The 55,589-nt window shown below is 70.1% G+C and carries 42 protein-coding genes, 1 tRNA gene and 1 pseudogene (1 of these 44 only partly in view); 16 read left to right on the forward strand and 28 right to left on the reverse strand.

Annotated elements, in window-relative coordinates:
- Positions 1-872, forward strand: partial view of an MFS transporter gene (locus tag ABVN73_RS26925; protein WP_353861635.1) — the 3' portion only. The gene continues 325 nt to the left of window position 1, outside the view; the window shows 872 of its 1,197 coding nt (coding positions 326-1,197); the start codon falls outside the window, past its left edge; it ends in the stop codon at positions 870-872.
- Positions 873-1,006: 134 nt separating this feature from the next.
- Here ABVN73_RS26925 and ABVN73_RS26930 read toward each other — a convergent pair whose 3' ends face one another.
- Both ABVN73_RS26930 and adhE read right to left on the reverse strand, forming a co-directional pair.
- Positions 1,007-2,626 (reverse strand): helix-turn-helix domain-containing protein, encoded by a 1,620-nt coding sequence (locus ABVN73_RS26930; protein WP_353861636.1) that lies wholly within the window; start codon positions 2,624-2,626, stop codon positions 1,007-1,009.
- Positions 2,627-2,933: 307 nt separating this feature from the next.
- Positions 2,934-5,594, reverse strand: a complete 2,661-nt coding sequence (adhE, locus tag ABVN73_RS26935; protein WP_353861637.1) for a bifunctional acetaldehyde-CoA/alcohol dehydrogenase — start codon at positions 5,592-5,594, stop codon at positions 2,934-2,936.
- Positions 5,595-5,935: 341 nt separating this feature from the next.
- On the opposite strand from adhE, the gene ABVN73_RS26940 reads away from it, so the two are divergent.
- The 3 genes from ABVN73_RS26940 to ABVN73_RS26950 all read left to right on the forward strand — a co-directional run bounded on the left by ABVN73_RS26940 (position 5,936) and on the right by ABVN73_RS26950 (position 8,089).
- Positions 5,936-6,011, forward strand: a tRNA-Phe gene (locus tag ABVN73_RS26940).
- Between the two features lie 286 nt (positions 6,012-6,297).
- Complete coding sequence (locus ABVN73_RS26945; RefSeq protein ID WP_353861638.1) at positions 6,298-7,806, forward strand: FAD-binding oxidoreductase; 1,509 nt, start codon at positions 6,298-6,300, stop codon at positions 7,804-7,806.
- Between the two features lie 118 nt (positions 7,807-7,924).
- Positions 7,925-8,089, forward strand: coding sequence for a hypothetical protein (locus tag ABVN73_RS26950; RefSeq protein ID WP_014199676.1), 165 nt, complete (start codon positions 7,925-7,927; stop codon positions 8,087-8,089).
- On the opposite strand, the gene ABVN73_RS26955 is transcribed toward ABVN73_RS26950, so the two are convergent.
- From ABVN73_RS26955 to ABVN73_RS26975, 5 genes are all read right to left on the reverse strand, one after another.
- On the reverse strand, positions 8,073-8,627 hold the full coding sequence (locus ABVN73_RS26955; protein ID WP_353861639.1) for a histidine phosphatase family protein: 555 nt from the start codon (positions 8,625-8,627) through the stop codon (positions 8,073-8,075). The genes ABVN73_RS26950 and ABVN73_RS26955 overlap by 17 nt on opposite strands.
- Complete coding sequence (gph, locus tag ABVN73_RS26960; protein WP_353861640.1) at positions 8,621-9,316, reverse strand: phosphoglycolate phosphatase; 696 nt, start codon at positions 9,314-9,316, stop codon at positions 8,621-8,623. Before gph ends, ABVN73_RS26955 begins: the two co-directional genes overlap by 7 nt.
- A gap of 13 nt (positions 9,317-9,329) precedes the next feature.
- Positions 9,330-10,448: an ABC transporter ATP-binding protein gene (locus ABVN73_RS26965; protein ID WP_353861641.1), complete on the reverse strand. Its 1,119-nt coding sequence runs from the start codon at positions 10,446-10,448 to the stop codon at positions 9,330-9,332.
- A gap of 14 nt (positions 10,449-10,462) precedes the next feature.
- Positions 10,463-12,175 carry an iron ABC transporter permease gene (locus ABVN73_RS26970; protein ID WP_353861642.1) on the reverse strand — a complete coding sequence of 571 codons (1,713 nt, stop codon included), beginning with the start codon at positions 12,173-12,175 and terminating at the stop codon, positions 10,463-10,465.
- 75 nt (positions 12,176-12,250) lie between these two features.
- The gene (locus ABVN73_RS26975) at positions 12,251-13,597 is read right to left on the reverse strand and encodes an extracellular solute-binding protein (protein ID WP_353861643.1); all 1,347 of its coding nucleotides are present in this window, start codon (positions 13,595-13,597) and stop codon (positions 12,251-12,253) included.
- Positions 13,598-14,119: 522 nt separating this feature from the next.
- Between ABVN73_RS26975 and aspT the strand changes: the two genes are divergently transcribed.
- Entirely contained in the window at positions 14,120-15,808 is a 1,689-nt protein-coding gene (gene aspT / locus ABVN73_RS26980) for an aspartate-alanine antiporter (RefSeq protein ID WP_353861644.1), read from the forward strand.
- Positions 15,809-15,829: 21 nt separating this feature from the next.
- The gene (locus ABVN73_RS26985; protein WP_353861645.1) at positions 15,830-17,461 is read left to right on the forward strand and encodes a bifunctional aspartate transaminase/aspartate 4-decarboxylase; all 1,632 of its coding nucleotides are present in this window, start codon (positions 15,830-15,832) and stop codon (positions 17,459-17,461) included.
- Positions 17,462-17,477: 16 nt separating this feature from the next.
- Here the strand turns inward: ABVN73_RS26985 and ABVN73_RS26990 are convergent.
- The 5 genes and pseudogenes from ABVN73_RS26990 to ABVN73_RS27010 all read right to left on the reverse strand — a co-directional run bounded on the left by ABVN73_RS26990 (position 17,478) and on the right by ABVN73_RS27010 (position 26,170).
- A pseudogene (locus tag ABVN73_RS26990) lies at positions 17,478-18,832 on the reverse strand (sigma-54 dependent transcriptional regulator).
- 10 nt (positions 18,833-18,842) lie between these two features.
- Positions 18,843-21,263, reverse strand: coding sequence for an ATP-binding protein (locus ABVN73_RS26995; protein ID WP_353861646.1), 2,421 nt, complete (start codon positions 21,261-21,263; stop codon positions 18,843-18,845).
- Entirely contained in the window at positions 21,260-22,648 is a 1,389-nt protein-coding gene (locus ABVN73_RS27000) for an extracellular solute-binding protein (protein WP_353861647.1), read from the reverse strand. The genes ABVN73_RS26995 and ABVN73_RS27000 overlap by 4 nt, the downstream gene beginning before the upstream one ends.
- 116 nt (positions 22,649-22,764) lie before the next feature.
- On the reverse strand, positions 22,765-25,149 hold the full coding sequence (locus ABVN73_RS27005; protein WP_353861648.1) for an EAL domain-containing protein: 2,385 nt from the start codon (positions 25,147-25,149) through the stop codon (positions 22,765-22,767).
- 127 nt (positions 25,150-25,276) lie between these two features.
- Positions 25,277-26,170: a LysR family transcriptional regulator gene (locus tag ABVN73_RS27010; protein ID WP_353861649.1), complete on the reverse strand. Its 894-nt coding sequence runs from the start codon at positions 26,168-26,170 to the stop codon at positions 25,277-25,279.
- A 277-nt stretch (positions 26,171-26,447) separates the two neighbouring features.
- Between ABVN73_RS27010 and ABVN73_RS27015 the strand changes: the two genes are divergently transcribed.
- Positions 26,448-26,906: a (2Fe-2S)-binding protein gene (locus tag ABVN73_RS27015; RefSeq protein WP_014199673.1), complete on the forward strand. Its 459-nt coding sequence runs from the start codon at positions 26,448-26,450 to the stop codon at positions 26,904-26,906.
- Between the two features lie 3 nt (positions 26,907-26,909).
- On the forward strand, positions 26,910-29,123 hold the full coding sequence (locus ABVN73_RS27020) for a xanthine dehydrogenase family protein molybdopterin-binding subunit (RefSeq protein ID WP_353861650.1): 2,214 nt from the start codon (positions 26,910-26,912) through the stop codon (positions 29,121-29,123).
- A gap of 71 nt (positions 29,124-29,194) precedes the next feature.
- Here ABVN73_RS27020 and ABVN73_RS27025 read toward each other — a convergent pair whose 3' ends face one another.
- The gene (locus ABVN73_RS27025) at positions 29,195-29,623 is read right to left on the reverse strand and encodes an Lrp/AsnC family transcriptional regulator (protein WP_353861651.1); all 429 of its coding nucleotides are present in this window, start codon (positions 29,621-29,623) and stop codon (positions 29,195-29,197) included.
- Positions 29,624-29,754: 131 nt separating this feature from the next.
- Here ABVN73_RS27025 and ABVN73_RS27030 point away from each other — a divergent pair, with 131 nt between their 5' ends.
- Positions 29,755-30,882 (forward strand): saccharopine dehydrogenase family protein, encoded by a 1,128-nt coding sequence (locus ABVN73_RS27030; protein WP_353861652.1) that lies wholly within the window; start codon positions 29,755-29,757, stop codon positions 30,880-30,882.
- A gap of 30 nt (positions 30,883-30,912) precedes the next feature.
- Here the strand turns inward: ABVN73_RS27030 and ABVN73_RS27035 are convergent, their stop codons facing one another.
- Positions 30,913-32,667 (reverse strand): thiamine pyrophosphate-dependent enzyme, encoded by a 1,755-nt coding sequence (locus ABVN73_RS27035; RefSeq protein WP_353861653.1) that lies wholly within the window; start codon positions 32,665-32,667, stop codon positions 30,913-30,915.
- 233 nt (positions 32,668-32,900) lie between these two features.
- Between ABVN73_RS27035 and ABVN73_RS27040 the strand changes: the two genes are divergently transcribed.
- From ABVN73_RS27040 to ABVN73_RS27055, 4 genes are all read left to right on the forward strand, one after another.
- Positions 32,901-33,884: a PDR/VanB family oxidoreductase gene (locus tag ABVN73_RS27040; protein ID WP_353861654.1), complete on the forward strand. Its 984-nt coding sequence runs from the start codon at positions 32,901-32,903 to the stop codon at positions 33,882-33,884.
- A 27-nt stretch (positions 33,885-33,911) separates the two neighbouring features.
- Positions 33,912-34,337: a PAS domain S-box protein gene (locus ABVN73_RS27045; RefSeq protein WP_353861655.1), complete on the forward strand. Its 426-nt coding sequence runs from the start codon at positions 33,912-33,914 to the stop codon at positions 34,335-34,337.
- Between the two features lie 102 nt (positions 34,338-34,439).
- Complete coding sequence (locus ABVN73_RS27050) at positions 34,440-34,754, forward strand: hypothetical protein (protein WP_353861656.1); 315 nt, start codon at positions 34,440-34,442, stop codon at positions 34,752-34,754.
- A 146-nt stretch (positions 34,755-34,900) separates the two neighbouring features.
- Positions 34,901-35,074 (forward strand): DUF1328 domain-containing protein, encoded by a 174-nt coding sequence (locus tag ABVN73_RS27055; protein ID WP_014199667.1) that lies wholly within the window; start codon positions 34,901-34,903, stop codon positions 35,072-35,074.
- A gap of 4 nt (positions 35,075-35,078) precedes the next feature.
- On the opposite strand, the gene ABVN73_RS27060 is transcribed toward ABVN73_RS27055, so the two are convergent.
- Both ABVN73_RS27060 and ABVN73_RS27065 read right to left on the reverse strand, forming a co-directional pair.
- Complete coding sequence (locus tag ABVN73_RS27060; protein WP_353861657.1) at positions 35,079-36,299, reverse strand: S41 family peptidase; 1,221 nt, start codon at positions 36,297-36,299, stop codon at positions 35,079-35,081.
- A gap of 86 nt (positions 36,300-36,385) precedes the next feature.
- Positions 36,386-37,318, reverse strand: coding sequence for a LysR family transcriptional regulator (locus ABVN73_RS27065; RefSeq protein ID WP_353861658.1), 933 nt, complete (start codon positions 37,316-37,318; stop codon positions 36,386-36,388).
- 101 nt (positions 37,319-37,419) lie between these two features.
- Between ABVN73_RS27065 and ABVN73_RS27070 the strand changes: the two genes are divergently transcribed.
- On the forward strand, positions 37,420-38,184 hold the full coding sequence (locus ABVN73_RS27070; RefSeq protein WP_353861659.1) for an SDR family oxidoreductase: 765 nt from the start codon (positions 37,420-37,422) through the stop codon (positions 38,182-38,184).
- 65 nt (positions 38,185-38,249) lie between these two features.
- On the opposite strand, the gene ABVN73_RS27075 is transcribed toward ABVN73_RS27070, so the two are convergent.
- A complete protein-coding gene (locus tag ABVN73_RS27075; RefSeq protein WP_353861660.1) occupies positions 38,250-38,897 on the reverse strand; it encodes a DUF47 family protein in 648 nt (215 codons plus the stop codon).
- 165 nt (positions 38,898-39,062) lie between these two features.
- Complete coding sequence (gcvA, locus tag ABVN73_RS27080) at positions 39,063-39,971, reverse strand: transcriptional regulator GcvA (protein ID WP_353861661.1); 909 nt, start codon at positions 39,969-39,971, stop codon at positions 39,063-39,065.
- A 109-nt stretch (positions 39,972-40,080) separates the two neighbouring features.
- On the opposite strand from gcvA, the gene ABVN73_RS27085 reads away from it, so the two are divergent.
- Together ABVN73_RS27085 and ABVN73_RS27090 are read left to right on the forward strand one after the other, a co-directional pair.
- Entirely contained in the window at positions 40,081-41,739 is a 1,659-nt protein-coding gene (locus ABVN73_RS27085) for a thiamine pyrophosphate-binding protein (protein ID WP_353861662.1), read from the forward strand.
- Between the two features lie 35 nt (positions 41,740-41,774).
- Positions 41,775-43,277: an aldehyde dehydrogenase family protein gene (locus tag ABVN73_RS27090; protein WP_353861663.1), complete on the forward strand. Its 1,503-nt coding sequence runs from the start codon at positions 41,775-41,777 to the stop codon at positions 43,275-43,277.
- A 63-nt stretch (positions 43,278-43,340) separates the two neighbouring features.
- On the opposite strand, the gene ABVN73_RS27095 is transcribed toward ABVN73_RS27090, so the two are convergent.
- From ABVN73_RS27095 to ABVN73_RS27140, 10 genes are all read right to left on the reverse strand, one after another.
- Entirely contained in the window at positions 43,341-43,538 is a 198-nt protein-coding gene (locus ABVN73_RS27095; RefSeq protein ID WP_040138322.1) for a hypothetical protein, read from the reverse strand.
- A 167-nt stretch (positions 43,539-43,705) separates the two neighbouring features.
- Entirely contained in the window at positions 43,706-44,635 is a 930-nt protein-coding gene (locus ABVN73_RS27100) for a DMT family transporter (protein WP_353861664.1), read from the reverse strand.
- A gap of 204 nt (positions 44,636-44,839) precedes the next feature.
- A complete protein-coding gene (locus ABVN73_RS27105) occupies positions 44,840-45,346 on the reverse strand; it encodes a copper chaperone PCu(A)C (RefSeq protein WP_183180893.1) in 507 nt (168 codons plus the stop codon).
- Positions 45,347-45,385: 39 nt separating this feature from the next.
- Complete coding sequence (locus tag ABVN73_RS27110; RefSeq protein ID WP_353861665.1) at positions 45,386-45,742, reverse strand: DUF2946 domain-containing protein; 357 nt, start codon at positions 45,740-45,742, stop codon at positions 45,386-45,388.
- 249 nt (positions 45,743-45,991) lie between these two features.
- Complete coding sequence (locus ABVN73_RS27115) at positions 45,992-47,659, reverse strand: ATP-binding protein (protein WP_353861666.1); 1,668 nt, start codon at positions 47,657-47,659, stop codon at positions 45,992-45,994.
- 9 nt (positions 47,660-47,668) lie between these two features.
- Positions 47,669-49,162: an ATPase domain-containing protein gene (locus ABVN73_RS27120; RefSeq protein WP_353861667.1), complete on the reverse strand. Its 1,494-nt coding sequence runs from the start codon at positions 49,160-49,162 to the stop codon at positions 47,669-47,671.
- Between the two features lie 280 nt (positions 49,163-49,442).
- Positions 49,443-50,039 carry a hypothetical protein gene (locus ABVN73_RS27125; RefSeq protein ID WP_353861668.1) on the reverse strand — a complete coding sequence of 199 codons (597 nt, stop codon included), beginning with the start codon at positions 50,037-50,039 and terminating at the stop codon, positions 49,443-49,445.
- 115 nt (positions 50,040-50,154) lie between these two features.
- A complete protein-coding gene (locus ABVN73_RS27130; protein ID WP_353861669.1) occupies positions 50,155-52,797 on the reverse strand; it encodes a PAS domain S-box protein in 2,643 nt (880 codons plus the stop codon).
- Positions 52,798-52,899: 102 nt separating this feature from the next.
- The gene (locus ABVN73_RS27135; protein WP_353861926.1) at positions 52,900-53,799 is read right to left on the reverse strand and encodes a hypothetical protein; all 900 of its coding nucleotides are present in this window, start codon (positions 53,797-53,799) and stop codon (positions 52,900-52,902) included.
- The gene (locus ABVN73_RS27140; protein WP_353861670.1) at positions 53,693-54,565 is read right to left on the reverse strand and encodes a hypothetical protein; all 873 of its coding nucleotides are present in this window, start codon (positions 54,563-54,565) and stop codon (positions 53,693-53,695) included. Before ABVN73_RS27140 ends, ABVN73_RS27135 begins: the two co-directional genes overlap by 107 nt.
- Positions 54,566-55,589 lie beyond the last annotated feature (1,024 nt).

The raw sequence follows: 55,589 nt of genomic DNA on the forward strand, positions 1-55,589 counted from the left end.
CCGCCCTGCTGGTCGCCGCCTCGCTGCTGCTCGGCGTCTCGGCGACGGTGGCGCAGCAGATCGTCCCCTTCGCCGCGCATCTCGCCCCGCCGCAACGGCGCGGGGCGGCGGTGGGAACCGTCATGTCGGGAGTCCTGACCGGCATCCTGCTCAGCCGCACGCTGGCCGGCTTCGTCGGCACGCACGAGGGCTGGCGCGCCATGTTCTGGCTGGCCGTGCCGCTGGCGCTGGGCGCGGCCGCGCTGATGGCCGTCATGCTGCCGCGCAGCCACCCGAACGCGACCTTGCGCTACCCGGCGCTGATGCGCTCGCTGGTCCATCTGTGGCGGGAGTTCCCGGCCCTGCGGCTGGCCGCGGTCACCCAGGGGCTGCTGTTCGCCGCCTTCACCGCCTTCTGGACCATCCTGGCGCTGCGGCTGGCCGAGCCGCGCTTCGGCTTGGGCGCTGACGCGGCAGGGCTGTTCGGCATCGTCGGCGCGGTCGGCATCCTGGCCGCCCCGCTGGCCGGACGGATCGCCGACCGCAGCGGGCCGCACCGGGTGATCCTGCTGGGCACGCTGCTGACGCTCGCCTCCTGGCTGCTGTTCGGGCTGTGGACGTCGGTTGTCGGTCTGGTCGCCGGGGTGATCCTGCTCGACTTCGCGGTCCAGGCGGCGCTGGTGTCGAACCAGCACCTCGTCTACGCCCTGCGCCCCGAGGCCCGCGCCCGGCTGAACACCATCTTCATGGGCGGCATGTTCCTGGGCGGCGCCGTGGGGTCGAGCGCGGCGACGCTGGCCTGGAACGCCGGCGGCTGGACCGCCGTGACCGGGCTGGGCGTCGCCGTCGCCGCCCTGGCCACCACGCTCCAGCTCGCCGCACGGCGCGGTTAGGCAAGGTCCGGCGGTCAAGGTCCGCGAGGCGGCTGGCGGGAGTGCGGAAGCGCTCAAGCCAGCCGCCAGCCGCCGTCCGCCAGCCATCGTGAAGGACGGCCATGGTTCCTGGACACCGGCACACGCCGGCCGATTCACCCGCGCGCGGCGGTCAGGTTGCGCCGATACTCGCGGGGGCTTTCCCCGACGAGGCGACGGAAGCTCTTTTCGAAATGGCTGAGGTCGCCGTACCCGACGCTCATCGCCACCTCGGTGATCGGCAGCCGGCGCTCGGCGGCCAGCAGTTCGCACGCCTTGTGGATGCGTATGCGGCCGAGCAGACCCTTGAAGGAGGTCTGAAGCTCGGTTCGGAACAGGTAGCTGAGGTGGGACGGGCTGACATGGGCCTGCCGCGACAGCTCGTTCAGCGTGATCGGATCGGCGAAGCGCTCGCCCAGAAACACCAGCGCCTTGCGCAGGCCGCCGTGCAGCCGGGCCAGAGCGTCCTGGTCGCGGGTCAGCGCGCAGCGCACCCAGTGGTCGGCGGGTGAGGAAGCCCGCGGGGCGGGCGGCGCGGTCTCCGGATATCCGGCCGGATGAGCCGCGGACTCCGGGTCCGCCGGCATGGCGCCGTCGACCATCCAGGGGGCGTGGCGGCGCACGTCGCCGTGGCGGATCGGCCGGCCGCCGGTCATCACCGCCAGCCGGGCGATCACCCGCTCCAGCTCGAACAGGTTCTCCGGCCAGGAATGGGCCTTGCACAGGGCGATCAGCTCGTCGGTCCGCGTCTCGTCGGCGCGCCCGCCGTGGCGCTCCAGGGCGGCGACGACCAGCGGCTCGATGTCCGCCGGCCGATCGCGCAGCGGCGGCACGGTGGCGCACAGGAAATCCAGCTCCGCCAGCAGCGGGCGGGAGAAGCGCCCCTCCTCCGCCAGCCGCCGCAGGTCGGCGGTGGTCGAGGCGATCACGCGCGGCTCCGCCCTTCCGCCGGCCGCCCCGCTGGCCGCGGGCGTCAAGCCGCCCGACGCGTCGAGCCATTGGCCGAGCTGGGACGGCATGTGCTGAACGATCTGCCCCTGAAGGGCCGGCGTCATCTCGTCGACCCCGCTGAGGAACAGGGTGCCGCCGGCGGCCCGCGCGAACCAGTCGGCCGGCGTTCCCGCCGGGTCCGCCCCGTTGACCTGGACGAAGGGGCCGTCGCGCCGCGGCCCGCAGCCGTGGATCGCCGCGGCGAGCTGCGCCTTCTCCGTTCCGAACTCCCCGGCCAGCAGGACGGGCAGCGCGCTGTGGGCGGCCTGCTCCAGGAAGGCGTCCAGCTCGCGCAACGCCCGGCTCATGCCGACCATCATCAGCGGCCGCCCGAACCGCCGCTCCGCCCAGCGCCGGACCTCGTAGCGCTTGGCCAGATAGCCGCACTGCCGGGCGACGTCCTGCAGGATGGGCGCCTCGGGCGCGGCGCCGTCCGGCGCGCGGTCGAGGACCAGCCGCATCTCGCCGACCGGCGCGTCGGCGTAGGTGATGGGCACCACCACCGCCTCCGGATCGGCCGCGGCGTCGTTGGGATCGCCGTCCGCCGTCCAGCAGAGGCGGCCGCCCGCCCGGTCCTGGGCGAGCACCAGCGTGCCCATGTCCTGAAGCCACAACGCCCCGCCGCGCAGCGGCGCGCGGTCGGCCAGCCGGCCCATCAGCCCGCCGATCAGATCCGGCAGGCTGCGGAAATCGGCCGGGGCCGGGTGCAGGATCTCGTCCAGCGCGCCACCAACCGACGGAGTCATCGCGCCGCCTCCTTGGAGAAACCGTGCCGCGTCTTCCGCGCGCGCCGGACCGTGAAGACGAAGGCATGCATCGCGGAGCCGCGATGGCGGTAATCGGATTGATAGGAGCGAATCATGACCGGAATCTCCTGCCGCCGTTTCAGACAATAGGCTCACAGCCAATCGACGCTTCATGGCGTCAGGGCGTGAAGTCTTCGGCAGACCGGCTTTTTTTCCGGACAAAAGAAAGGGCCGCCCGGCGTCCGGTTCCCCGGCGTCGGGCGGCCCGTCAGGCCTCAATCACAGTGAACGCATCGCCGTGAGCGGATCAGCGCGAACGGACCAGCGCCACCGGCTTGCGCTCAGCCGCGGGTTCCGGCGCGGGTTCCGCCCCTTCGGCGTAGGCGCGGCCGTAGTAGCTGTCGAGCAGGAGCTGCCGGATCTCGGCAACCAGCGGAAAGCGCGGGTTGGCGCCGGTGCACTGGTCGTCGAAGGCGGCCTCGGCGATGGCGTCCAGCCGGGCCAGGAACTCCGCCTCCGGCACCCCGGCGGCCTGGATCGAGGCCGGGATGTCCAGCGTCCGCTTCAGCTCCTCCACCCAGGCCACCAGCTTTTCCACCCGCTCATGGTCGCGGCTGCCGCCGAGGCCGAGGTGACGGGTGATCTCGGCGTAGCGGGCGACGCCCTTGGGCCGGTCGTACTGGCTGAAGGCGGTCTGCTTGGTCGGGATGTCGGCGGCGTTGTAGCGGATGACGTTGGCGATCAGCAGCGCGTTGGCGACGCCGTGCGGCAGGTGGAACTCCGCCCCCAGCTTGTGCGCCATCGAATGGCAGACGCCGAGGAAGGCGTTGGCGAAGGCGATGCCGGCCAGCGTGGCGGCGCTGTGCACCTGCTCCCGCGCCTTGGGGTCCTTGGCGCCGTTGGCGTAGGCGGAGGGCAGATGCTCCTTCAGCAGCTTCAGCGCCTGGAGCGCCTGCCCGTCGGTGTACTCGTTCGCCAAGACCGAAACATAGGCCTCCAGCGCGTGGGTCACCGCGTCGATGCCCCCGGCGGCGGTCAGGCCCTTCGGCATGTCCATCACCAGATTGGCGTCGATGATCGCCAGGGTCGGCGTCAGTTCATAGTCGGCGATCGGGTACTTGATGCCGGTGCGCTCGTCGGTCACCACGGCGAAGGGCGTGACCTCCGACCCGGTGCCGGACGTGGTCGGGACGGCGACGAACTGCGCCTTCACCCCCAGCTTGGGGAAGGTGTAGATGCGCTTGCGGATGTCCATGAAGCGCAGGGCCAGATCCTCGAAGGCGACGTCCGGGGCCTCGTACATCACCCACATGATCTTGGCCGCGTCCATCGGCGAGCCGCCGCCCAGCGCCAGGATGACGTCCGGCTGGAAGGCGTTGGCGAGCGCCAGCCCGCGCCGCACCACCGCCAGGGTGGGGTCGGCGGCGACCTCGAAGAAGGTCTCCACCGCGAGGCCCAGCCCCTTGAGGATGCGCACGGTCTCGTCGACGTGGCCGTTCTCGAACAGGAAGCGGTCTGTGACGATCAGGCAGCGCTTCTTGCCGCGCAGCTCCTCCAGCGCGAAGGGCAGGCAGCCGCGGCGGAAATAAATGGATTTCGGCAGCTTGTGCCACAGCATGTTCTCGGCCCGCTTCGCCACGGTCTTGCGGTTGATGAGGTGCTGCGGCCCGACATTCTCGGAGATCGAGTTGCCGCCCCAGGAACCGCAGCCGAGCGTCAGCGACGGCGCCAGCCGGAAATTGTAGAGGTCGCCGATGCCGCCCTGCGAGGAGGGCGTGTTGATCAGGATGCGCGCCGTCTTCATCGCCTGCCCGAAATGGCGGATGCGCTCCGGCTGCTGGTCCTGGTCGGTGTAGAGGGCGGAGGTGTGGCCGATGCCGCCCAGCGCGACCAGCGCCGCCGCCTTCTCGCAGGCGTCCATGAAGTCGCGGGCGCGGTAGAGCGCCAGGGTCGGCGACAGCTTCTCGTGGGCGAAGGGCTCGTCCTCGGTCACCGCCTCGACCTCGGCGATCAGCACCTTGGTGTGGGCGGGAACGCTCACCCCGGCCATGGCGGCGATGGTGCCGGCCGACTGGCCGACGATGTCGGCGTTCAGCGCGCCGTTCTTCAGCAGCACCTTGCGCACCGCGTCGGCGTCTGCCGCCGACAGGATGTGGCCGCCATGGTGGGCGAAGCGGTCGCGCACAGCGTCATAGGCGGACTCCACGACGATGGCCGACTGCTCCGACGCGCAGACCACGCCGTTGTCGAAGGTCTTGGACATCAGGATGGAGGCGACGGCCCGCTTGATGTCGGCGAACTCGTCGATCACCGCCGGGGTGTTGCCGGCGCCGACGCCGATGGCCGGCTTGCCCGAGGAATAGGCCGCCTTGACCATGCCCGGCCCGCCGGTCGCCAGGATCAGGTTGATGTCGGGGTGGTGCATCACCGCGTTCGACAGCTCCACCGAGGGCTCGTCGATCCAGCCGATGATGTCCGGGGGCGCGCCGGCCTCCACCGCCGCCTGGAGGACGATCCGCGCGGCCTCGCAGGTCGCCTTGCGGGCGCGGGGGTGCGGCGAGAAGACGATGCCGTTGCGCGTCTTCAGGCTGATCAGCGCCTTGAAGATGGCGGTCGAGGTCGGGTTGGTGGTCGGCACGATGGCGCAGATCAGGCCCACCGGCTCGGCGATCGTCATGATGCCGTATTCCGGGTCCTCCTCGAGGATGCCGCAGGTCTTCTCGTCCTTGTACTTGTTGTAGATGTACTCGGAGGCGAAGTGGTTCTTGACGACCTTGTCCTCCATCACGCCCATGCGAGTCTCGGCGACCGCCAGCTTCGCCAGCGGGATGCGCGCGTTGGCAGCGGCCAGGGCGGCGCTGCGGAAGATGCGGTCAACGGTCTCCTGCGGGAAGCCGGCGTAGACTTTCTGCGCCTCCCGGACGCGGAGGACGAGGTCGTTGAGGTCTGCAAGGGTGGTGACGGGCATATCGTGTCGCCTCTGCGGTTGGCGCGCCGCCGGCCCCTTCGGGCCGGTGCTGGATGGCGGATGCGGGCGGGTTGAGGCCCTTCAGGCACCGGCATCCAGGGCACGCACGGAAAATCGGTCATGGCCGGGCGGCGCTTCGGTCCTGTCCGCGCGGCAAGAAAACTATCCCCCGATCATGGATGAGGGACCATGACTCATGTCAAAACTGGTATGACCACTTTCGGGGTAGGGCCACCCCCAACCCGCCCGACCGGTCTGGAAAAATCTCTTCCGAACGGGTGACGAATTGCGCTGGACAAGCGCTCCGGTTCTTCCTATAAGACGCCCCCGCACGCAGCGGCGCCCAGGTAGCTCAGTTGGTAGAGCAGGGGACTGAAAATCCCCGTGTCGGCGGTTCGACTCCGTCCCTGGGCACCATTTTCCTCAAGATCAGCATCGAGGAGATGGTGTTCCGGCCACACCGGCCGAAACCGGACACTGCGCATCCTCCTTCCCTGCCTTTGCTTCGATCCGGCGTGCCGAAGGCGCGCTGCGACCGTCTTTCGCGCAAGAAATTCTCTGCCGGCTCGACCGGACGGGCCCGGCGGACCACATCCGTTGCGATGGGCTCGCGCGCCCCGATCGCCGATAGGAAGCAGGCATCTTCCCGACATTCCCGAAAAGTTGTACATATTCCCATCAGAATCCATGGGAGGGGAATCCGATGTTCGATGCCGGCCAACCGAGTCGCCGCACGTTTCTGGTCGGGGCGGGTCGTTTCGCCGCCGCGTCGGCGCTCACCAGCGTCGCCCCCTTCCCCGCCCTCGCGGAGCCGGGTTCCCACCGGATCGCCGCCTCGGCGCTCAAGGATTTGGCCGGGGCGGTTCAGGGCGGTGTCGTGCTGCCCGACGATCCGTTCTTCGGCGACTACGCCCGACCGAACAACCTGCGTTTCCAGACGCTTCCGACCGCCATCGCGCGCTGCGCGAGCGAGGCGGACGTGCAGGCCTGCGTCGCCTGGGTGAAGAAGCACGGCGCCCGGTTCGCCGTGCGCAGCGGCGGGCACAACTACGCGGGCTTCTCAACCACCCCCGGCCTGCTCATCGACATGACGCCGCTCAGCGCCATCACCCCCCTGCCCGGCGGGGACGGGCTGGTCAAGGTGGGCGGCGGCGCCTTGAACGGCATGGTCTATCAGGCGCTCGAACGGCTAAACCGCAACGTCACCCACGGCCGCTGCACCACGGTGGGAGCGGCGGGCTTCCTGCTGGGCGGCGGCATCGGCTTCAACATGCGCATGTTCGGCATGGGGTCGGACCTGCTGCACGCCACGAGCATCGTCACGGCGGACGGCGCGCTGCATTCGGACATCCAGGACAGCGGCGACGGCAGCGACCTCTTCTGGGCCTGCCGCGGCGGTGCCGGCGGGAATTTCGGCATCAACACGTCCTTCACCCTGCGCACCTTCCCGGTGGAGACGGTCACCTTCTTCGACATCACCTGGACCACGGACGTGGGCGAGGTGCTCCACACCCTGCTGACCCGTCTGGCGGAGGCGCCGCCGGAGTTCGGCAGCAAGATCAACGTCACCAAGCCGGCGCGCGGCAGCGGCGATCCGCGGCTCACCGTCTCCATCCTCGGCCAATTGCACAAGTGCGGCACGACGGTCGAGGCCATCATCGGACCGGTCCTGGAGAAGGCGTCGAAGACGCGGATCGACCGCGACATCGCCTATTGGCCGGCGCAGGATCTTCTGAGCGAGTTCACCTACCCCTACTTCTATCAGGAGAAATCCTCCTACATGAGGGCGGCGGACATCACGCCCGAGTCCGTCGCCGCCATGATCCGGCTCGCCGAGCGCATGCCGGGCACCAGCATGGCCAACGCCTTCAAGTTCTTCCAGGTCGGCGGCCGGATCAACGCCACGGCGGCGGACGCCACCGCCTACGTCCACCGCGGCTACGACTGGCTGTTCTCCTCCGAGGTGAACTGGTGGAACCGGAAGGACCCGAAGTCGCTGGTGGACGAGAATCTGGCGTGGCAGGAGCGGTTCTACGCCACCGTCAACACAGCCACCAAGGCGGCGGGCGCCTTCCAGAACTTCCCCGACCCGTCCTTGAAGGACTGGTCGGGCGCCTATTACGGCGGCAACTACGCCCGGCTGCGGCGGGTGAAGACCGCCTACGACAAGACCGATCTGTTCACCTACCGGCAGGGCATCAAGCCGTTGTGACGGCACCGCCGAGCGAACTTTGGCGCCGCCATCCGCCCTTCGGCGGAGAATCCCGGCGCCAAAGGCCCCCCTCGCCTGTTATCCTTGCGGGAAGCCTCTCGCGCCACGGGGTCCGGGCATGGAAGAAAAGCTGATCGCCTACATCGGCCGGTTGAAGGAGCAGATCGCCACGCTGCGCTCCGCCGACTTCACCACCCCGGAGGAACGGGTGTCCTGCGAGGCGGTGGCCGACAGCCTAGAACTGGTCGTGCGCGAGTTGACGGACCTCATCGAGATCCGCTGACCGGCGCCCCGATGCCTTCGTGAACCCCGGCGCGCTCCAGCGTCACGGGCATCGCGTTGGGTGGCCACAGCGTGTCCGGGGCGAGGCCGAGCCAGCGGCACAGCGCGTGCCACGTGCCGGCGTGCGCCACCACCAGCGGCGGCCGCCCGTCCGCCGGAACCGGCAAGCCGTCCAGCGCGGCGGCGACGCGGGCCTGGAAGGCGGTGAGGCTTTCACCGCCCGGAACCTCCTCGCGCAGAAGGTCCGCCGGCACGGCGCCGCCCTCCAGATCGCCCCAGCGCCTTTCTTCCAGACCGGGGACGACGGTCACCGGCAGGCCCAGCGCCGTGCCGATGACGCCGGCGGTTTCCCGCGCGCGCCGCTGCGGGCTGGAATGGATGGCGGCGACCGGGCTGCCCTGGGCGGCCAGCGCCGCGGCGGCGGCGTGGGCCTGCGCCAGCCCGCGCTCGGTCAGAGACACGTCGCGCGACCCGGCCAGCCAGCCGCCGACGTTGCTCTCCGTCTCGCCATGCCGGCAGAAGACGAGGCGGTTCAACACGCCGAGGCCGCCGGCAGCGCCCCCGTCAGGTCGCCGAAGCGCTCCAGGATGCCGTCGTGGGGAAGGCTGTCGAGCGGCACCCGCGCGTAGCCGTAGCGCAGCACCAGCACCCGCGCCACCCCGGCGGCACGGGCGGCGGCCACGTCATGCTCGTTGTCGCCGACGAAGACGGTCTCCTCGGGCCGGACATCCATCAGGGCGAGCAGGCCGAGCACCGGCTCCGGCGAGGGCTTGCGGCTGGGGAAGCTGTCCCCGCCGACGACCGCGGTGAAGCGGTCGGCGATGCCGAGGTCGGCGAGCAGCCGCCGGGTCGCCGCCATCGGCTTGTTGGTGCACACCCCCAGTTTCAGCCCGGCCGCGGACAGCGCCGTCAGCGTCTCCGCCACGCCGGGATAGAGCGCGCTGTGGGCGCTGGGGTCGGCCTCGTAGATGGCGAGGAAGCGGCGGGTGTGGGCCGCCGTCTCCTCCGCTCCGGGCAGGCCGCCGGTGGCGGTCAGGACCCGCTCCACCAGCTTGGCCACCCCGTCGCCGATGAAGGAGCGCACCGCCGGCAGATCGACCGGCGGGCGGCCCAGCTCGGCGAGCAGGGCGTTGGAGGCGTGCATCAGGTCGGCGGCGCTGTCCACCAGCGTGCCGTCGAGGTCGAAGGCGACGGCGCGCAAGGACTTGCGGTTGGGAAGGCTGGTCACCGGAGTGCGACTCCTATCGGCGCAGGAAGCGGGCCTTGTCGGCCGCGAGGTCGAGGGTGATCGGGGTGTCGGTCGGCAGCAGCGCGTCGCCGGCCTGGTGCGGGGCGTCAACCTGCACCTGCTGCCCCCCGATGTCCACCGCGTAGCGGATCGAGGCGCCCAGGAACTCGCGGTGCCGCACCACGCCCATCAGCCGGACATGGCCATGACGCGGCGGCCCTCCGTCCTGACGAATAGACAGGTTCTGCGGCCGGAACATCAGCTTGCCCTCGGCCCCCGGCTCCACGCCGTGCGGCAGCGGGATCGGCACGCCGCCGCCAATGACGAAGGCCGTGCCGCCGCCGTCCACGGCGCGCACCTGCCCCTCCAGCACGTTGGCGGTGCCGAGGAAGCCGGCGACGAACAGGTTGGCCGGGTGGTCGTACAGCTCCTGCGGGGTGCCCACCTGCTGGACGATGCCGTCCTCCATCACCGCGATGCGGTCGCAGATGGTGTTGGCCTCCTCCTGGTCGTGGGTGACGAAGATGGTGGTCAGACCCAGCTTGCGCTGCAGGCTCAGCAGCTCCTGGCGCATCTGCACGCGCAGCTTGGCGTCCAGGTTCGACAGCGGCTCGTCCAGCAGCAGCACCTTCGGCTCGATCACGATGGTGCGGGCCAGCGCGACGCGCTGCTGCTGGCCGCCGGACAGCTGCGACGGCCGGCGGTCGGCCAGATGCTTCAGCCCGACGAGGTCGAGCGCCGCGTCCACCCGCCGCTCGATCTCCGCGCGCGGCACGCGCCGCTCCTCCAGTCCGAAGGCGACGTTGCGGCGCACCGTCATGTGCGGCCACAGCGCGTAGCTCTGGAACACCATGCCGACGTCGCGCTTGTGCGCCGGCAGGCCCGAGATGTCGCGCCCGCCGATCGTCACCTGCCCGCGCTGCGCGATGTTGAAGCCGGCGATCAGGCGAAGCAGCGTGGTCTTGCCGCAGCCCGACGGGCCGAGGAAGGCGAAGAACTCGCCCGGCTTGATGTCGAGGTGGATGTCCTTCAGCACGCGGTGGCTGCCGTAGGACAGGTCCACGCCGTCGATGCGGACGCCGACGCTCTGCATGCCGGCGGCCAGGGAGGCGGGGGAGAATTGATGGTTCATGGTGGCGGTTCCCCTCAATGGTCCTGGCCGCGCTCGCGCCGGCCCCGCTCGATGATGACATGCGACAGGTAGGTGCCCAGCCCGACGATGACGACGGCGAAGACGCCCAGCGCCGCCCCCGGCCCGCGCCCGGCCGCCGACTGCATGTAGACGTAGAGGCCGTAGGCCAGCGGCGCGTCGCTCTGCGAATGGACCAGCATGATGGTCGCCGACAGCTCGACCGCCGCGGTGGCGAAGCTGGTGACGAAACCGGCCAGGATGCCGCCGGACATCAGCGGCACGACCACGCGGCTGATGGTGCGCAGCTTGGTGGCGCCCAGATTCTCGGCCGCCTCCTCCAGCGAGTTGCTGACCTGCTGCAGGGCCGCGGTGCAGGCGCGCAGCGCGTAGGGCAGGCGGCGGATCGCCAGCGCGAAGACCAGGATCAGCCAGAAGCCGGACAGCGGCTGCCCGGTGAAGGGCATGGGCACGTCGTAGAAGCTGCGCAGATAGCCGATGCCCAGCACCACGCCCGGCACCGCCAGCGCCGCCATGGCGATGTAGTCCAGCCATTGCCGGCCCGGCAGCTTGCTGCGCAGCACCAGATAGGCGATGGCCGTGCCGATCACCACGTCGAGCAGCGCCGCCAGCGAGGCGTAGAGCAGCGTGTTGGTGATGTACTGGCCGCTCTCCAGGAAGACGGTCCCGTAATGCTTCATCGTGAAGGCGTCGGGGAACGGGCTGAAGGACCAGATCGTCGCGAAGGACAGCAGCGTCAGGCCGATGTGCGGCGCCAGCACCAGCACCAGGATCAGCAGCACGACCGCGTAGGCCGCGACCTGCTCCAGCGGCTTCATGCGCCGCCGCGCCAGACCGCCGCCGCCGCGCTGGACGGTCGCGTAGTCCTTGCCCTTCATCGCCAGCGCCGACACCCACAGGGCCAGCAGCGAGCAGACGATCAGCACCACCGAGATCACGTAGCCCATCGGGTCGGCGATGCCGATGGAGGAGATGCGCAGATACGCCTGCGGCGCCAGCATGTCGTTGACGTTGAGCAGCAGCGGCGTGCCCAGATCGTCGAACACCTTGATGAAGACCAGCGACGCGCCGGCGACGTAGCCCGGCATGGCCAGCGGGAAGACGATGCGGCGGAACAGCCGGAAGCCGTGGCAGCCGAGGTTCTGCGCCGATTCCTCCATCGCCCGGTCGATGTTCTTCAGGCTGGCCGACAGGTTGATGAGGATGAACGGGAAATAGTGGATGCTCTGCACGAAGATGACGCCGTTCAGCCCCTCCATGAAGGGAATGGAGATGCCGAAATGGTCGCGCAGCAGCAGGTTGACCGTGCCGTTGCGCCCGAACAGGAGCTGCATCGCCACGGCGCCGATGAAGGGCGGCATGATCAGCGGGATGATGCCCAGGCTCTGGATCAGCACGGCGCCGCGGAACTCGAAGCGCGTCGTCAGATAGGCCAGCGGCAGGGCCAGCGCGCTCGCCACCACCACCGACATGGCGGAGACGTAGAAGGAGTTCCAGAAGGACCGCATGAACAGGTCGTTCTGGAAGAAGTCGGCGAAGTTGATCAGGGTGAAGGCCCCGGTCGTCTTGTCCTGGAAGGCGACGAAGATGACCTGGACGACCGGCACGACGAGGAACAGCAGCAGGAACAGCGCGATCAGCACAGCCGCCACCGCCGGCCCCGGCCGCACGCGCGCGATGCTTTCGCGCGTGAGCGCAAGAGACGTCATGGTTCAGCCCAATGGTATCGGGGGAGAAGGCGAGGCGGGGCGCCCGCGCGGGGCGCCCCGTCCGTCACGCTCGGGTCAGCGGGCCAGCGCCAGGGCCTCTTCGGCCTTCTTGCGGGCGGCGGCGTAGTTCTCCTTGGCGAAGGCGGCCCACTTCTGCTCCACCTGCGCCTGGCGCTCCGGCACGGCGTCGGTGGCGCTCTTGCGCTCCACCGTGAAGGCTCCGGCGAGCTGCGGGTCGGCGGCCTCCTGGGCGGTCACCGGCATGGCGGCGACGAGGTCGCGCGCCTCGGCCAGCAGCGCCTTGGCCTTGTCGTTGGGCTTCTTGGCCAGGGCGGCGTCGGCCTGATGGATGGCGCGGGTCGCCGCCTTCAGCCCGTCGAGCTGGAAGGTGATGAGCTGGTCGAACAGCGCGTCCACCACGTTGTAGCGGGCCTGCGACACCTCGACGTCGAAGTTCACCTGCGAGCCCAGCGAGGTGTCCTTGAACGGGTTCGGGTAGTCGGCCGGGGCCTTGGCGTAGGTCGCCGGGTTGACCGGCAGGCGGCGGATCGCCGGCTGCAGCAGAACCTCCTGGCCCTGCGGCGACAGGATGAAGTCGACGAAGGTCTCGGCGGCCGCCTTGTTGGGGGCGTTCTTCACGATGCCGATGTTGGCCGGCACGATGGTGGTGACCGTCGGGTAGGCGAACTCAACCGGGAAGCCCGACGCCTGGGACGACAGCGCGAAGAAGTCGATCACGATGCCGATACCGAAGCTGCCGGAGTTGACGCCGTCCGGCACGCCGAAGCTGCGCTCGGTGATGGTGCGGTAGTTGCCGGCGATCTCCTTGTTGGTCCGCCAGCCCTTCTCCCAGCCCTCGCCCTGGAGGATGGTCTCGATGGTCAGGTGCGTGGTGCCGGAGCGCGACGGGGCGGAGATGGCGACATGGTCGTAATAGACCGGCTTGGCGAGGTCCGACCACTCCTTGGGGGCCGGCAGCTCGTTGGCCTTCATGTAGCGGCTGTTCCACATGATGCCGTAGCCCGAGGCGGCGAAGCCGGCGTACATGCCCTCCGGATCGTTGATCGGGTAGGCGCCGACCTTCTCGGGAATGCCCTCGACCTTCGGCTTGTAGGCCTGCAGCAGGTTGGCGCCCTTCAGGACCTCGAAGGCGTCGGGGGCGGAAGCCCAGAACAGGTCGGTGCCGTTGTTCGACGCCGTCTCCTGGAGGTACTTCACGCCCGCGTTGGTGTTGCGGTTCAGAACCTCCAGCGTGACCTTCGGATAGGCCTTCTGGAAGGCCTGCTGGAAGGCACTGGTCAGGTCCTTCGGGAAGGACGTGACGACGACCAGCTTGCCCGACGGGTCCTGGGCGAAGGCGGCGGTGCTGGAAGCGAGCAGGACGGCCAGGGCGGCCGCGACGCCGTGCAGCGTGCGAGACATGGAATGGTTCCTCCCAATGTTTTTCTGCCGCTCTTTCAGCAATCCGCGTGCCAGACCGTTCGCGGGCGAATTCACTGGGGTTGCGGCGGGAGGATGGGTAAGACCGGTAACATCGGCCGGGAGCGATGGGTAACGGCGGGAACAGGGGCGGTCCAGGCTCCGGCCATCGCCGCGCGCCACGGCGGATCGGCAGTCCACACCCCCGGCCACAAAGAAGGTGACGCCGCGGTCAAAAGCGTTACCGCCATTCCAAGTATCCAACCTCTCCTTGAATGGGTTGACCCGGCGCATCGGCGATTCGCCCGAAATATTTAAAACAACAACCGACCAAACGAACTCCGTAAACCCCTGACAAAAAACAAAACAGCCGCCATCTCCGCACAAACATCACCACATTCTGAAAAACATTGTCGTTTATTGGACAAAACAACACACCTTGACCACCAACCGGCATTGCTATTTCACTTGAACATCTCCCCGATCGGCGATGCACGCAGGAAGAAACCTTTCAAAGGATTCCCCATGTCATGGCTTCACTCGATCGTCAACCAAGCCCCGGAAATTGCGTTATTTCTTTCCCTGGCGGGCGGCTACTGGGTCGGTAAGTTTCAATTCGGCAAGTTCCAGCTCGGCGGGGTTGCCGGATCACTGCTGGTCGCCGTGGTGATCAGCCAAATCGGCGTTTCGATCGACAACGGCGTCAAAGCGATTCTCTTCGCTTTGTTCATTTACGCGGTCGGCTTTGAAAGCGGTCCGAAGTTTTTTCAATCGCTGGGACGGCAGTCGATCCGCGAAATCATCCTGGCGGTGGTCCTGGCGGTCAGCGGTCTGGTCACCGTCGTGATCATGGCCCGCCTGACCGGCCTCGACAAAGGTCTGGCGGCGGGCATCGCATCCGGCGGGCTGACCCAGTCGGCCATCATCGGCACGGCCAGCTCGGCCATCGGCAAGCTCGGGCTGCCGGCGGAGGAGGTGCAGCGCCTCCAGGGCAACGTCGCGGTCGGCTACGCCGTCACCTACATCTTCGGGTCCTTCGGCGCCATCCTGGTCTGCGTCAACCTGCTGCCCTGGATCATGAAGCGCAGCATCCGCGACGACGCCATCAAGGCGGAAACCGCGATGCTGGCCGGCGCCCATTTCCTGGCGCGGGGCGAGGAATACGCCATGCCGCCCCTGGTCGGGCGCCTCTACCAGATCGAGCGGGCGGCCGGGCGGACGGTGGCGCAGATCGAGGCGGACTCCGCCGACGGTCCGGTCAGCGTGGAACGGGTGAAGCGCAACAACGCGCTGATCGGGTTGCAGCCGGACTTGCGGCTGGAGGCCGGGGACGTCGTGCTGCTGGTCGGACGACGGGCCGGGGTGGTCGGTCTTGCCGACCGGCTCGGCCCGGAGCTTCAGTCCTCGCAGGGCATGGACCTCATCATGCTGGTGCGCGATGTGGCCATCACCAACCCCGCCTTCGTGCACCGCAGTGTCGCCGAGATCCGCAAAGCGTCCTCGGCCAATCTGTACCACGGCGTCTATGTGACCGGCATCAAGCGGAGCGACCGGCCGCTGCCGCTCGCTCCCGACACGGTGATCGAAGCCGGCGACGTCGCCACGCTCTACGGCACCGCGGAGGATGTGCAGCGCGTCGCCGCGTCGGTGGGGACGGAGGTCATCGCGAGCGACAAGACCGACTTCATCTACCACGGGCTGGGGCTGGCGCTCGGCCTGCTCGTCGGTCTGGCCGTCATCCGCATCGGCGACATCCCGCTGACGCTGGGCAGCGGCGGCGGCGCCCTGCTGGCCGGTCTGCTGTTCGGCTGGTACCGCACCCGCAACCTCGCCATCGGGAACATGCCGACGCCGGCCTCCACGCTGCTGCGCGACCTGGGTCTGGCCGGCTTCGTCGCCGTGGTCGGCCTCCAATCGGGCCGGCAGGCCGTGAGCACCGTGGTCGAGAGCGGGCTGAGCATCTTCCTGGTCGGCGTGGTCGTGACGCTGGTGCCGATGATCATCACCCTGCTCGTCGGCCGCTATCTGCTGCGCTACGACAACGCGGCCATCTTCGCCGGCGCGCTCTCCGGGTCGCGCAGCGCCAACCCCGCCTTCGGCGAGGTGCTCGACAAGGCCGGCAACTCCATCCCGACCGTTCCCTTCGCCATCACCTACGCGCTGGCGAACGTCTTCCTGACCCTGCTGGGGCCGCTGGTGGTGGCCTTCGTGTAATCCAGACGAGGAGTTCCCCTGATGGACTCGATCGATTACAGCCGATACGCGAAGCTCAGTCCCTTCGAACTGAAGGACGAATTGATCAAGCTCGCCTCCGGCCGCGAAAACCGGCTGATGCTGAACGCGGGGCGCGGCAACCCGAACTTCCTGGCGACGCTGCCGCGCCGGGCCTTCTTCCGGCTGGGCCTGTTCGCGGTCGCCGAGGCCGAACTGTCCTTCTCCTACATGCCGAACGGCGTCGGCGGCCTGCCGCGGATCGAGGGCATCGAGGGCCGGTTCGAACGCTACGTCTCGGAGCATCGCGACCAGGAGGGGGTCGTGTTTCTCGGCCGCGCGCTGAGCTACGTGCGCGACCAGCTCGGCCTGTCGGGCTCCGGCTTCCTGCACGAGGTGGTGGAGGGGGTGCTGGGAGCGAACTACCCGGTGCCGCCGCGCATGCTGGCGATCAGCGAGGACATCGTCCGGCACTATCTGGTGAAGGAGATGGTCGGCGGCTTCCTGCCGCCCGGCAGCGTCGATCTGTTCGCGGTCGAGGGCGGCACCGCGGCGATGACCTACATCTTCAACACCATGAAGCAGAACGGGCTGATCGAGCGCGGCGACAAGGTCGCCATCGGCCTGCCCGTCTTCACCCCCTACATCGAGATCCCGGAACTCGACGAGTACGGGCTGACGGAGGTCGGCATCAACGCCGACCCGGCCAAGGGCTGGCAGTACCCGGACTCCGAGCTGGACAAGCTGAAGGACCCGGCGGTCAAGGTGTTCTTCTGCGTCAACCCCAGCAACCCGCCCTCGGTCAAGATGGACGACCGCAGCCTCGACCGCATCGCGGCCATCGTGAAGAACGAGCGGAAGGACCTGATCATCCTGACCGACGACGTGTACGGGACCTTCGCGGACGATTTCCGGTCGTTGTTCGCCGTCTGCCCCGGGAACACCATGCTGGTCTATTCCTTCTCGAAGTATTTCGGGGCGACGGGATGGCGGCTGGGGGTGATCGCCACCCACAAGCAGAACATCTGCGACCAGCGGATCGCCGGCCTGCCGGAGGAGCGGAAGGCGGCGCTCGACCGTCGCTACGGCTCGCTGGCGCCGGACGTGCGCGCCCTGCGCTTCATCGACCGGCTGGTCGCCGACAGCCGCACCGTGGCGCTGAACCACACCGCCGGTCTGTCCACGCCGCAGCAGGTGCAGATGGTGCTGTTCTCGCTGTTCGCCCTGATGGACGAGCAGGACGGCTACAAGGCCGAGCTGAAGAAGGTCATCCGCCGGCGCGAGGCCGCCCTGTACCGCGAGCTGGGCCTGCCGACGCAGTCCGACCCGAACGCGGTGGACTACTACACGCTTCTCGACCTGGAGGACATCGCGCTGAAGCTCTACGGCCCGGAGTACGCGGCCTGGGTGAAGGCGAACTTCGTTCCGAACGACCTGCTGTTCCGCATCGCCGCGGAGACCGGCATCGTCCTGCTGCCGGGCAAGGGCTTCGGCACCCTGCAGCCGGCCGCCCGCGTCTCGCTGGCCAATCTGAACGAGTACGAATACGCGGCGATCGGGCGCTCGCTGCGCGGAATGGCCGACCAGTCCTACGAGGAGTTCAAAAAACAGCGGCCGAACGGGAAGGCGCCGAACGGCCAGACGAAGCCCGGCTGACCGGCAACACAGGCGCTCACTCCTCGGCAAAGTCGCCGCGGTGGAGGCCGTGGTGGCGCATCTTCAGGTACAGGGTCTTGCGGGTGATGCCCAGCTTGTCCGCCGTCTCGCCGACCCGCCCGCCGCAGCGGGCCAGAGCGTCCTCGACGAGCTGCTTCTCGATGCGGTCCATCTGCTCGGCCAGGGGGGCGATCCCGCCGCCCCCCGCCCCGGTGACCGATCCGCCCGCCGGACCGTCGCCCAGCCCGTCGCCCAGCCCCAGGGCCATGCGCTCGGCGACGTTGCGCAGCTCGCGGACGTTGCCCGGCCAGCCGTGGGCGGCGAGGCGGGCCAGCGCCGCCGCGTCCACCGGCGGCGCCGGGCGGCGGAGCGGGCTGCTGCGGCGTCGAGGAAATGGCGCAGCAGCAGCGGCACGTCCTCCCGCCGCTCGCGCAGGGGCGGAAGCGGCACGGTCACCACGTTCAGGCGGTAGTAGAGGTCCTCGCGGAACTTGCCCTCCCCGGCCAGCCGCAGCAGATCGACCTTGGTGGCGGCGACCACGCGGAGGTCCAGCGGGATCGGCCGGTTGCCGCCGACGCGCTCGATCACCCGCTCCTGCAGCACGCGCAGCAACTTGACCTGGAGGTGCATCGGCATGCTCTCGATCTCGTCGAGGAACAGCGTGCCGGCGTCGGCGTGCTCCAGCTTGCCGATGCGCCGCCCCTGGGCGCCGGTGAAGGCGCCGGGCTCGTGGCCGAACAGCTCGCTCTCGATGATGGTGTCGGGCAGCGCGCCGCAGTTCAGGGCGACGAAGTTGCCGGCCCGCCGCCGCCCGGCGTCGTGCAGGCTGCGGGCGACCAGCTCCTTGCCGGTTCCGGTCTCGCCGAACAGCAGGACGTCCACCTCCGCGTCGGCCAGCCCGGCCACGGCGGCGCGCAGCCGCTCGATGGCGGCGGACCGGCCGATGATGCGGGCCTCCAGCGAGCCGCCGGCGGCGAGCTGCGCCCGCAGGCTGCGGTTCTCCAGCACCAGCCGCCGGTGCTCCAGCGCGCGGCGCACCACCTCCACCAGATGGCCGGGCTCGGCCGGCTTCTCGATGAAGTCGTAGGCGCCGCCGCGCACCGCCCGCATCGCCATGGCGATGTCGCCGTGCCCCGTCACCAGAACCACCGGCACCTCCGGGTCGGCGGCGCGCACCCGCTCCAGCAGGGCGAAGCCGTCCATCCCCGGCATGCGCACGTCGGTCACCACCACGCCCGGCCAGGACGGGCCGAGCCGGTCCAGGGCGTCTTCGGGCCGGGTCGTCGCCTCCACCGCGAAGCCCTCCAGCTCCAGCGTCTGGCGGCTGGCGTCCAGCACCTCGTGGTCGTCGTCGATCAGAAGAACGGTCATGCGGTGTCGCTCAGGCACGGGTCAGGGTCAGCAGGAAGGCGGTTCCGCCGGGGCCGCTCTCGGCCACCGACAGGGCACCGCCGAAGTCCCGCACGATGTTGTAGGAGATCGAGAGGCCGAGGCCCAGCCCGGCGCCCACCGGCTTGGTCGTGAAGAAGGGATCGAACACCTGCCCGGCCACCGCGTCGGGAATGCCGGGGCCGCTGTCGCGCACGGTGATGCGGACGGTTCCCTCCACCGCCTCCGCGGCTATGGCGACGCGGCGCTTGGGGGCGCCGGCCACGGCGTCCAGCGCGTTGCTCAGCAGGTTGACCAGCACCTGTTCCAGCCGCACCTCCTCGGCGCGGACGCGCAACGGCGCGCCGGGCCGCTCCTCCGGCAGATCCACCGCCAGCTCCACGGCCTCCTCGCGCAGCCGGTCGCCGAACAGCGAGAGCGCGCCCTGAACCACCGGGGCCAGCTCCACCGCCCCCAGCCGGGTGTCGGGACGGCGGGCGAATCGCTTCAGATGGTTGGTGATGTTGGCCATGCGGGCGGTCAGATCGGCGATCTTGCCGAGGTTGTTCTCCGCCTCCGCAACCCGGCCGAGCGCGATCAGCTTGCGCCCGTTGTGGGCGTAGGAGCGGATGGCCGACAGCGGCTGGTTCAGCTCGTGCCCCACCCCGGCGGCGAGCTGGCCCAGCGCCGCCAGCTTGCCGGCCTGCACCAGCTCCGCCTGGGCGTCGCGCAGATCACGCTCGGCGCGCTGGTGTTCGGCGATGGACCGCTCCAACCGCGCGTTGGTGGTGCGCAGGTCGGCGGTGCGCTCCGCCACCGTGCGTTCCAGGAGCTGCTGCGCCTCCACCCGCTCCGTCATGTCGGTCAGGGTGACGATGAAGCGCTGCTGCTGGCGCCGCCGGAAGGGGCGGATGCCCACCTGGACCGGCACCGGGCGCCCGTCCGGCCGCCGCCCGGCGGTCAGGATGGACAAGGCCGGCGCCGCGTCGTCGGGCGCGGCGCCGGCCTCGCGGAAGAAGTCCTCGACGCGCCGCGCGCCGGCGGGATCCAGCCGGTCGGCCAGCCGCCGGTCCGCGGAGCCGTCGGGCGCGGCGATGAGCGCGGCGGCCAGCGGGTTGACGAACTCGATCACCCCGTCGGCGTCGGTGGTCGCCAGCCCGGCCTGGGCGTTGTCGATGATGGCCTGGGCGTTGGCCTCCTCCACCGCGATGGCGGTGTCGCGGAAGACCAGAAGCGCCGCGGCCATCTGCGACAGCTCGTCGTTGCCGCCCAGCGGAATGTCGGCCTGGAGGTTGCCGGCGGCGATCTCGTGCGCCGCGCTGCCCAGCCGCGTCAGGCGCGAGATGATGCTGCGGTTGACGTACAGCCAGGCCACCAGCACCGCCACCAGCAGGCTGACCAGGGCGCTCGCCAGCAGGGCGGAGCGCCCCTCGGCGATGGCCTGGGCCGACCGCGCCGCGGCGGCGCGCGAGGTGCTTTCCACCGCCTGCACTTGCCGGGCGATCAGGCCGTTCAGCCGGGCCACGAGGTCGCGGTTGTCGGCGAGCAGCGCCAGCCCGCGGTCCGCCTCCGCCAGCTCCGCGCGGCGCAGCTCCGGGATGCTGCCCTCGCCGCGGGCCAGCTCCAGCAGGCGGGCGACCACCTGCCCCAGCGACACGCCGTCCGCCCAGTCCGCCAGCGTGGCGATGTCGCGCTGCAGCCGGTCGGCGGTTTCCTCCAGAAAGCCCGCGTTGTCGTCCAGGGCCTCGGCGGTGGCCAGCGTCGCGGCGCGCGCGATCAGGCCGACCGCGAGGTTGCCGTTCGCCCCGATCTGGAGCACCGCCTCGCTGCGCCGGCTCTCCGCGCGCAGGGTGCGGACGGCCTCGGCGGAGCGGGTGCCGGCCTCGACGAGGTCCAACGCGCTGTGAATGTTGAAGCGGGCGTCGGTGACCAGAGGTTCGATCTCGTCGAGGAAGTCGGCGTGCAGCCAGCGCAGCCGCTCGATGCCTTCCTGGTTGCGGCGGGCCAGCGCCAGCCGGTGCCGCACGGTGGTGTCGAGGTCGGTCAGGTTGCGGCCGAGCGCGTCCACCAACGGGCGCAGCCCGGGGACGCCGCGCTCCCCCTCCGCCGCCAACGCGCGCAGCGCGGCGAGCCGGCGGCCCAGCGCGTCGCGGATGGCCCCCAGTTCCTGCTCGGTCTGGGCGTTGGCGAGGATCGGCGCGGTCGCGATGATGCCGCCCCCCTCCTCCGCCAGACGCGCGGCGAGGCCGAGGGCGGGCAGATGACTCTCCGCGAACTCGTCCAGCGTGCCGCCCAGCCGGTCGTAGGACAGCCAGCCCAGCCCGCAGGCGACCACCGACAGCGCCGCCACCGCGACGAAGGCCAGCAGCAGCCGCGCCCGGATGCCGAACCGCACGGGACCGGAAGGCTGCCCGGACACCGTCTCCGCGGTCACGGCCAGACCCCCTCGCCGCCGGCCACGCGCAGGATGATCAGCGCGCGTTCGGCCAGGGCCAGGGCCTCGTCCAGCCGCTCCTGGGAGAAGGCCCGCCACGCGGCTTCCAGCTCCGCCTGCCGGCTGGACACGGGGAGCCCGCGCGCCGGGCGGCGCAGCGCCATGGAGAAGGCGGGGTCGGCGGCCTCCGCCGCGGTGACCGGAACGGCGGTGGCCGCCGCCCGCGCGGCGCGCAGCAGGTCGGCCGCGACCGGATCATGGGTGGCTGACCCATAGAGGGTCGACAGGCGCGCCTCGCCCTCGTGGATCAGCTGCCAAACCCGGTTCAGCGTCTTGACCCGGAAGGTCACCAGCTCGTCGAACAGCAGGTTCACCAGCTCGTAGCGGGCGCCGGACAGGGCGCGGTCGAACAGGAACCGGTCGTCGCCGGTCTCCGTCCGGTAGGGGTCGGGGTAGCCGGCGGGAGCCGCCGCGTAGGCGTCGGGCCGCACCGGCAGGCGCTGGATGTCCGGGCGGACCAGCAGCGCCTGACCGGCCGGGGACAGCAGGAAGTCGATGAAGGCCCCGGCCCCGTCCGGGTTCGGCGCGCCGCGCAGCAGCGCCACGCTGGCGGGAAGGAACAGGCTGTCGGCGGGATAGGCGAAGCGCAGGTTCTCCTCCTCCGAGCCGGCGGACTGCCCGAGGAAGTCGATGCTCAGCCCGACGCCGAAGCGCCCCTTGGCGACGCCGTCGACCACGCCGTAGCTGCGCGCGGTCACGGTGGCGAGGTTTCCGGCGATCTCCAGCCACGTCGCCCAGCCGCGCTCCCACCCCTGCGTCTGCAGGACGGTCTCGACCATCAGATGCATGGTGCCGGAGCGCGACGGGGCGGTGATGCCGAGATGCCGGGCGTAGACGGGGCGGCTCAGATCCTCCCACCGCTTGGGCGCCGGCAGGCCGTGGCGGTCCAGGTAGCGCTGGTTCCACAGCAGCCCGTAGCCCGACAGCGCGAAGCCGAGATAGGCGCCGTCCGGATCGTTGATCGGCTGGTTCCCGACGGTCGGCGGCGCCCCCGTCGGGCGGGCGGCGAGCGGCTGCAGACGCTTGGCCGCCTTCAGCACCTCGAAGGCGTCGGGAGCGGACGCCCAGAAGACGTCCACCCCATCGTCCGCCCGCTCCTGAAGCTGGCTGATCGCGGCGGTGGTCTTGGTGTTGACGATGCGCAGGCGCCAGTCGGGGTGCGCCGCCTCGAACGCCTCGCGCACCGGCTCGTAGAAGCCGGCGGGGAAGGACGTCAGCACCGTGACGGCGCTGCGGGTCTCCCGTCCGGCCGCGATCTCCGGCAGGACGGGAAACAGAAGAAGAGCGGCGAGGAGACGCCCGGCGAAGGCACGCAATCCAGTCATGGCGGGGGCCACTGTGCGGTGGCCTTCGTCCGTTTGTCCAACGGTTCCGTCACATCGTGCCAGACTCATAGCGGGCCAGACTCACAGCGGGCCGGACCGCCGCGGCCGGCCCGGCCTCACGCCGGCTCGTAGAAGCGCGCCAGCTCCGACGCCGGGACCGGGCGCCCGATCAGATAGCCCTGGAGCTGGTTGCAGGACTCGTTCTTCAGCAGGGTGCGCTGCTCCTCCGTCTCCACGCCCTCCGCCGTGACGGCGATGTCCAGGCTCTTGGCGAGCGCCAGGATGGTGCGGATGATCGACAGGGACTCGCGGTTCTCCGCCATCAGCTGGACGAAGGAGCGGTCGATCTTCAGCTTGTCGAAGGTGAATTTCTGGAGATAGCTGAGGCTGGAATAGCCGGTGCCGAAATCGTCCAGGGCGATGCGCACCCCAGCGGACTTCAGCGCGCTTAGCGCGGCCAGGGCGCGCTCGGTGTCGTCGATCATCACCCCCTCGGTCACCTCGATCTCCAGCCGGTGCGGCGCCATCCCCTCCTCCTCCAGGATGCCGAGGATGGTGGCCGGCAGGTCGGAATGGCGGAACTGGACCGGCGACAGGTTCACCGCCACCTTGACCGGATCGGGCCAGCTCCGGGCGTCCCGGCAGGCGGTGCGCAGCACGAATTCGCCGAGCTGCATGACCAGCCCGCTTTCCTCGGCCAGCGGCACGAACTCCGACGGCGGGATCATGCCGCGCTCCGGGTGCTTCCAGCGCACCAGCGCCTCGAACCCCAGCACGCGGTGCGTCCGGCAATCCTCCAGCGGCTGGTAATGGACGCTGAGCGCGCCGTCGGCCAGCGCCTGGCGCAGGTCGCGCTCCAGTCCGCGGCGGGCCTGCAGGCGCTCGTTCATCGCCGCCTCGAAGAAGCGGAAGGTGCCCCGTCCCTCCGACTTGGCGCGGTAGAGCGCGGTGTCGGCGTGCTGGAGCAGCGTTTCCGCCCCGCTGCCGTCCTGCGGGAACAGGGCGATGCCGACGCTCGCCCCGACCACCATGCGCTGGCCGTCCAGCTCGGCCGGCAGGCTCAGCGTCTTGACCAGCCGGTCGGCCAGGGCCAGCGCCTCGCCCGGCTGCGCGATGCGGTGCAGCACGGCGAACTCGTCGCCGCTCAGCCGCGCCACCGTGTCGTGGCTGGGCACCGCCTCCAGCATGCGGCGCGCCATCTCCTGCAGCAGCCGGTCGCCCGCCGGGTGGCCCAGCAGGTCGTTCACCGCCTTGAAGCGGTCGAGGTCCAGATAGAGCACCGCCACCCCGGTGCGCGCCCGCCCCGCGCTGGTCAGCGCACCGTTCAACCGGTCGAGGAACAGGGAGCGGTTGGGCAGGCCGGTCAGCAGGTCGTGGTGCGCCATGTGGCGGATGCGCTCCTCCGCCCGCTTGCGCTCGCGGATGTCGCGGACGGCGACGACGCGGGCGGGGCGGCCCTCGTGCGTGATGTCCTGCCCGTGCGCCTCGACCATCACCAGCGTGCCGTCGTCGTGCAGCAGGTCCAGCTCGACCCGCTCGGAGGTCGGCTGGGCCAGCTTGCGCTCGATGTCGGAGCGGCGGTTCTGCACCACGAAGCGCAGCATGGATTGGCCGATGAACGCGGCCGGCGGCTTGCCCAGCAGCTCCGCCATGGCGCGGTTGACGTCGAGGACCACGCCGTCGCGGTGGATGACGATGCCTTCCGTCGTGGCGTCGGCGAGCTGGCGGAACCGCTCCTCGCTGGCGCGCAGCCGGGCCGCCTCGTGCGCCGTCCTGGCGGCGAGCCGCTGGTCCATGATGGCCCCGGCGAGGCCCAGCGCCATCACCACCGTCGCCGTCACCGCGATGGCGACCGCCAGCAGGCCCGGCTCCATGATCTGCTCGGACATGTCGTGCAGCGGGTCGGGGACCAGCGTGACTCCGGCCATGCCGGTGAAATGCAGCCCGCAGATGCCCAGCGCCAGCAGGGCGGCACCGGAGGCCAGCCCCTTCAGCGACCCGATCCGCAGCGCGGCGGCGAAGCCCGCCCCGCCCAGCAGGACGCCCAGGCCCAGCGCCACCGCGACGTAAGCCGGGTCGTAATGCAGGTTGGCCGGCACCTGGAGCGCCGCCATCCCGGTGAAATGCATGGCGGTCGCCGCGGCCCCGGCGATGGCGCCGCCGAGCGGGGCGGCCAGCCGACCGCCGCCGATGGCGTGGCGGATGCCCAGCGCGGCGCCGCCGATGGCGATCAGGCTCGACAGGACCGTCAGGCCGACGTCGTAGCCCGTGGGCAGGCTCGTCTGGAAGGCCAGCATGGCGATGAAATGGGTCGCCCACACGCCGCCGCCGGTCGCCGTCGCGGCACCGGCCAGCCAGCCCCAGCGCGCCCGTCCGGCCGCCGCCGCGGCGCGGCGGGCGAGGTTCAGGGACACCCAGGCACCGAATCCACACACCGCCCCCGCCAGCAGCACGAGCCACAGATCGTGCTGCTGGGTTATGCAGGCATACACACGCATCATCCGGCGTTCATCCCGTTCCGGCGGCTCGGTGCCGCTTGATCCGATTACCTTAATCTTTTGGTACGTTAATAATCCTTTTTCGGATCCGTCCGGAGTGCGGAATCGGCATGCGCAAGTTGCACGGGCGCTACAGTCGGTAACGCAGCGCATCCACCAGGGCGGCCAGGGCCGGGGGGATCTGCCGGCGGCTGGGGTAGTAGAGGTAATAGCCGGGGAAGGGCTTGCACCAGTCGTCCAGCACGCGGACCAGACGCCCGGCGGCGATGTGCTCCGCCACCTCGTCCTCGAAGATGTAGGCCAGTCCCCGCCCGTCCAGGACGGCGGCCATGATGACGTCCATGTCGTTGGACACCAGCGAACCCGACACCCGGACATTCACCGGGTGGCCGTCCTCCTCGAACTCCCAGACATAGACGGCGCCCGACGAGGTGAAGCGGTAGTTGATGCAGTCGTGCCCGGCCAGATCCTGTGGGGCGCAGGGCACCGGATGCTTTGCGAAGTAGGCGGGCGCGCCGACGATCGCCGCCCGGATGTCCGGGCCGATGCGCACCGCGATCATGTCCTTTTCGACCTGCTCGCCCAGCCGCACACCGGCATCGAATCGGCTGGCCACGATGTCGGTCAGGCTGCTGTCGATGGACAACTCCACCTGCACCTCCGGATAGTCGGCGAGGAAGCGCGACAGCACGGGCCACAGCAACCGCACCGCCGCGTGCTTGCCGGTGGTGATGCGCAGCGTGCCGGCGGGCTTCTCGCGCAGTTCCCCCACCGCGGCCAGACCGGCGGCGATGTCGTCCAGCGCCGGCCGCAGCGTGCGGAGCAGCCGCTGGCCAGCCTCCGTCGTGGACACGCTGCGGGTGGTGCGGGCCAGCAGGCGCAGGCCCAGCCGGTCCTCCAGCGCCTTCATGGCGTGGCTGAGCGCGGATTGGGACATGCCCAGCCGGGCCGCCGCCCGCGTGAAACTTCCCTCCTCCGCCACGACGGCGAAGGCCGCCAGATCGCTGAGGTCGTTCCGATTCATTCATGCACCAAATTCATAAGCCCAAGCGGATTGTATCGGCTATTCGGCTCGCAGCGAAGCGGTTAGGATGATCGTGGTCACGTTTGCGGGCCGAACGAACGGATAGGTCAAGCGCTTCCGCGGAAGACCAACTCCCACACTGGGATGTTTGCCGCGCCCACCGAACGGGACCACACTGCACACGGTCTTTTCGAAGCTGGGATTCACGCAGGAATTGCCCGCCGAAGGCCCGCACCATAATACCCGACAGGCAGAGTCGAGAGACAGGGATCATCCGATGATTCGTTTGAACATCAACGGGCAGGACCGGGACGTCGACGTGCCCGGCGACATGCCGCTTCTGTGGGTCCTGCGGGACGAATTGAACCTGACCGGCACCAAGTTCGGCTGCGGCATCGCCCAGTGCGGCGCCTGCACCGTCCATATGGACGGCACGCCGATCCGCGCCTGCCAGACCCCGGCGGAATCCGCCGCGGGCACGAAGATCACCACGATCGAGGGCGTGTCCGGCACGGTCGCCCAGGCGGTCCAGGCCGCTTGGCAGAAGCTGGACGTGGTGCAGTGCGGCTACTGCCAGTCCGGCCAGATCATGAGCGCCGTCGCCCTGCTGACCGACAACCGCAACCCCACCGACGACGACATCGACGCGGCGATGGACGGCAACGTCTGCCGCTGCGCCACCTACCCGCGCATCCGCGCGGCCATCAAGGACGCCGCCAAGGCGATGGGGGCCTGAGCCATGCTGAACCAGCTCATCAAGCAGGCGGCGGCCGATGTCGCCGCGCCCTCGCGCCGCGGTTTCCTGAAGGGGGCCAGCGGCGCCCTGGTCCTCGGCGCCATGCTCCCCCCCATGATGTCTGGGCCCGGCTTCGCCGGCGAGGCCGCCGCCCCCAAGGTCGTCGGCCCGGCGGACCCGCGCCCGCAGGCCTTCATCCGCATCGCCGCCGACGACACGGTCACCGTTCTGGTCAAGCATCTGGACAAGGGCCAGGGCATCATGACCGGCCTGACCACCATCGTCGGCGAGGAGCTTGACGCCGACTGGGCGCAGATGCGCGGCGCCTTCGCCCCGGCGGACGGCGCGCTCTACGCCAACCACTTCTTCGGCATCCAGGGCACCGGCGGCTCCACCGCCGTCGCCAACAGCTGGGACGAACTGCGCATGGCCGGCGCCGCCGCCCGCGCCATGCTGGTCGCCACCGCCGCGGCGCGCTGGTCGGTCCCGGCCTCGTCCGTCACGGTGGAGAAGGGCGTCGTCCGCCACGCCGCCTCCAACCGCAGCGTCCGCTTCGGCGAGCTGGCGGAGGACGCGGCGAAGCTGCCCGTCCCGCAGAACGTCGCGCTGAAGGACGCCAAGGATTACACGCTGATCGGCAACCCGTCGCTGCACCGGCTGGACCATGTGTCCAAGACCGACGGCACGGCGATCTTCGCCATGGACATCCGCCGCCCCGGCCAGGTGACGGCGGTGATGGCCCGCTCCCCCCGCTTCGGCGGCACGGTGAAGTCGGTGGACGCCGCCGCGGCGAAGCGGGTGCCGGGCGTCCTGGAGGTGCTGACCCTGCCGAGGGGCGTCGCCGTCGTCGCCAAGAACACCTGGGCCGCCATGAAGGGCCGCGAGGCGCTGACGGTGGAGTGGGACGACGCCAAGGCGGAGATGCGCGGCACCGAGGAAATGCTCGCCGACTACCGCAAGCTGGCCGACCAGCCGGGCAACGTGGCCACCGACACCGGCGACGCGGCGAAGGCGCTGGCCGGCGCCGCCAAGGTGGTGGAGGCGGAGTTCGTCTTCCCCTACCTCGCCCACGCCCCGATGGAGCCGCTGAACGCGACCGTCGAGCTGAACCCCGACGGCGGCTGCACCATCTGGGCCGGCTCGCAGTTCCAGGGGGTCGAGCAGAAGGTCGCCGCCGCCATGCTGGGCTGCAAGCCGGAGCAGGTGGTCATCAACACCGTCTGGGCGGGCGGCAGCTTCGGCCGCCGCGCCACCACCGACGCCGACTACATCGCGGAGGCGGTGTCCATCGCCAAGGCCTATGGCAAGGCGCCGGTCCATCTGGTGTGGACGCGCGAGGACGACATCCGCGGCGGCCGTTACCGCCCGCTGTTCCTGCACAAGGTGAAGGCCGGCCTGGACGCCTCCGGCAATCTGGTGGCGTGGCGGCAGAACATCGTGGGGCAGAGCTTCATGGAGGGCACCCCGTTCGAAGCCGTGATGGTCAAGAACGGCGTGGACGCCACCTCGGTCGAAGGGTCCTCGGACATGGCCTACGCCGTGCCGAACCTGTACGTCGACCTGCATTCGCCGAAGTCCCCGGTCACCACCCTGTGGTGGCGCTCGGTCGGCCACACCCACACCGCCTACGCCAAGGAGGTGATGATCGACGAGCTGGCCGCGGCGGCGGGCAAGGACCCTGTGGCCTTCCGGCTGGAGATGCTGAAGGGCCACCCGCGCCTCCAGGGCGTGCTGAAGCTGGCGGCCGAGAAGGCCGGCTGGGGCCAGCCTCTGCCCAAGGGGAAGGGCCGCGGAATCGCCGTCCATGAGAGCTTCAGCAGCTTCGTCGCCCACGTCGCCGAGGTCTCGGTGGACGAGCAGGGCCGCGTGACCATCGACCGCGTGGTCTGCGCGGTGGATTGCGGGCAGGTCGTGAACCCGAACATCGTCGAGGCGCAGATCTCCGGCGGCACCGGCTGGGCCATCGGCCACGCGCTGCGCGACGAGATCACGCTCACCGGCGGGCTGGTGGACCAGAGCAACTTCGACACCTACCAGCCGCTCCGCAATTCGGAGATGCCGCCGGTCGAGGTGCACATCCTCCCCTCCACCGCCCGTCCGACCGGCGTCGGCGAGCCCGGCGTACCGACCGCCGCCCCGGCGGTCGCCAACGCGGTCTTCGCCGCCACCGGCAAGCGCCTGCACCACCTGCCCTTCACCCGCTCGGGCATGGTGTAACGCTCCGTCACGTTGGAGAAAGCCCCTCTTCCCGTTCAGGGAGAGGGGCTTTCTTTTTGAGCTTGGGTCGGTCAGCGCTCGAATTTGGTCGCCATGATGATCGACGAGGTCGTCCGCTCGATGCCGTCGATGGCGCCGATGCGGTCGATCAGCGCGTCCATCTCCTCCATCGTTCCGGTCCGCACTACGGCGATCAGGTCGTGGGCGCCGCTGATGGCGTGAAGCGCCCGCACCTCCGGAATCCGCTTCAGCGCCTGGACCACGGCGGCGGTCAGCTTGGGCGACAGGTTGATGGAGACGTGGGCGCGGATCATCCGGCGCGCCGTCTCGTCCGACAGCCGCACCGTGTAGCCGGCGATCACGCCGCGCTCCTCCAGCCGCTGGATGCGGCTCTGCACCGTGCTGCGCGACACGCGCAGGCGGCGGGCCAGCGCGGCGGTGGGCTCCCGCGCGTTGTCCTGAAGCGCGTCGAGAAGCTGCTGATCCAGCTCGTCCATCATATCGCCGGCCTTTCCGTCATTATGCCGACCGATTTTCGGCGTTTCGGCGCCCTGCACCCTGCACATCGACAGGCCGTCCGGTCAAGATTGCGTCACAACGACGCAAACCAAGAAGCAGGGAGTTCGGGACGATGCGCGACATTCTTCTGATGGGCGGCGGCAAGATCGGCGAGACCATCGGCGACTTCCTGAAGGCCACGGGCGATTACCGGGTGACCGTCGCCGACCGTTCGGCGGAGGCGCTGGAGCGGCTGCCCGTCCACCCGCGCATGGAGACGCGCGTGGTGGACGCCGCCGACCCCGCCGGTCTCGCCGAGGCGATGCGCGGCAAGTTCGCGGTGCTGAGCGCGCTGCCCTACCACCTGACCGTCGGCGTGGCGGAGGCGGCGCGGGACGCCGGCACCCATTACCTCGACCTGACCGAGGACGTGGCGAGCACGCGGCGCGTCAAGGAGCTGGCCGACGGCGCGCGCTCGGCCTTCATCCCGCAATGCGGGCTGGCGCCGGGCTTCATCTCCATCGTCGCCAACGACGTGGCCTCGCGCTTCGACACGCTGGACACGGTGCGGATGCGCGTCGGCGCCCTGCCGAAATACCCGTCCAACGCCCTGAACTACAACCTCACCTGGAGCACCGAGGGCGTCATCAACGAGTATCTGGAGCCCTGCGAGGCCATCGTGGAAGGCCGCCTCGTCTCCGTCCCGCCGCTGGAGGAGCGCGAGGAGTTCTCCCTCGACGGCGTGCTGTACGAGGCGTTCAACACCTCCGGCGGGCTGGGCACGCTGTGCGAGACGCTGGCGGGCAAGGTGCGGACGCTCAACTACCGCTCCGTCCGCTATCCGGGGCACCGCGACCTGATGAAGGCGCTGCTGCACGACCTGCGGCTGGGCAGCCGGCGGGAGTTGCTGAAGGACATTCTGGAGCACTCGATCCCGGCCACCCTCCAGGACGTCGTTCTGATCTTCGTGACGGTGACCGGGACGAAGCGGGGTCGGCTGCTCCAGGAGACCTACGCCAACAAGATCTACGGGCGGGAGATCGGCGGCACCTTCTACAACGGCATCCAGATCACCACCGCGTCGGGGATGTGCGCCGTGCTCGACCTGCTGGCCGACGGCACGCTGCCGCAGCGGGGCTTCGTCAAGCAGGAGGAGGTGCGCTACGCCGACTTCATCGCCAACCGCTTCGGGCGCAACTACGCGATGACCGACGCGGCGCCCCAACAGGGATCGCAGCAGGGGGTGGGGCGCGCCGCCTGAGCGGGCGCCTCACCCCCAACGGGCCGCGCCTCAGATCACCTCGCGGGCGCGGCCCTTGAAGACGGTGGCGGCGATCTTCAGAGCGTCGGGGGTGCCGCGGGCCAGCGCCTCGGTGAAGTGCAGGGCTTGCTTGGCCTGCACCTTCGGCGGCATCGGCGGCTCGTTGGTGTCGACGAGGCAATCCACCACCACCGGCCCCGGATGGGCAAGGGCGGCGTCCAGCGTGGCGCCGCAATCCTTCGGGTCGGTGATGGTGAAGCCCCGGCCGCCGCAGGCTTCGGCCACCTTGGCGAAGTCGATGGGCTGGAGGTCGCAGACATACTCGGGGTTGCCGAGCATGGCGATCTGCTCCCACTTGATCTGGCCGAGCGAGTTGTTGTTGTTGATGATGACCTTGATCGGCAGCTTGTACTTCACCGCCGTGGCGAAATCGGCCATCAGCATGGAGAAGCCGCCGTCCCCGACATAGGCCACCACCTGTCGGCCGGGATGGGCGAGCTGCGCCGCGATGGCGTAGGGAACGCCGGGCGCCATGGTGGCGAGGTTGCCGGACAGCGAATGCATCTGGCCGCGCCGCGCCGGGATCTGCCGCGCCCACCAGGTGGCGATGGTGCCGCTGTCGCAGGCGACGATGGCCGTGTCGGACAGGCGCTTGCCCAGCTCCCACGCGACGACCTGCGGTTTCATCGGCAGGTCGGGGCGGGTGCCGCGCTCCTCCATCAGTTTCATCCACTCCGCCTTGCCCGCCTGCGCGGTCTGCAGGAAGGAGCGGTCCTCGTGCCGCCGCACCCGCTCGGTCAGGATGTCCAGCGCCAGCCCGCAATCGCCGACCAGCCCGGCCTCCACCGGGTAGCGCAGGCCGATGCGCGCCGCGTCGATGTCGATCTGGATGGCGCGGGCCTGCCCCGGCTTCGGGTAATACTCGATGTAGGGGAAGGTCGAGCCGGCGATCAGCAGCGTGTCGCAGGTCTCCAGCGCCTCCTGCGAGGGGGCGGTGCCGAGCAGCCCGACCTGTCCCGTCGTGAAGGGACTGTCGTCCGGCACCGCGGCCTTGCCCAGCAGCGCCTTGACGATCACCGCCCCGAGCTTGTCGGCCAGCCGTTCGAGCTGGTCGGTCGCCCGCAGCGCGCCCTGGCCGGCCAGGATGACGACGCGCTTGCCGGCGTCGAGGATTTCCACGGCGCGGCGGGTCTGCGCCTCCGACGGGACGGGAAGCTGGGGAGCGAACAGGGCGGTGTTGTGGCCCTTCACGTTGCGCGGCGCGCGCATGTCGGCGCCGATGCCCTGCTCCTGCAGGTCGACGGGGATGGTGATGTGCGACACGCCGCGGTGGGCGAGCGCGGTGCGGCAAGCCAGATTGGCGATGTTGCGGACGTGCGCCGCCCCCATGATGCGCTGGTTGTAGAGCGCGGCGTCCTGGAACACCTTGTCCAGCTCCACGTCCTGCTGGGTGTAGGTGCCGACGAGGTCGTGGTATTGCAGCCCGGTGATCGCCAGCACCGGCTGGTGGTCGAGCTTGGCGTCGTAGAGACCGTTCAGCAGATGCAGCCCGCCGGGGCCGGAGGTGGCGATGCACACGCCAAGCCGCCCGGTGAACTTGGCGTAGCCGCAGGCGGCGAAGGCCGCCGCCTCCTCGTGCCGGACCTGGATGAAGCGGATCTCGTCCTGGCGGCGGCGCAGCGCCTCGACGATGCCGTTGATGCCGTCGCCGGGCATGCCGAAGATCGTGTCCACACCCCAATCCACCAGAACATCCACCAGGATGTCGGAAGCCGTGCTCGCCATGCGGGAGTCTCCGTCGCAAACGGTCGTGATGAAGTCGCTCGATCCATCGGCAACCGAACGGAGCCGGGACGGTTCCCCGGACGGCAGGAGGTGATTGGCTCTTGACCTCAAGTTAAGTTGAGGTTTTAGAGTGGCTGCAATGTATCTGGCATGCCAGAGATGCCCCGCTCACCCTGGGCGTCCGAACGCAGGCCGGGATGCAGGTCCGTACAACCATCCTGGTGGGCGAAGGAATGACGACAACCGGTCTCGGGGAGAATGCGCAGCGGCCACCGGCGACGACACGCCCGCTGCGCGTTCATCATCTGGAGCGGGTGGCTCCGCATGTGTTGCTGGTGGAACTGCGCGATCCGGAGGGCGAGGCCCTGCCGCCCTACGACCCCGGCGCGCACATCGACGTGCATCTGCCGGACGGGGCGGTGCGCTCCTATTCGTTGTGCGGCGACCCGGCGGATCGCTCCGCCTACCGGATCGCCGTCCTCAACCAGCCGGGCGGGCGGGGATCGCGCTTCATCCACGGGGAATTGCGGCTCGGCACCACGGTCGCCGTCGCTCCGCCCCGCAACAATTTCCGCTTCGACGACGCCCCACGCTACCGCTTCATCGCCGGAGGCATCGGAATCACGCCCCTGCTGCCGATGATCCGCGCGGCGGCGCGCCGGGGAGCCGACTGGGTCCTGCATTATTGCGTGCGCAGCGCGGCCGAGGCGCCGTTCCTCGCCGAGCTTCGCGAGTTGGGAAATGGCCGGGTGACGGTGCACGCCGCGGACGAGGGTCGGCGGCTGGCGGTCACCGACCTGCTCGCGGCGACGCCCGACGATGCGCTGATCTATTGCTGCGGTCCGCAGCGCCTGATGGACGCCGTCGCGGCCGCGGCGCGGCCGTCGCAGGACGTGCGTTTCGAATGGTTCACGCCGCGCGCGGACGCGGGGCGTGACGCGGCGCCGGACGGTCGCTTCGAGGTCGTCTGCGCCCGCTCCGGCGTGACCGTCGCGGTGAAGGAAGGAACGAGCGTGCTGGACGCGCTCGACGCCGCGGGGGTTCCCGTCGCCTCGTCGTGCGAGCAGGGCATCTGCGGGACCTGCGAGACGGCGGTGCTGGAGGGGGAGCCCGACCATCGCGACAGCGTCCTGTCCGACGCTGAGCGCGCCGCCGGGAAGAGCATGATGATCTGCGTGTCGCGCGCCCGCAGCGCACGCCTGGTTCTGGACGTTTGACCGCAACACAGGGACGAGGGGGAGCCTATGACCGAGAACGACCTGCAACGGCTGGGGCTGGCGCTGCTGAACAGCCCGGCCGAGGCCATCGCCTATTCCGACCGCAAGGGCATCATCCGCTTCTGGAACGCGGGGGCGGAGCGCGTCTTCGGCTTCACCGCCGACGAGGCGCTCGGCCAGTCGCTGGACATCATCATTCCCGACCGCCAGCGCCAGCGCCATTGGGACGGCTACGATCAGGTGATGAAGACGGGGGAGAGCCGCTACGGCAGCGGCGATCTGCTGTCGGTGCCGGCGACGCGCAAGGACGGGACCCGCATCTCGGTGGAGTTCACCATCGTGCCGCTGAAGGACGCCGACGGGGCGATGCAGGGGATGGCGGCGGTCATGCGCGACGTCACGGCCCGGTTCGACGAACTGAAGGCGCTGCGCCGTCAGGCGGCCGGACGCTGAAACGCCCGTTGCCGCACGGACCTCCCGAGAATCGGAACCCTCCCGGGCGGGCGTCCGTTGAAAAGGGCTGTACCTTCAAGACATCAGCGTAGGGAGTGCGACATGCGCAATCTGATGATCGCGGCGTCGGCCGCGATGCTTCTGGCCGCCTGTTCGGGCATGGACGGCGGCGGAACGGGCAGCAGCGGGATGAACAGCGGCGGCCCCGGCAGCGGCCTCACGGGCGGCGGCATGTCCGGCAGCCAGGGCGTGGACGAGCCGAACGTCAACCCGAACGGGACCAGTTCCAGCCCCGGCTCCTACAGCGGGTCCGGGGTGAGCGAGCCGCAAAGCCGCACGCGGTCGCCCAACGAGTCCGGCATGGACCAGGGCATGACCCGCCAATCCCTGCCGAACCGCTCCGGCACCGGGTGGTAACCCGCAACGGCACGGCCATCCTGCGGAATTCCGGACCCGGACGAATAGGGGAGCCGGGCCGGCCGCCGCGGGAACCCGCGGCGGTTCGCGAGGTTCCTACCCTGCCGGACATGCCGGCTGGGTTTCAGAACGCGCAGGAGCGGTCCATGCTGAAATGGGCGTTGATCTTTTTCGTGGTGTCCCTGGTCGCCGGCGCGCTCGGCTTCACCAACGTGTCGTCGGCCACGGCGGGCGTCGCGAAGATCCTCTTCGGGATCGCTCTGATCATCTTCCTGGTCTTCCTGGTCCTCGCCCTGCTGGCCGGCGAGGTGATTTTCTGATCCGTCAGCGGAGCGCCGCTGACTGGGGACGGAGAATGGACAGCGCGCGGGCGAAGGCCTGATCGTTGGCCGCGCTGGGGATGCCGCCGGAGGGCGCGGCGGATTGCCCGTCCTCCGCGGCCGGCTCCGCGATGGTCTCGTCGGGCTGGATGCCGATCTGGTGGATCGACTGGCCCGACGGCGTGTAGTAGCGCGCCGTGGTCAGCTTCAGCGCCCCGCTGTCGAAGGGGATGACGCTCTGGATGATCCCCTTGCCGAAGGTCGTCGTGCCGATCACCGTCGCGCGCCGGTGGTCCTTCAGCGCCCCGGTCAGGATTTCCGCGGCCGAGGCCGACTTCGCGTTGACCAGCACCACCAGCGGCAGGCCGTCCGTCTCGTCGCCCGGTGTGGCGGTGTAGGTCTTGTCCGCCCCGCGCCCGGGGCCGCGGGCGGTCAGGATCGTCCCCTTGTCGAGGAAGGCGTCGGCGACGCGGACGCTCGCCTGCACCAGCCCGCCGGGATTGTCGCGCAGATCGATGATGAAGCCGCCCATGTCCGGCCCGATGCGGTCGCGCAGCGAGCGGATGGCCGTGCTGACCCCGGTGGCGGTCTGGCGGTCGAAGCGGGTGATGCGGATGTAGCCCACCGTACCGACGGCGGCCAGCCGGACCGAGGGGATGCGCAGCTTGCCGCGGACCACACTGACCTCGAAGGGGTCGGGCGTGCCGGCGCGCAGGACGGTCAGCGACACCGCCGCCCCTTCCGGCCCGCTCAGCATCTGCTTGACGGTCGCCAGCTCCGCCCCGCCCACCGGCTGCTGGTCCACCGCCAGGATCACGTCGCCGGAGCGCAGGCCGGCGGCCTCCGCGGGGGAGTCGGGAACGGTCTCGGCGATGCGGACTCGGGTGCCGTGGGCTTCGTAGCGGATGCCCAGCCCGGCGAAGGCGCCGTCGTTCGACGCCTGCAACTGCCGGTATTCGCCGTCGTCGAGATAGGCGGAATAGCGATCCCGTCCGGCCATCGCCTTGATGGCGATGTCGACCAGCTCATGGTCGGTCAGCGGCTCCACATACTGGCCGCGGATGGTGCGCAACGCCCGGACGAAGCGGTCGATCTCCTCCGCTTCCGTGCTGTGGCCGTAGGGAGTGGAGTCGCCTGCGGCCTGCGCGCTCCGTCCGGTGGTCATGGCCCCCGGGATCGCGAGGAAGGCGCAAAGGGCGGCGGCGGTGACGAGGCGCAGCTTCACGGCGGCAATCTCTCGGGATCGGAGCGGCGATGCTTCGAAATTAGCGGTGAATTGGTTTATGTACCGTTAACCATAACCGGAACGTGTCAGACCTTGTCCGCGTCGATGGACCGCCGCCACACCGGTTCGGACAGGCGCTCGACCAGGAAGTCGGCCAGGACGCCGACCTTCGCCGGGCGCGTGCGGGCCGATGGCGTGACGAAGTAGAGCCCGCCTTTCGGCAGCGACCAGTCGGTCAGGATGGCGGTCAGCCGCCCGTCCGCCAGATGCTCCGCCGCCATGAACTCCGGCAGTTCGGCGATCGCCAGCCCCTCCAGGAGCATCGGCACCAAGGCGTCGGCGTTGGTGACGCGCAGCGGGCCGGACGGCATCACGCTCTCCTCTTCGCCGGCGCCGTTGGTGAAGCGCCAGATGTCCTGGCGCCGCCGGTAGGCATAGCCCAGGCAATGGTGGTCCTTCAGGTCACGGGGATGCCGGGGCAGGCCATGGCGGGCAATATAGCTGGGAGCGGCAAGGACGACGGGAGCGATGGGGCACAGCCGCCGGGCCACCAGCGAGCTGTCCGGCAGCACGGCGATCCGCAGCGCGGCGTCGAAGCCTTCGCCCACCAGATCGACGGTCGCGTCGCTCAGATGCAGGTCGATGGAAATCTCCGGATAGAGGCGGAAGAAGTCCGGCAGCAGGGGCGCCACCCAGCGCAGCCCGAACGACATCGGCACCGCCAGCCGGATCAGGCCGCGCGGGCGGCTGGACAGCTCGCGCGCCGCGTTCTCGGCCGCCTCCGCCTCGTCATAGAGGCGCATCGCACGCTCGGCCAGGGAATGGCCGAAATCGGTCAAGGCCAGCCGGCGCGAGGTGCGGTTGAACAACCGTCCCCCCAACCGCTCCTCCAGCCGGCCGACGGCGCGCGACACCGTGGCGACCGACACGCCCATGGCGCGGGCCGCACCGGCGAAGGAACGCTCCTCCACCACCTTGGCGAACATCGCCAAGCCTTCGAAATCCGGCAGCCTCGACATCGCCAATCCTGCAACGATGGTTTTCAGTCGTTTCTATTTCGATGGGTCTCCGCCGTCGATAGCTTTCTCTCCAGCGAACAACCCAATCAAGGAAGCTACCGATGTCACGCAAGCTCGACGGCAAGATCGCCCTCGTCACCGGCGCCACCAGCGGCATCGGCCTCGCCGCGGCCAAGCGCTTCGCCGCCGAAGGGGCCACCGTCTATCTCACCGGCCGCCGCCCGTCCGAACTGGAGGCCGCGGTCGCGGCGATCCGGGACGCTGGCGGCACGGCGACGGGGGTCCAGGCCGACTCGTCCAATCTGGCCGACCTCGACCGGCTCTATGAGCGCATCGAAAGCGAGGCGGGCCGCCTCGACGTGCTGTACGCCAACGCCGGCGGCGGCGGCATGCTGCCGCTCGGCGCGATCACCGAGGAGCAGTATGAGGACACCTTCAACCGCAATGTGAAGGGCGTGCTGTTCACCGTGCAGAAGGCGCTGCCGCTGCTCGGCCGGGGCGCGTCGGTGATCCTCGCCGGGTCCACCGCCGGCAGCATGGGCACGGCGGCCTTCAGCGTCTACAGCGCCAGCAAGGCGGCGGTGCGCAACTTCGCCCGCAGCTGGATCCTGGACCTGAAGGACCGCGGCATCCGCGTCAACACGCTCAGCCCCGGTCCGATCCGCACGCCGGGTCTGGTCGAGCTGGCCGGTCCGGACGCGGCGCAGCAGCAGGGCTTGGTGGATTATCTGGCGGCGCAGGTGCCGCTGGGCCGCGTCGGCGATCCCGACGAAATCGCCAAGGCCGCCGTCTTCCTGGCGTCCGACGACAGCAGCTTCGTCAACGGCGTGGAGCTGTTCGCCGACGGCGGCATGGCCCAGGTTTGACGCCGAAGCCGGACGGGGGGCCGGAAGAGCGGCTTCCGCCCCCCGCCCGGCAATGAGACCGGCCCTTACGCCTGATCCAGGGTGATGCCCTCGATGAGGTCGCCCACGTCGTCGCAGCGGTCGGTGACGGCCTCCAGCAGCTCGTAGACCTCGCGGCGGCCCAGGAAGTCGATCATCTCCGGACGCTCGGCGATCAGCGACTTCATGGCGTCGCGCAGGATCTCGTCGGCCTCGTCCTCCAGGTCGGAGATCTGGCCGCAGATGTGCAGGATGCGGTCGGCGTGGACGGAGATCTTGGTCAGCAGCGGCATGACCTCCGACAGCAGGGCGGCCTGCTTGCGGCCGATCGCCGCCATGCGCATCATCCGGTCGTCGAAGGTCTCGATGCCGTAGAGCGCGGCGAGGCGCGGCACCTCGTCCATCAGGTCAATGCAGTCGTCCAGCGCGTTGATCAGCGCCTGGATCTCCGACCGGTCGAAGGGGGTGATGAAGGCGCGGTGCAGCCCGCGCCCGGCGTCCTTGGCGACGCGGTCGGCGTCCTTCTCGATCCGCTTCAGCGCCGCGGTGCGGTCGGCGCGCTCCTCCGGACCGGCCTGCATGACGGCTTCCAGGGCGGCCGCGGCGTCGACGATGTGGCGGGCCTGCTCGATGAATTGCTCAATGACCCGCTCTTCCTTGGGCATCATGGAGCGGATGGCGCGCAGCAGCAGCATGGAAACGGTTCTCTCGGTCGGTTCTGCCGTTTCCTCTTAACGCCGGGCGTCATGAATTTGCAGCAAAAACGTCATACGGAGAGGGCCTGTCTGCCCTGACGATGACGCCCCGTCCCGGCCCCCGTTCCGCCCCTCGGCTTGCAAGAGGAAGTTTTCGCTGCGTTCTCAAGCGCTTCGTTCGTCGCTCACGGACTGCCCAAGCAACCACTCCCGGAACGCCACCAGCGGCGGGTGATGCGCCCGCGACGGCGGGTGGACGAGGTGATAGGCGCGGTCCGGGTTCCGGTAGGGCCGGTCCAGCGCCGGGACCAGCGACCCGTCCCGCATCTCCGCCTGCACCAGGAGGGTCGGCAGCAGCGCCACCCCCAGCCCGGTGATCGCCGCCTGGGCGGTGGTGGAGAACTGCTCGAAGAACATGCCGGCGCCCTCGTGCCGCTCGATGCCCTGGGCGGCGAACCAGTCCCGCCACGCCTCCGGTCGGCTGGTGGTGTGCAGCAGGGGCAGCGCCACGAGGTCCGCGGCCGCGCGGATCGGGTGGGCGGCCAGGAAGGACGGGGCGCAGAGCGGCAGGACCTCCTCCTCCATCAGCCGTTCGCAGACGGCGCCGGGCCAGTCGGCGGCGCCGAAATGGATGGCCGCGTCCAGATCCTCCGACCGGAAGTCGAAGGGTTCCATCTTCGTCATGAAATGGATGATGACCTGCGGGTGCGCCGCCTGGAAGGCCGGCAGGCGCGGCACCAGCCAGCGCGTGCCGAAGGTCGGCAGCACCGCCAGCTTCAGCACGCCGCCCTGCGGCGCGGTCATGACCCTGAGCGTGGCCGCCCCCACCCGGTGCAGCGCCTCCCTCACCTCCGCCGCGTAGGACTCGCCGGCCGGCGTCAGGGTCACGCGCTGGTCGCGCCGCGCGAACAGCGGGACGCCGAGCTGGTCCTCCAGCGCCTTGATCTGCCGGCTGACGGCGCCCTGGGTCAGAGCCAGCTCCTGCGCCGCGGCGGTGAAGCTGCCGGTGCGCGCCGCCGCCTCGAAGGCGGAAAGCGCGCTCATGGACGGGAGAAGACGGCGTTGCAGACCCATGGGTCATGACTATAGCTCATGACCGGGGGAAAGAAAGTCGGTTGCGCGGGGCGGGGCCTGCCGCCAGATTGAGGAGGATTTGAACGTCCAGCCGAGGAACGAGCGCGCTATGAAGACCGGTGGCCAGTTGATCGTCGACGCACTGGAGGCGCAGGGCGTCGAGCGCGTGTTCTGCGTGCCGGGGGAAAGCTACCTCGCCGTGCTGGACGCGCTGCACGACTCGTCGATCCGCACGGTCAACGCCCGCCACGAGAGCGGTGCGGCCATGATGGCGGAGGCCGAGGGCAAGCTGACCGGCCGGCCGGGCATCTGCTTCGTCACCCGCGGCCCCGGCGCCACCAACGCCGCGCCGGGCGTGCATGTGGCGCAGCAGGACTCCACCCCGATGATCCTGTTCATCGGCCAGATCGAGCGCGGCATGCGCGGGCGCGACGCCTTCCAGGAGGTCGACTACACCCGCATGTTCGGCGGCATGGCCAAGTGGGTGGCCGAGATCGACAGCGCCGACCGCGTGCCGGAGATGGTCAGCCGCGCCTTCCACACCGCGCTCGCCGGCCGCCCCGGCCCGGTCGTTCTGGTGCTGCCGGAGGACATGCTGGTGGAGACGGCGGACGCGGCCGCCGCCCGCCCGGCCCGGCCGGTGGACAGCGCCCCCACCCCCGCCCAGGTCGCCGAGGTCGGGCGGCTGCTCGCCGGGGCGCAGCGCCCGCTGGTCATCGCCGGCGGCTCCCGCTGGACCGAGGACGCGGTGGCCTCGCTGCACGTCTTCGCCGAGACCTTCGCGCTGCCGGTGGCCGTCACCTTCCGCCGCCAGATGCTGTTCGACCACGCGCACCCGAACTACGCGGGCGACATCGGGCTGGGCATCAACCCGAAGTTGGTCGCCCTGGTGAAGGACGCCGACGTGATCCTGCTGCTCGGCGGCCGCTTCTCCGAGGTGCCGTCGCAGAGCTACGGGCTGCTCGGCATCCCGGAGACCGGCAAGACGCTGATCCACGTCCATCCGGGGCCGGAGGAGCTGGGCCGCGTCTACAACCCGGACCTCGCCATCAACGCCACGCCGGGGGGCTTCCTCGACGCCGTGACCGGGCTGGAGCCGCCGGCTTCCCCCGCCTGGGCCGGACAGGCCGAGGCCGCGCACGCCGCCTACACCGCCTGGAGCGAGCCGCCGGCCACCATCCCCGGCGCCGTCCAGATGGGCGCCGTCATGTCCTGGCTGCGCGACACCCTGCCCGACGACGCCATCCTGACCAACGGCGCCGGCAACTACGCCACCTGGATCCACCGCTTCTGGCGCTTCCGCCGCTTCGCCACGCAGGCCGCACCCGTCTGCGGCTCGATGGGCTACGGCCTGCCCGCCGCCGTCGCGGCCAAGCTGCTCCACCCGGAGCGGGACGTGGTCTGCTTCGCCGGCGACGGCTGCTTCCAGATGACCGGTCTGGAGTTCGGCACCGCCGTGCAGGAGGGCGCCAACCTCATCGTGCTGGTCATTGACAACGGCATGTACGGCACCATCCGCATGCACCAGGAGCGTGAGTATCCGGGCCGCGTGTCCGGCACCGCCCTGACCAACCCGGACTTCGCCGCGCTGGCCCGCGCCTATGGCGGCCACGGCGAGACGGTGGAGCGGACGGAGGAGTTCGCCCCGGCCTTCGAGCGCGCCCGCGCCGCCGGCCGGCCGGCCATCCTGCACGTCAAGCTCGACCCCGAGGCCCTGACGCCGAACCGCAGCCTGTCCGACATCCGCGCCGCCGGGCGCCAGCGCTAACCTCCACCGGTTGCCTTACACCGAGGACCTTTTCCATGCAGCACCGCGACCTTCTCTCCCGCCTCGGCCTTGAGCTTCCCGCCGACGGAGCCGGCCTGTCCGTCCACTCGCCCATCGACGGCGCTGCGCTGGGCGTGGCGCCGGTCACCCCGGCGTCGGAGATCCCGGAGGTGGCCGCCCGCGCCCAGCGCGCTTTCGAGGCGTGGCGCTCCGTCCCGGCGCCGCGCCGCGGCGAACTGGTCCGCCTGCTGGGCGAGGAGCTGCGCGACGCCAAGGAGGACCTCGGCCGCCTCGTCACGCTGGAGATGGGCAAGATCGTCCAGGAGGGCCTGGGCGAGGTTCAGGAGATGATCGACATCTGCGACTTCGCGGTCGGCCTGTCCCGCCAGCTCTACGGTCTGACCATCGCGTCGGAGCGTCCGGGCCACGCGATGCGCGAGACCTGGCACCCGATGGGCCCCTGCGCGGTGATCTCCGCCTTCAACTTCCCGGTCGCGGTCTGGGCCTGGAACGCCGCCCTGGCGCTGGTCTGCGGCGACCCGGTGATCTGGAAGCCGTCGGAGAAGACCCCGCTGACCGCGCTCGCCTGCCAGCGCATCTTCGAGCGCGCGGTGGCCCGCTTCGGCGACGCCCCGGCGGACCTGCTCCAGGTCGTCAACGGCGGCCGCGACGTCGGCGAGGCGCTGGTCGCCAGCCCGCTGGTCCCCATCGTGTCGGCCACCGGCTCGACCCGCATGGGCCGCGAGGTCGCGCTGAAGGTGGCGGAGCGCTTCGCCCGCCCGATCCTGGAGCTGGGCGGCAACAACGCGATGATCGTCGCGCCGTCGGCCGACCTCGACATGGCGGTTCGCGCCATCGTCTTCTCGGCGGTGGGCACCTGCGGCCAGCGCTGCACCACGCTGCGCCGCCTGATCGTCCACAAGGACGTGCGCGACACGCTGCTGCCGCGCCTCAAGGCCGCCTACGCCTCGGTTCCCATCGGCAACCCGCTGGAGTCCGGCGTGCTGGTCGGCCCGCTCAACGACAAGGCCGCCTTCGAGGGCATGCAGCGCGCGCTTGAGCAGGCCAAGGCCGACGGCGGCGTGGTGACCGGCGGCGGCCGTGCGCTCGCCGATCAGTATCCGGACGCCTGGTACGTGCAGCCGGCCATCGTCGAAATGCCGGGCCAGACCGACATCGTCCGCCACGAGACCTTCGCCCCGATCCTCTACGTCCTGACCTACGAGACGCTGGAGGAGGCCATCGCGCTTCAGAACGCGGTGCCGCAGGGCCTGTCCTCCTGCATCTTCACCACCGACATCCGCGAGGCCGAGAGCTTCCTGTCGGCGTCGGGCAGCGACTGCGGCATCGCCAACGTCAACATCGGCCCGTCGGGCGCGGAAATCGGCGGCGCCTTCGGCGGCGAGAAGGAGACGGGCGGCGGTCGCGAGTCCGGGTCCGACGCCTGGAAGGGCTACATGCGCCGCCAGACGGCGACGGTGAACTACTCCCGCGCCCTGCCGCTGGCCCAGGGGATCAAGTTCGAGATCGCCGGCTGATCCGGCCGGGACCCAAGAAGAAGGCCGCCCGTTTCACCGGGCGGCCTTTTCTCGTTGGAAAGGTCAGAAGGCTTCGCGCGGAAGCCGCCTTGCGGGTCGTTCGGGGGAGGTGTTGCGGCGCAGGTGCTCGGCAATGGGGGTGAGCTGTGCCAGAACCTGCTCGTGGGTCAGGCGGTCGCGACGCAACACGGCCTGGACCACGGGATCGCTCAACAGTTCGGCAACGCGGCAGCGCCACGTCTGCTTGGGCAGTCCGTTCATTGCTGTTCTCGTTGCTTGTGGATGAAGAAAACGCCGGCCCTCACCGACCGGCGTACGGTACGCGGAGGATGTTACAGTTCGACGCGTACGGCCCGTGATATTTCGGGTACCTGAACGTCCTGTGTACGTGCCTCCGGCATAGGGAACGCCTGGCGGAATGGGGCCGCTCAGGGCCCCTTCGCCACGTCCTTAGCCGCTTCCTTCACGGCGGCCTCGCGCGCCCGCACCTGCTCGCGGTGGAAGATGTAGATGCCGGCGGCGACGATCACCAGACCGCCGGCGAGGGTCGAGGCGCTGGGCGGCTCCCCGAAGACCAGCAGGCCGTAGAGCACCGCCCAGATCAGCGTCGTGTAGCCGAAGGGCGCCACCGTCGCCGCGTCCGCCACCGAATAGGCGCGGATCAGGCAGTAATGGCTGCACGCCCCCAGCGCGCCGAGCATGATCATCAGCCCCGCCCCCGTCAGGTCCGGCGTCGTCCAGCCGAAGGGCAGCAGCAGCCCGCAGAGCACCGTCCCGGCCATGCTGGTGTAGAAGAAGGTCGTCAGCGTGGAATCGCCGCCGCGCAGCAGCCGGGTGACGATCTGGTAGAGCGCGTTGCACAGCGCGGCGGCCAGCGGCAGCAGGATCGCCCACTGGAAGACGAGGCTGGCCGGGCCGATGATGATCATCGCCCCGATGAAGCCGCCCAGCACCCCCATGGAACGCCGCCAGCCGACCTTCTCCTTCAGAAGCGGAACGGACAGGACCGCGACCAGGACCGGCGCCACGTTGGCGATCGCCGCCACGTCGACGAAGGGCAGGATCTTGTAGGACACCGCCGCCAGCAGGGTCAGCACGGCCAGCAGGGTGGAACGGAGGATCTGCATCCCCGGACGCTGGGCGATCAGGTGGCTGGGGGAGCGCAGCGCCACCACGACGAAGGCGATGGCCAGATGCACCGCGAAGCGCGCCCAGGCGACCTCGGCGAAGGGATAGGTCTGCACGAGGACGCGAAGCGTCGCGTCCTGCGTCACGAACAGAAGGGTGGTGAGCAGCATCCAGGCGATGCCGGCCCGCCCGGAGGAGCTGGCGGCCAGCGCCTTTTCCGTGGCGGTCATCGGGCGGCGCTCATGGGGAAAATCATGGGCGGGGCGTTCCTTCCTGTGGCGCGCCGTCCTCGTGCCGGACCGGCGCGCCACACCCTGCGCCCATGGGGCCGGACGGTCAAATGCGATACTGGTATATCAGTACCGACCGCCAGCGCCGACCGCCGGTTGCGGCCGCGCCGGCCCTTGACGACAGGCCGGCGCGGCACCGGTCCTTCAGTGCTTGTGCTGCGTGCCGCCGGCCTGCGGCCCGCCGGCGCCGCCGTGGGACGGGGCGGCGGACCCGGCGCTCTGCACGTCCACCTGGACGGTGACCGGTCCCGCCTTCTCGAAGGTCAGGGTCAGCGGGAAGGCCTTGCCCGGAGCGAGCGGCTGCTTCAGGCCGAACAGCATGACGTGCAGGCCGCCGGGCTGCAGCGCGGTCGGCGAACCGGGCGACACCTCGATGGCGTCGACCTGGCGCATCTTCATGACGCCGTTGTCCATCAGGTGGGTGTGCAGCTCCGCCTTGTCGGCGACGGGCGTGCTGGCCGACAGCAGGCGGTCGCTGTCCGGGCCGTGGGTGCTCAGCACCATGTAGGCCGAGCCGTTCGGGGCCGAGGGCGCCGTGGCGCGCGCCCAGGGATGCTCGATGTCGACCGGCCCGGCCTTGAAACCATGGGCCAGGACGGGGCCGGCGGTCAGGGCGACCAGCGCGGCGAGAAGGAGGGCGTGCTTCTTCATGATGGCGAAGTCCTGCGAAGAGAATGATGAATCGCGTGGTCAATCGATCGGGGCAGGACCGGCCATCGGCGGGGCACGGGCGTTCGGACGGAAAACGCTCCGGCGGCGGAGCTTGCGTGTTCGGAGGGGAAGCGCGCGCAGCGCCCCGGACAGGCGCGGCGGCGGAACGGCGACATCCGCCGGGGAGAGCATCGCCGGAGGCGCGCAGCCGAGCTGGCAGCCCAGGCAATGCTCCAGATCGTGCTGCGGCCGATTGGGCGCGTCGGGCATCCGGTCCGACGCCCCGTCCGGGCCGCACATCGACGCCGCCCAGAAGGACTGCGCCAGACCGGCGGACAGCATGGCGACCGCTTGCCCCGGCACTTGGACCAGGATCAGCAGAAGGACGGCGGCCATCGCCGCGGCCAGCCTGGAGCGCCAGCGGAAGCGGCGCGGTGCGGGCGCCGAGGCGCCGGGCGCGGCGATGCTCCCCTCGCGATGCCCTCTCGCCCTGCCCTTCTTCCCTGAGGGAAGACCGCAGGCCGACGGCCGTGCTGACGTTGCCCCGTTCAACCGCTGCCCATTCCACCCACAGGACGGATGACCGGTTGTAGGCGATGTGCAGGGAGCTTGTCGAGTTTCCGCCTCCCGCCCACCGGCGCAACGTCAGGCCGAATCCCCGTCCAGCAGGACGCGGACGGTGCATTGCAGGGTGTCCACGCCGACCGGCTTGCTGAGCATCCGGGTCCCCGCTCCCAGGCTGTCCGGTTCGAGTGCGGCGTAATGCGCGTAGCCGGTCACGAACAGCACCCTCAACCCGGGGCGAAGGCCCCGCGCATGGTCCGCCAGATCGCGGCCGGTCATGCCGGGCAGCCCGACGTCGGTGACCAGCAGGTCGATCGCCGCGTCGGACTCCAGGATCGCGATCGCCGCCTCGGGTTCGGCGGCCTGCAGGACGTGGTATCCCTGCCCTTCCAGCGCCTCGACCCACAGCATCAGGACGAGGGCCTCGTCCTCGACCACCAGGATCGTTTCGTCGTTCCGCGACGGGGCCTGCGGCTGCGGCTCCGCAACGGGCACCATGGCGTCGGCGCCGTCCACACCGTCATGCTGCGGCAGATACAGGCTGACGGCGGTGCCCTGGCCGTGCTGCGACCGGATGGCCGCGTGGCCGCCCGACTGACGGGCGAAGCCGTAGAGCTGGCTCAGCCCCAGGCCGGTGCCCTGGCCGATCGGCTTCGTCGTGAAGAAGGGCTCGAACGCCCGCTCCAGGACGTCCGGCGGCATGCCGCTTCCGGTGTCGGTGATGCGGAGCAGCACGTAGCGCCCGGGAAGGATGTCCCCCTGCGCGTCGGAAACGGTCTCGTCGAGGACGGCGTTGCTCGTCTCGACACGGAGATGCCCGCCGTCCGGCATGGCGTCGCGGGCGTTGATGGTGAGGTTGAGCAGGGCGCTTTCGACTTGGTTGGCGTCCGCCCAGGTCCGCCAGAGGCCGTCGGCCAGCACCGTCTCCACCCGGATCGACTCGCCGACGGATTGCTGGATCAGGCCGCTCATGGCGGCGACGAGGGCGTTCATGTCCAGGCTGCGGGGAGTCAGCGGTTGGCGCCGGGCGAAGGCCAGAAGGTGCCGGGTGAGCGCCGCGGCGCGGTCGCCCGCCGAGACCGCCATGGCGACGTGCCGCAGCAGCGGATCACCGGCGCGCAGCGTGCCCTGCAGCATGTGCAGGTTGCCGAGCATGACCTGCAGCAGGTTGTTGAAGTCGTGGGCGATGCCGCCGGTGAGCTGGCCGACCGCCTCCATCTTCTGGGCCTGCTGCAACGCCTCCTCGGCCTTCCGGCGTTCCCGCATCTCGGTCTGCAGGGATTGGGTGCGCTCCGCCACCCGGCCTTCCAGCTCGTCGTTGGCCCGCTCGATGTCGGCCAGAAGAGCCCGGGTGCGGTACTGGCGCAGGCGGGTCCGCGCCGCGGACCGCGCCGCGCTCTGCAGGGCTTCGGCGTGCAGGGGCGGGTCCAGCAGCGTGACGTTGCCGAGCCGCTGGAACTGGTCCCAGCGCGCCTTGCTGGCCGAGCGGTTGCCGCGCGCGGTGAGCACCAGAACCGGCAGGTCCGACCAGGGCGGCTGGGCCTCCAGACAGGCGATCAGGGGGTCCATCGCCGCCCCCCGCAACGCGCCTTCGGCGAGGATCAGCGCCGTGACGTCCCTCGTCAGGCCGTCGCACACGGCCGGAAGGTCGGCGCAGGGCCGGGTCGTCATGCCGACCTCGTCCAGGACGAGGCGGATGACCTCCGCGTCCCGGCCATGCGGGGCGAACACGAGGATCGGGGCGTCCATGCGCCGGGGTCAGCCCATCTCGCCCCGCCCGCGCAACAACGGGTCCGCCGACCCGCCATAGCTGGGCACGCCGGTCAGCACGCCCTGGAACTCCAGAAGCTGCGGGCCGACCTGCATGCCGTCGGGGAACAGCCGGAACTCGCGGATCGCCAGCTCATGGACGCCGGTGCGCTTCTTGACCACCGAGATCGCCTTGCGCACCTCCCCCGCCGCCTCGAAGAAGCGCAGCAGGACCACCGTGTCGCTCATGAAGGACAGGTCCACCGGATTCTGGATGTCGCCGACGATTCCCTGCTGGGCGAGGATGAGGATGGTCACGACGCCCTGGTTGTTCAGGTAGGACAGCAGCTCGTGCATCTGGAGGATGAGCGCCTGCTCCTCCGGCATGGTGCTGAGGTAGGAGTTCAGGCTGTCGATCACCACAACGCGCGCCTTCTGGTCCTCCACCTGGCGGCGGACCTGCCAGACGAACTGGCCCGGCGACAGGCGCGACGGGTTCGCGCGCTCCCAGCCCAGCTCGCCCTTGCGAACCGCCTCCTCGATGTCGATGCCGAGCGCGGTGCTGCGCAGTCCCAGGGTTTCGAAGGACTCGTCGAAGGAGAAATAGGCGGCGTGCTCGCCGCGGCGCACCGCCGCCGCGACATACTGCAGGGCGATGGACGACTTGCCGACGCCCGAGGGGCCGACGAGCATCGTCGTCGTGCCGCGCGTCAGCCCGCCGCCCATCAACTCGTCCAGCGCGTTCAGGTTGCTGGACACGGAGGTCGGCTTGAACTCCGTCTTGTGCTCGTCGGCGATCAGGCTGGGGAAGATCAGCACGTTGCCCGGCGTGATGGCGAAATCGTGCCAACCGCTCTGGTACTCGGAGCCGCGCATCTTGGCGATCCGCAGCCGCCGCCGCGCCGCGCCGTAGGAGCGTTCGATCTGCTCCAGGCTGACCACGCCGTGCATCAGGCTGTGCAGTTCCATGGAGCCGGTCTGGCTGGTCAGGTCGTCCAGCACCAGGGTGGTGCACTGGCGACCCTGCAGATACTGCTTCAGCGCCAGGATCTGCCGGCGGTAGCGCAGCTGGTCCTGGGCGAGCAGGCGCAGCTCGGACAGGGAGTCGATCACCACGAGGTCCGGCTCGTCGGCCTCGATCCGCTCGGTGATCAGGCGCATGGTTTCGCCCAGTTCCACCTCGGACGGGTAGAGCACGCTCTGCTGGCGGTCGAGCTGCGCCTCCAGCGGGACGAGTTCGAAGATCCCGATGCCGTCCAGCGACCAGCCGTGGCTTTTCGCCGAGGCGCGCAGCTCCGTCTCGGTTTCCGACAGGGTCACGTACAGGCCGCGCCTGCCGTCGCCCAGGCCTTTCAAAAGGAACTGAAGCGCGATGGTCGTCTTGCCGGTTCCCGGCGCGCCCTCCAGGAGATGAAGCCGCGCGCGCGGCAGCCCACCCCTCAAAATCAGGTCGAACTCTGGAATTCCGGTCAGGATCTTGTCCGTCTTGGTCGGCTCCGACACCCAGGTCTCCTCTTGGTCTGGCCCGCTGGCAGCGCTTGCGCCGCACGCCGCCGTGATGGTGAACGGCCCGAACGCCTGGACGAACGGACAAACGCGCAGCCTTCGGAGAACATCCACGCCCCGTGGACGCGTCTCCGCTACCATCAACCCAATGCCGGGTTTCCTGTTCCTTTGCGCCTTCGGGATGCCGACCGTCAGGGATGCTTGCTCGTCGCCGCGGGTTACCGCGATGTTGGGTGCTCGCCGACCGAACGACGCAGGGCCATGTCTTGCGTCGCCTTCACCGGCCCGCCCCCAGCACGCGGCGGCGCTTGGGGTCCGGACCCAGCGAGCGGATGAAGGGCGGCAGCCCGCCGCCGGACCGCGTGTTGAAGGCCGCCTTCGGCGCCTCCTCCCCGGCCGCCGTCTCCGGCACCGTCTTCCCTTGAGACTCCGTTTGGGCAGGTGCGACCGGCTTGCGGAACCCGCGGACGATCCACAGCGCAAGCGCGCCGGACAAGAGAAGAAGCAAGGGGGGCAGGACGGCGCGCAGGCCCCAGGGCCACAGAACCTCCGCCCGGCGCGTCCAGCGCTCCGCCCAGAAGCGCTCGCCGATCCGCCGCACCCGCTCCTCGCCAAGGTCCGGCGGGGCGGCGAGGCTGGTGCCGTCGGGGAAGTCCGTCCGCACCACGGCGCCCCGCCTCACCCCGTCCTCCACCACCGCCTCGTCGGCGGCGTAGCGCTGCGGCAGGAAGGCGTCCCTTGCGTCCGAATAGGCGTAAAGGCCGGCGAAAGGATGGCGCCCGCGCAGATCGGCGGCGGCGAAGGCGGCGACCACCGCCACCCACAGCAGGGCGGCGGCAAGCCAGCCCCGCCACAGGCCCTTGCTCCAGTTCATGTCCCGTCTCCCTCTTGCCCAAGGAGGCTCTTCCCCAAGGAGGCGGAAAACCTAAAGACCCCGCCGGGGAGCGGCCAGGGTCAAAAACCGGCCTTTCGCGATCGGGCCATGCCGATCAGGCCGCCGGCCTCAGCAATTCGCGCAGGATGTGCGGGGTGATCGGCTTGTGGACGAGGCGGAAGCCGGCGCCGCGGATTTCGGTGATGCGTTCGGGCGCGGTGTCGCCGGTCAGCACCACGGCGGGAATGCGCACGCCGCAGACGCCGTGGATGTCGCGGATCGCCTCCACCCCCGTCCGCCCCTCGCGCAGGCGGTAGTCGGCGATGATGAGATCCGGCAGACGGCCCAGCCCGTGCAGGACGTCCACCGCCTCCTCCGCCGACACGGCGGCCACCACCTCGTAGCCCCACTGCTCCAGCAGGGTGCGCAGGCTGAGCAGCACGATGGCCTCGTCGTCGATGACCACCACCAGCCCCTGCCCATCGTCGTTGGCGCGGTCCGGCCCGTTGCGGCGCAGGATGGCGCGGGGGCGCACGGCGGGAAGCTCCACCGAGAAGACGCTGCCCCGCCCGGGCCGCGAGCGCAGGGCGACCGTATGGCCGAGCAGCCCGGCCAGCCGCTTCACGATGGCGAGGCCGAGACCCAGCCCCTTGGCCCGGTCGCGCTCCTGGTTCCCGATCTGGAAGAACTCCTCGAAGACGGCCTGCTGCAGGTCCTCCGGCACGCCGACGCCGCTGTCGGCCACCTCGATGCGCAGCGCGCCGTTGCGGCGCCGGCAGCCGGCCACGACGCCGCCCCGCTCGGTGTAGCGCAACGCGTTCTCGATCAGGTTGCGCAGGATGCGCTCCAGCAGCATCGGGTCGGTGCGCGCCCACAGCGAGGTCGGCACGACCCGCAGCCGCAGCCCCTGCCCGTCGGCCTGCGGCCCGTATTCCGCGGCCAGCCGGTCGAGCAGCGGCCCCACCGCGCATTCGGTGACGCTGGGCTCCACCGCCCCGGCGTCGAGCCGCGACACGTCGAGCATCCCGTCGAGCAGGAGCTTCAGCGCGTCCAGCGAATGGCCCATGCTGGCCACCAGCTCGTGGCCGGGTTGGCCGTGCAGCTTGTCGCCCAGCACCTGCGCGAAGAAATAGAGCGACTGCACGGGCTGGCGCAGGTCGTGGCTGGCCGCCGCCAGGAACTGGGTCTTCGCCCGCTCCGCCTTCTCGGCGCGGGTCTTCTCCCGCCGGGCCTCGTCCGCCGCGGTCAGGGCGCGCTCCATCGCCTGCTCCGCCGCCTCCTTGGCGGCGAGCACGGCCTCCGCCGCCGTCCTGCGGGCGGTGATGTCGCGCACGATGCCGGTGAAGCGCGTCTCGCCGTCGGCCTTCCATTCGGCGACCGACAGCTCCAGCGGAAACACCGACCCGTCCTTGCGCTGGCCCGTCACCTCGCGCCCGATGCCGATGATGCGCCGTTCCCCCGTGCGGTGGTAGCGCTCCAGATAGCCGTCATGGGCGCTGCGGTCGGGATCGGGCATCAGCATGCTGACGTTGCGGCCCATCACCTCCTCCGCGGCGTAGCCGAAGATGCGTTCGGCGGCGCGGTTGAAGCTGTGCAGGGTGCCGGCCCGGTCGATGACCACGATGGCGTCGACCGCCGTGTCGACGATGGCGCGGTAGCGCGCCTCCGCATGGGCGGCGGATTCGCTGGCGCCGACCAGAGCGGCGCTCGCCTCGGCCAGGACGCGGTGCAGCTCGTCGATCTCGCGCACCGGCACGCCGCCGTCGTAGCGGATCGGCTGCCCCTCCATCAGGCTGCCGCCATGGGCGGCCAGCTCGCGGACGGGGTGGGCCAGCCGCCGCGCGAAGACCGCCGCCGAGGCCAGCGAGACCCCCAGCAGAACCAGCCCAAGCCCCAGAGCCAGCACCACCGTGCGGTTCAGGGGGTTGAGCACGGCCTCGGTCGGCGTCGCGGCGACCAGGGTCCAATCGGCACGCTGCGTGCGGTGGAAGGCGCCGATGATCTCCACCCCGTCCAGCGTGGCGCCTCGGTAGTTGCCGGTGTCGGCCGTCCCGCGCGCCGCCAGGAACCAGCCCGGCACCGCCCGCCCCAGATACTCCGCGTGCTCGCGCGAGCGGGCGGCGATGCGGTTCTCGCCGTCGATGATCGCGGCGATCAGTCCGGAGCGCGTCTCGAACCCCTCCAGCAGGCTGCTCCAGGTCTGCGGATCGACCACCGCCGACAGGATGTAGCGCAGCCCGCCGTCGCGCAGCACCGGCACCATCACGGCGATCGCCAGCCGCTCGCCCGCCGTCGCGGTCACCAGATCAGACACCGCCGGCTGGCGCGTCGCCGTCACCCGGCGCAGCGCGTCGCGCTGCGGCACGTCCGGCAGCGGATCGCCGAGCCGGACCGCGGTGTTGACGATCTGCCGCCCCGACGGTTCGATCAGCGCGATGTTGGTCCAGGACGGATGCTGGGTCAGCACCAGCGTCGCACGCTCATAAAAGCCGGCGGGATCGTCGGCGGCCAGAGCATCCGTGCGCGACAGCGCCCGCAGCGCCTCGATGGTCGCCGCCAATTCCCGGTCCACGATCAGCGCCAGCGCCTCCGCCGTGTCGGCCATGTTGTTCTCGACGGCCTCCCGCTGCTGCTGCACCAGCCAGCCGATGAGCATGCCGCCGAGCAGGAGCATCGGCACCAGCGCCACGAGCACAAGCCTCAGCAGGTACCCGCGCAGAGTCATCGGTTTCTGACGGGACACCGTCTTCAGAGGCATGGACGGACAATCCGAAAGGTTTGCTGCGCAAACAGATTATCGCATCTTGCTCCGCCCTTTCGTGGACCGCCACTGAAATCTGAAACGACGGGGTGAGCCTGATTATATAGGCGCTACACTGTCGGAATAATGATAGGGCTGCCAAGCCTCCGATCCACCGCTTTGACCAGATCGACAGTCATGGAAGCGACTGGGTTCTCGGACTGAACTTTTTGTACGCGACGGCTTACTGAAACGTGCCGATCTCTTGCCTTCGCATACCCTGGTATGACGAGCATCGTGCGAACGATCCCTTGCGAAGCTTTTCGGCGCGGCCGGCGGCGTCTGGTCCGCGGCAGGGAGGGTGGGCCGTTCCACTTGCGCGTCGTCCGACAGGACGGGTTCTGGTGCGGGAACCGGAACCGGACGCGCCGGTCCCGGCGCGGCGATCAGGGCGGCGGCCTGCTGGCGGCGGGCGGTTTCCGCTTCCTTTTCCTTCTGCCGACGGCGATGGGCGATCTCGCGGGCGCGGAGCTGCTGCTCCTGGCGCAGGGCCATGGCCAGCCGGCGCAGGGCCGCCGCTCCATCGGTCCGCGACGCCTGGCCGGCGGCGGCGCGGAAATCGCCGACCGTGGGGAAGCGCCGGTAGCCCGAGCGGAAGGAGGACCAGACGCCGCGGAACCCGGCGATCCATTCCTCGGCGGGCCAGCCGGCCATGTCGAGGATGTCGGCCTCCAGCATGTCGGCGTCCGGAAGCTCCAGGCCGAAGCGGGCCGCCAGCTTCTCGATGCCGGTCAGCACATTGTCCACGCCGATGGCCGGGCAGGCGGTCTCAAGGGCCGCCTCCACCCGCTCGGCCAGCGCCCCGATCTCCTCCGGCGCGCGATCGGCGATCTCGAAGCGCAGGTCGGCGCGCTCAAGCCGGGCGAGCGAGGCGATCGCGCAAGGCAGAGAGGACGCCGGCGTTGCGGGCAGCCACGCCATGTCCGGCGTCTGCGGGGCGGCGCTGACGGGAAGGCTCACGGGAAGGCTCGGCAGGCTGGCGGTCATTCTGGTCGCTCCGGTTGGAGGGGCGGCGGGAGGCGGGTGCAAAGGGGACGACGGTGCTCGCGGGGGCATCGCCTTCCGGTGCCGGCGCTGGCATCGGCGCGGCGGGGGCGACCAGCTCGCGGGCCACCCATTTGCGCCAAGCGCTGGACGGGTTGGCCGGACTGTAGCCGTTGCGGGCGTTGGCCTTGCGGCACCAGGACACGAACTTGCGGGTCACCGCGGCCGGATCGACCTCGGGACGGGTTTCCGTGGCCCAGGCCAGATCGGCGGCGTCCGGCTGCCAGTCCTCGGCCAGGGCGTCCTTGGCCGGGGCGTTCCGGCCCATGACCCCCGATGGCCCGACCGATCCCCCCACCCGGAAGGAGGAAGAGTTTTGAGAATCAGGATTCAGGGGATTCCCAGTCCTTAGGAGTCCGTCAGCCGGCTGACCGGTGGTGTCGGCGGGCCGACCGGAAGAGTCGGTGTCCTGCGCGCCCACCAGGGCGTAGACCATCCCGCGGAAACCGCGTTCGCGGCGGGCTTCCACCAGGGACAGGTCCGGCGTCTGCAGCTTCGTCAGCACGGCGGACAGCCAGGGACGGCTCTTGCCGAGTTCGGCCGCCAGCTCGTCCTGGACCAGCCCGGCGCAGACGCCGGCGGCGTCCGCACGCGCGTAAAGTCCGGAGAGCACCGCGATCTCCGCGGCGCCGACGCCGGGCGCAGCGATCCATCGCCGGTACAAGGTCGTGTACGGGGTCATTGTCTTCCCATGATCCAGCGCTTCGATTCCGGCGGAAGACAAAGCGGGAGCGTCAGCGGAATCCGCGATTCCACTTGGTTTTCCGGAATCACCCTGGCATCATGAAGTCGCCAAACCGCTGATGCGGGGGTCCGGTTCTCCCGGTCTTCCATCGGCTAACGACACTTCGGTGTACACGAGGGCACAGGTCGCCAAACCTGTGCCCTTTGTGTTTCCGGAGGTCGCGTCCTCCGTTACGTCATCGTCGCCTCCTTCGGCGTGTCGCGGCGGTTCGGAACCGCCAACTGAAAATCCTGGCCCGAAAATCCTGGCCCAAAAGCTATCGGTTCGGGCTTTGGTGAGCCCGTTACGCAAGATGTTGTCGTGGCCCCGACAGGCTGTCCACGATTCAAATGCGTGCGTCGGAATCGCTCCGGTTGCGCCGATGCGGAGGTGTGGAGTCAGTGGAATCAAGGCGTTGAGCCCCCTGGAGCGGTGGCGGACCATGTCCGGGTGTCGCCGTTCTGCCGAGAAACCGGGCGGAAAACGTCGCCGTTCTGCCGAAAGATTCCGGCGCACGGAGGGCGGCGGCGGAGCGTCGGAGTCCGCCGGATGTCGCCGTTCTGCCGAATAATCTGGGCTGTGGCCCATCGGTGACTCCGGGAATCGGCCGAGAATCGGACTCCGACTCGCGCAACCGAGTGTCGCCGTTCTGCCAATGTGCTCCCCCCGCGGCGGCCCCGGGGCCCTGGGGAGTCTGGAAAGAGTCAGGGAATCCAAGCCTTTCAGCGCCATTTCGCGGCTCGTCGGCAGTCCGGACCGTCAGAACGCGGACGCTTTCGGCAGGGAGACCCTCCGGCGGGGCACAGCGTCCGGAGGAACTGGCAGAACGGCGACATTCGTCCGCAGGGTCACAGCGACGTTTCCGGCCGGCGAGGAATCTTTCGGCAGAATGGCGACGTTGGCGCCTGCGCTGTGGAACATGCGGGGCGTATCGGGAATCAATACCGTAACCGCCAGCGGCGGGGCCGGGGAGACGGGGTGC

This window comes from Azospirillum formosense, from assembly GCF_040500525.1.
GTDB lineage: Bacteria > Pseudomonadota > Alphaproteobacteria > Azospirillales > Azospirillaceae > Azospirillum > Azospirillum formosense_A.

Bases quoted from the DNA above. Each gene is read 5' to 3' on its own strand.
- ABVN73_RS26930 (WP_353861636.1), bottom strand. From the start codon at position 2,626: ATGACTCCGTCGGTTGGTGGCGCGCTGGACGAGATCCTGCACCCGGCC.
- adhE (WP_353861637.1), bottom strand. From the start codon at position 5,594: ATGCCCGTCACCACCCTTGCAGACCTCAACGACCTCGTCCTCCGCGTC.
- ABVN73_RS26945 (WP_353861638.1), top strand. From the start codon at position 6,298: ATGTTCGATGCCGGCCAACCGAGTCGCCGCACGTTTCTGGTCGGGGCG.
- ABVN73_RS26950 (WP_014199676.1), top strand. From the start codon at position 7,925: ATGGAAGAAAAGCTGATCGCCTACATCGGCCGGTTGAAGGAGCAGATC.
- ABVN73_RS26965 (WP_353861641.1), bottom strand. From the start codon at position 10,448: ATGAACCATCAATTCTCCCCCGCCTCCCTGGCCGCCGGCATGCAGAGC.
- ABVN73_RS26970 (WP_353861642.1), bottom strand. From the start codon at position 12,175: ATGACGTCTCTTGCGCTCACGCGCGAAAGCATCGCGCGCGTGCGGCCG.
- ABVN73_RS26975 (WP_353861643.1), bottom strand. From the start codon at position 13,597: ATGTCTCGCACGCTGCACGGCGTCGCGGCCGCCCTGGCCGTCCTGCTC.
- aspT (WP_353861644.1), top strand. From the start codon at position 14,120: ATGTCATGGCTTCACTCGATCGTCAACCAAGCCCCGGAAATTGCGTTA.
- ABVN73_RS26985 (WP_353861645.1), top strand. From the start codon at position 15,830: ATGGACTCGATCGATTACAGCCGATACGCGAAGCTCAGTCCCTTCGAA.
- ABVN73_RS27000 (WP_353861647.1), bottom strand. From the start codon at position 22,648: ATGACTGGATTGCGTGCCTTCGCCGGGCGTCTCCTCGCCGCTCTTCTT.
- ABVN73_RS27005 (WP_353861648.1), bottom strand. From the start codon at position 25,149: ATGATGCGTGTGTATGCCTGCATAACCCAGCAGCACGATCTGTGGCTC.
- ABVN73_RS27010 (WP_353861649.1), bottom strand. From the start codon at position 26,170: ATGAATCGGAACGACCTCAGCGATCTGGCGGCCTTCGCCGTCGTGGCG.
- ABVN73_RS27015 (WP_014199673.1), top strand. From the start codon at position 26,448: ATGATTCGTTTGAACATCAACGGGCAGGACCGGGACGTCGACGTGCCC.
- ABVN73_RS27020 (WP_353861650.1), top strand. From the start codon at position 26,910: ATGCTGAACCAGCTCATCAAGCAGGCGGCGGCCGATGTCGCCGCGCCC.
- ABVN73_RS27025 (WP_353861651.1), bottom strand. From the start codon at position 29,623: ATGATGGACGAGCTGGATCAGCAGCTTCTCGACGCGCTTCAGGACAAC.
- ABVN73_RS27030 (WP_353861652.1), top strand. From the start codon at position 29,755: ATGCGCGACATTCTTCTGATGGGCGGCGGCAAGATCGGCGAGACCATC.
- ABVN73_RS27035 (WP_353861653.1), bottom strand. From the start codon at position 32,667: ATGGCGAGCACGGCTTCCGACATCCTGGTGGATGTTCTGGTGGATTGG.
- ABVN73_RS27040 (WP_353861654.1), top strand. From the start codon at position 32,901: ATGACGACAACCGGTCTCGGGGAGAATGCGCAGCGGCCACCGGCGACG.
- ABVN73_RS27045 (WP_353861655.1), top strand. From the start codon at position 33,912: ATGACCGAGAACGACCTGCAACGGCTGGGGCTGGCGCTGCTGAACAGC.
- ABVN73_RS27050 (WP_353861656.1), top strand. From the start codon at position 34,440: ATGCGCAATCTGATGATCGCGGCGTCGGCCGCGATGCTTCTGGCCGCC.
- ABVN73_RS27055 (WP_014199667.1), top strand. From the start codon at position 34,901: ATGCTGAAATGGGCGTTGATCTTTTTCGTGGTGTCCCTGGTCGCCGGC.
- ABVN73_RS27065 (WP_353861658.1), bottom strand. From the start codon at position 37,318: ATGTCGAGGCTGCCGGATTTCGAAGGCTTGGCGATGTTCGCCAAGGTG.
- ABVN73_RS27070 (WP_353861659.1), top strand. From the start codon at position 37,420: ATGTCACGCAAGCTCGACGGCAAGATCGCCCTCGTCACCGGCGCCACC.
- ABVN73_RS27075 (WP_353861660.1), bottom strand. From the start codon at position 38,897: ATGCTGCTGCTGCGCGCCATCCGCTCCATGATGCCCAAGGAAGAGCGG.
- gcvA (WP_353861661.1), bottom strand. From the start codon at position 39,971: ATGGGTCTGCAACGCCGTCTTCTCCCGTCCATGAGCGCGCTTTCCGCC.
- ABVN73_RS27085 (WP_353861662.1), top strand. From the start codon at position 40,081: ATGAAGACCGGTGGCCAGTTGATCGTCGACGCACTGGAGGCGCAGGGC.
- ABVN73_RS27090 (WP_353861663.1), top strand. From the start codon at position 41,775: ATGCAGCACCGCGACCTTCTCTCCCGCCTCGGCCTTGAGCTTCCCGCC.
- ABVN73_RS27095 (WP_040138322.1), bottom strand. From the start codon at position 43,538: ATGAACGGACTGCCCAAGCAGACGTGGCGCTGCCGCGTTGCCGAACTG.
- ABVN73_RS27100 (WP_353861664.1), bottom strand. From the start codon at position 44,635: ATGACCGCCACGGAAAAGGCGCTGGCCGCCAGCTCCTCCGGGCGGGCC.
- ABVN73_RS27105 (WP_183180893.1), bottom strand. From the start codon at position 45,346: ATGAAGAAGCACGCCCTCCTTCTCGCCGCGCTGGTCGCCCTGACCGCC.
- ABVN73_RS27110 (WP_353861665.1), bottom strand. From the start codon at position 45,742: ATGGCCGCCGTCCTTCTGCTGATCCTGGTCCAAGTGCCGGGGCAAGCG.
- ABVN73_RS27115 (WP_353861666.1), bottom strand. From the start codon at position 47,659: ATGGACGCCCCGATCCTCGTGTTCGCCCCGCATGGCCGGGACGCGGAG.
- ABVN73_RS27125 (WP_353861668.1), bottom strand. From the start codon at position 50,039: ATGAACTGGAGCAAGGGCCTGTGGCGGGGCTGGCTTGCCGCCGCCCTG.
- ABVN73_RS27130 (WP_353861669.1), bottom strand. From the start codon at position 52,797: ATGCCTCTGAAGACGGTGTCCCGTCAGAAACCGATGACTCTGCGCGGG.
- ABVN73_RS27140 (WP_353861670.1), bottom strand. From the start codon at position 54,565: ATGACCCCGTACACGACCTTGTACCGGCGATGGATCGCTGCGCCCGGC.